The sequence below is a fragment of the Kitasatospora sp. NPDC098652 genome (assembly GCF_044760155.1).
Lineage (GTDB): Bacteria > Actinomycetota > Actinomycetes > Streptomycetales > Streptomycetaceae > Kitasatospora.
Map to the genome: position 1 here is coordinate 114121 of NZ_JBIWAQ010000006.1, position 53727 is coordinate 167847.

General features: G+C 74.2%; 58 protein-coding genes (2 of these 58 cut by a window edge). 29 read left to right on the forward strand and 29 right to left on the reverse strand.

All coding sequences use genetic code 11. The features are described from left to right. Positions 1-188: the end of a 30S ribosomal protein S1 gene (gene rpsA / locus ACIQWA_RS15905; protein ID WP_329928268.1), read on the forward strand. The gene continues 1303 nt to the left of window position 1, outside the view; the window shows 188 of its 1491 coding nt (coding positions 1304-1491); its start codon lies off the left edge, out of view; it ends in the stop codon at positions 186-188. A 255-nt stretch (positions 189-443) separates the two neighbouring features. After that, positions 444-2675 (forward strand): MMPL family transporter, encoded by a 2232-nt coding sequence (locus ACIQWA_RS15910; protein WP_402482658.1) that lies wholly within the window; start codon positions 444-446, stop codon positions 2673-2675. A 12-nt stretch (positions 2676-2687) separates the two neighbouring features. On the opposite strand, the gene ACIQWA_RS15915 is transcribed toward ACIQWA_RS15910, so the two are convergent. Further along, positions 2688-3119, reverse strand: a complete 432-nt coding sequence (locus tag ACIQWA_RS15915; RefSeq protein ID WP_360234577.1) for a MarR family transcriptional regulator — start codon at positions 3117-3119, stop codon at positions 2688-2690. 62 nt (positions 3120-3181) lie between these two features. On the opposite strand from ACIQWA_RS15915, the gene ACIQWA_RS15920 reads away from it, so the two are divergent. From ACIQWA_RS15920 to ACIQWA_RS15930, 3 genes are all read left to right on the forward strand, one after another. After that, positions 3182-3823, forward strand: coding sequence for an MBL fold metallo-hydrolase (locus ACIQWA_RS15920; protein WP_360234580.1), 642 nt, complete (start codon positions 3182-3184; stop codon positions 3821-3823). A gap of 99 nt (positions 3824-3922) precedes the next feature. Continuing rightward, positions 3923-4522 (forward strand): dephospho-CoA kinase, encoded by a 600-nt coding sequence (gene coaE / locus ACIQWA_RS15925; protein WP_360234583.1) that lies wholly within the window; start codon positions 3923-3925, stop codon positions 4520-4522. A 164-nt stretch (positions 4523-4686) separates the two neighbouring features. Further along, positions 4687-5226 carry a GNAT family N-acetyltransferase gene (locus tag ACIQWA_RS15930; RefSeq protein WP_360234586.1) on the forward strand — a complete coding sequence of 180 codons (540 nt, stop codon included), beginning with the start codon at positions 4687-4689 and terminating at the stop codon, positions 5224-5226. 46 nt (positions 5227-5272) lie between these two features. Here the strand turns inward: ACIQWA_RS15930 and ACIQWA_RS15935 are convergent, their stop codons facing one another. Next, complete coding sequence (locus tag ACIQWA_RS15935; RefSeq protein ID WP_402482662.1) at positions 5273-6001, reverse strand: hypothetical protein; 729 nt, start codon at positions 5999-6001, stop codon at positions 5273-5275. Positions 6002-6070: 69 nt separating this feature from the next. Between ACIQWA_RS15935 and ACIQWA_RS15940 the strand changes: the two genes are divergently transcribed. Continuing rightward, on the forward strand, positions 6071-6961 hold the full coding sequence (locus ACIQWA_RS15940; RefSeq protein ID WP_402482664.1) for a LysR family transcriptional regulator: 891 nt from the start codon (positions 6071-6073) through the stop codon (positions 6959-6961). A 105-nt stretch (positions 6962-7066) separates the two neighbouring features. On the opposite strand, the gene ACIQWA_RS15945 is transcribed toward ACIQWA_RS15940, so the two are convergent. Further along, positions 7067-7936: an alpha/beta fold hydrolase gene (locus ACIQWA_RS15945; protein ID WP_402482666.1), complete on the reverse strand. Its 870-nt coding sequence runs from the start codon at positions 7934-7936 to the stop codon at positions 7067-7069. 116 nt (positions 7937-8052) lie between these two features. Between ACIQWA_RS15945 and ACIQWA_RS15950 the strand changes: the two genes are divergently transcribed. Beyond that, positions 8053-9042, forward strand: a complete 990-nt coding sequence (locus tag ACIQWA_RS15950) for a DUF5937 family protein (RefSeq protein WP_402482669.1) — start codon at positions 8053-8055, stop codon at positions 9040-9042. Positions 9043-9231: 189 nt separating this feature from the next. After that, the gene (locus ACIQWA_RS15955) at positions 9232-9786 is read left to right on the forward strand and encodes a hypothetical protein (RefSeq protein ID WP_402482672.1); all 555 of its coding nucleotides are present in this window, start codon (positions 9232-9234) and stop codon (positions 9784-9786) included. Positions 9787-9864: 78 nt separating this feature from the next. On the opposite strand, the gene ACIQWA_RS15960 is transcribed toward ACIQWA_RS15955, so the two are convergent. From ACIQWA_RS15960 to ACIQWA_RS15980, 5 genes are all read right to left on the reverse strand, one after another. After that, positions 9865-10668 carry a hypothetical protein gene (locus ACIQWA_RS15960; RefSeq protein WP_402482674.1) on the reverse strand — a complete coding sequence of 268 codons (804 nt, stop codon included), beginning with the start codon at positions 10666-10668 and terminating at the stop codon, positions 9865-9867. A 690-nt stretch (positions 10669-11358) separates the two neighbouring features. After that, positions 11359-12624 (reverse strand): alpha/beta hydrolase, encoded by a 1266-nt coding sequence (locus ACIQWA_RS15965; protein ID WP_402482677.1) that lies wholly within the window; start codon positions 12622-12624, stop codon positions 11359-11361. Positions 12625-12789: 165 nt separating this feature from the next. Continuing rightward, positions 12790-13677: a LysR family transcriptional regulator gene (locus ACIQWA_RS15970; RefSeq protein WP_402482679.1), complete on the reverse strand. Its 888-nt coding sequence runs from the start codon at positions 13675-13677 to the stop codon at positions 12790-12792. A 474-nt stretch (positions 13678-14151) separates the two neighbouring features. Next, complete coding sequence (locus ACIQWA_RS15975; protein WP_402482682.1) at positions 14152-15072, reverse strand: aminoglycoside phosphotransferase family protein; 921 nt, start codon at positions 15070-15072, stop codon at positions 14152-14154. A 39-nt stretch (positions 15073-15111) separates the two neighbouring features. After that, on the reverse strand, positions 15112-15969 hold the full coding sequence (locus ACIQWA_RS15980) for a helix-turn-helix transcriptional regulator (RefSeq protein ID WP_402482684.1): 858 nt from the start codon (positions 15967-15969) through the stop codon (positions 15112-15114). Between the two features lie 172 nt (positions 15970-16141). Here ACIQWA_RS15980 and ACIQWA_RS15985 point away from each other — a divergent pair, with 172 nt between their 5' ends. After that, the gene (locus ACIQWA_RS15985; RefSeq protein ID WP_360234612.1) at positions 16142-16918 is read left to right on the forward strand and encodes an SDR family oxidoreductase; all 777 of its coding nucleotides are present in this window, start codon (positions 16142-16144) and stop codon (positions 16916-16918) included. Between the two features lie 59 nt (positions 16919-16977). Here ACIQWA_RS15985 and ACIQWA_RS15990 read toward each other — a convergent pair whose 3' ends face one another. The 3 genes from ACIQWA_RS15990 to ACIQWA_RS16000 all read right to left on the reverse strand — a co-directional run bounded on the left by ACIQWA_RS15990 (position 16978) and on the right by ACIQWA_RS16000 (position 18372). Then, entirely contained in the window at positions 16978-17247 is a 270-nt protein-coding gene (locus ACIQWA_RS15990; RefSeq protein ID WP_402482687.1) for a DUF397 domain-containing protein, read from the reverse strand. A 64-nt stretch (positions 17248-17311) separates the two neighbouring features. Then, a complete protein-coding gene (locus ACIQWA_RS15995) occupies positions 17312-17521 on the reverse strand; it encodes a DUF397 domain-containing protein (RefSeq protein ID WP_402482689.1) in 210 nt (69 codons plus the stop codon). Then, a complete protein-coding gene (locus ACIQWA_RS16000; RefSeq protein WP_402482692.1) occupies positions 17518-18372 on the reverse strand; it encodes a helix-turn-helix domain-containing protein in 855 nt (284 codons plus the stop codon). Before ACIQWA_RS16000 ends, ACIQWA_RS15995 begins: the two co-directional genes overlap by 4 nt. 246 nt (positions 18373-18618) lie before the next feature. On the opposite strand from ACIQWA_RS16000, the gene ACIQWA_RS16005 reads away from it, so the two are divergent. The 4 genes from ACIQWA_RS16005 to ACIQWA_RS16020 all read left to right on the forward strand — a co-directional run bounded on the left by ACIQWA_RS16005 (position 18619) and on the right by ACIQWA_RS16020 (position 20199). Beyond that, complete coding sequence (locus ACIQWA_RS16005) at positions 18619-19011, forward strand: ATP-binding protein (protein WP_402482695.1); 393 nt, start codon at positions 18619-18621, stop codon at positions 19009-19011. After that, complete coding sequence (locus ACIQWA_RS16010; RefSeq protein WP_402482698.1) at positions 19008-19184, forward strand: hypothetical protein; 177 nt, start codon at positions 19008-19010, stop codon at positions 19182-19184. The genes ACIQWA_RS16005 and ACIQWA_RS16010 overlap by 4 nt, the downstream gene beginning before the upstream one ends. A 57-nt stretch (positions 19185-19241) precedes the next feature. Beyond that, on the forward strand, positions 19242-19682 hold the full coding sequence (locus ACIQWA_RS16015; protein ID WP_402482701.1) for a hypothetical protein: 441 nt from the start codon (positions 19242-19244) through the stop codon (positions 19680-19682). Positions 19683-19773: 91 nt separating this feature from the next. Beyond that, positions 19774-20199 (forward strand): hypothetical protein, encoded by a 426-nt coding sequence (locus ACIQWA_RS16020; RefSeq protein WP_402482704.1) that lies wholly within the window; start codon positions 19774-19776, stop codon positions 20197-20199. A gap of 6 nt (positions 20200-20205) precedes the next feature. Here ACIQWA_RS16020 and ACIQWA_RS16025 read toward each other — a convergent pair whose 3' ends face one another. Further along, on the reverse strand, positions 20206-20628 hold the full coding sequence (locus ACIQWA_RS16025; RefSeq protein WP_360234653.1) for a tautomerase family protein: 423 nt from the start codon (positions 20626-20628) through the stop codon (positions 20206-20208). Between the two features lie 36 nt (positions 20629-20664). Further along, entirely contained in the window at positions 20665-21366 is a 702-nt protein-coding gene (locus tag ACIQWA_RS16030; protein WP_402482707.1) for an SDR family oxidoreductase, read from the reverse strand. 168 nt (positions 21367-21534) lie between these two features. On the opposite strand from ACIQWA_RS16030, the gene ACIQWA_RS16035 reads away from it, so the two are divergent. Then, a complete protein-coding gene (locus ACIQWA_RS16035; protein WP_402482710.1) occupies positions 21535-22173 on the forward strand; it encodes a TetR/AcrR family transcriptional regulator in 639 nt (212 codons plus the stop codon). Between the two features lie 98 nt (positions 22174-22271). On the opposite strand, the gene ACIQWA_RS16040 is transcribed toward ACIQWA_RS16035, so the two are convergent. Next, positions 22272-22703, reverse strand: a complete 432-nt coding sequence (locus ACIQWA_RS16040) for an SRPBCC family protein (RefSeq protein WP_402482713.1) — start codon at positions 22701-22703, stop codon at positions 22272-22274. An 89-nt stretch (positions 22704-22792) separates the two neighbouring features. After that, positions 22793-23065 (reverse strand): hypothetical protein, encoded by a 273-nt coding sequence (locus tag ACIQWA_RS16045; RefSeq protein WP_402482716.1) that lies wholly within the window; start codon positions 23063-23065, stop codon positions 22793-22795. A gap of 133 nt (positions 23066-23198) precedes the next feature. Here ACIQWA_RS16045 and ACIQWA_RS16050 point away from each other — a divergent pair, with 133 nt between their 5' ends. Further along, the gene (locus ACIQWA_RS16050) at positions 23199-23417 is read left to right on the forward strand and encodes a hypothetical protein (RefSeq protein ID WP_402482718.1); all 219 of its coding nucleotides are present in this window, start codon (positions 23199-23201) and stop codon (positions 23415-23417) included. Between the two features lie 74 nt (positions 23418-23491). After that, on the forward strand, positions 23492-24205 hold the full coding sequence (locus tag ACIQWA_RS16055) for a formylglycine-generating enzyme family protein (protein ID WP_402482721.1): 714 nt from the start codon (positions 23492-23494) through the stop codon (positions 24203-24205). Here ACIQWA_RS16055 and ACIQWA_RS16060 read toward each other — a convergent pair whose 3' ends face one another. Further along, the gene (locus ACIQWA_RS16060) at positions 24206-25156 is read right to left on the reverse strand and encodes a phosphotransferase family protein (protein ID WP_402482724.1); all 951 of its coding nucleotides are present in this window, start codon (positions 25154-25156) and stop codon (positions 24206-24208) included. It abuts the gene before it with no gap. 49 nt (positions 25157-25205) lie between these two features. Then, the gene (gene soxR, locus ACIQWA_RS16065) at positions 25206-25763 is read right to left on the reverse strand and encodes a redox-sensitive transcriptional activator SoxR (protein ID WP_402482726.1); all 558 of its coding nucleotides are present in this window, start codon (positions 25761-25763) and stop codon (positions 25206-25208) included. Positions 25764-25819: 56 nt separating this feature from the next. Here soxR and ACIQWA_RS16070 point away from each other — a divergent pair, with 56 nt between their 5' ends. Together ACIQWA_RS16070 and ACIQWA_RS16075 are read left to right on the forward strand one after the other, a co-directional pair. Next, the gene (locus tag ACIQWA_RS16070) at positions 25820-26533 is read left to right on the forward strand and encodes a transketolase (RefSeq protein ID WP_360234683.1); all 714 of its coding nucleotides are present in this window, start codon (positions 25820-25822) and stop codon (positions 26531-26533) included. Between the two features lie 57 nt (positions 26534-26590). Further along, entirely contained in the window at positions 26591-27484 is an 894-nt protein-coding gene (locus ACIQWA_RS16075) for a transketolase family protein (protein WP_402482730.1), read from the forward strand. Positions 27485-27560: 76 nt separating this feature from the next. Here the strand turns inward: ACIQWA_RS16075 and treZ are convergent, their stop codons facing one another. The 3 genes from treZ to glgX form a co-directional block, all read right to left on the reverse strand. After that, positions 27561-29300, reverse strand: a complete 1740-nt coding sequence (treZ, locus tag ACIQWA_RS16080) for a malto-oligosyltrehalose trehalohydrolase (protein WP_402482733.1) — start codon at positions 29298-29300, stop codon at positions 27561-27563. Continuing rightward, complete coding sequence (locus ACIQWA_RS16085; protein WP_402482736.1) at positions 29297-31831, reverse strand: alpha-amylase family glycosyl hydrolase; 2535 nt, start codon at positions 31829-31831, stop codon at positions 29297-29299. Before ACIQWA_RS16085 ends, treZ begins: the two co-directional genes overlap by 4 nt. A 93-nt stretch (positions 31832-31924) precedes the next feature. Then, positions 31925-34072: a glycogen debranching protein GlgX gene (gene glgX / locus ACIQWA_RS16090; protein ID WP_402482739.1), complete on the reverse strand. Its 2148-nt coding sequence runs from the start codon at positions 34070-34072 to the stop codon at positions 31925-31927. A 416-nt stretch (positions 34073-34488) separates the two neighbouring features. On the opposite strand from glgX, the gene ACIQWA_RS16095 reads away from it, so the two are divergent. From ACIQWA_RS16095 to ACIQWA_RS16110, 4 genes are all read left to right on the forward strand, one after another. Continuing rightward, the gene (locus ACIQWA_RS16095) at positions 34489-35763 is read left to right on the forward strand and encodes an SAV2148 family HEPN domain-containing protein (protein WP_402482742.1); all 1275 of its coding nucleotides are present in this window, start codon (positions 34489-34491) and stop codon (positions 35761-35763) included. Positions 35764-35836: 73 nt separating this feature from the next. Next, the gene (locus tag ACIQWA_RS16100; RefSeq protein ID WP_402482745.1) at positions 35837-36292 is read left to right on the forward strand and encodes a GNAT family N-acetyltransferase; all 456 of its coding nucleotides are present in this window, start codon (positions 35837-35839) and stop codon (positions 36290-36292) included. A 109-nt stretch (positions 36293-36401) separates the two neighbouring features. Then, on the forward strand, positions 36402-37160 hold the full coding sequence (locus ACIQWA_RS16105) for an ABC transporter ATP-binding protein (RefSeq protein WP_402482748.1): 759 nt from the start codon (positions 36402-36404) through the stop codon (positions 37158-37160). Further along, positions 37157-39103, forward strand: coding sequence for an FtsX-like permease family protein (locus ACIQWA_RS16110; protein ID WP_402482751.1), 1947 nt, complete (start codon positions 37157-37159; stop codon positions 39101-39103). Before ACIQWA_RS16105 ends, ACIQWA_RS16110 begins: the two co-directional genes overlap by 4 nt. A gap of 82 nt (positions 39104-39185) precedes the next feature. Here ACIQWA_RS16110 and ACIQWA_RS16115 read toward each other — a convergent pair whose 3' ends face one another. Beyond that, on the reverse strand, positions 39186-39608 hold the full coding sequence (locus tag ACIQWA_RS16115) for a type II toxin-antitoxin system VapC family toxin (RefSeq protein ID WP_402482754.1): 423 nt from the start codon (positions 39606-39608) through the stop codon (positions 39186-39188). After that, positions 39605-39880, reverse strand: a complete 276-nt coding sequence (locus tag ACIQWA_RS16120; protein ID WP_402482756.1) for a hypothetical protein — start codon at positions 39878-39880, stop codon at positions 39605-39607. Before ACIQWA_RS16120 ends, ACIQWA_RS16115 begins: the two co-directional genes overlap by 4 nt. Positions 39881-40015: 135 nt before the next feature. On the opposite strand from ACIQWA_RS16120, the gene ACIQWA_RS16125 reads away from it, so the two are divergent. Both ACIQWA_RS16125 and ACIQWA_RS16130 read left to right on the forward strand, forming a co-directional pair. After that, positions 40016-40726, forward strand: a complete 711-nt coding sequence (locus ACIQWA_RS16125; protein WP_402482759.1) for an exonuclease domain-containing protein — start codon at positions 40016-40018, stop codon at positions 40724-40726. Further along, positions 40723-41259, forward strand: a complete 537-nt coding sequence (locus ACIQWA_RS16130) for a GNAT family N-acetyltransferase (RefSeq protein ID WP_402482761.1) — start codon at positions 40723-40725, stop codon at positions 41257-41259. Before ACIQWA_RS16125 ends, ACIQWA_RS16130 begins: the two co-directional genes overlap by 4 nt. A gap of 15 nt (positions 41260-41274) precedes the next feature. Here ACIQWA_RS16130 and ACIQWA_RS16135 read toward each other — a convergent pair whose 3' ends face one another. The 3 genes from ACIQWA_RS16135 to ACIQWA_RS16145 all read right to left on the reverse strand — a co-directional run bounded on the left by ACIQWA_RS16135 (position 41275) and on the right by ACIQWA_RS16145 (position 44209). Next, positions 41275-42081 carry a DUF1963 domain-containing protein gene (locus ACIQWA_RS16135; RefSeq protein ID WP_402482763.1) on the reverse strand — a complete coding sequence of 269 codons (807 nt, stop codon included), beginning with the start codon at positions 42079-42081 and terminating at the stop codon, positions 41275-41277. A 35-nt stretch (positions 42082-42116) separates the two neighbouring features. Continuing rightward, complete coding sequence (locus ACIQWA_RS16140) at positions 42117-43145, reverse strand: polysaccharide deacetylase family protein (RefSeq protein ID WP_402482764.1); 1029 nt, start codon at positions 43143-43145, stop codon at positions 42117-42119. A gap of 170 nt (positions 43146-43315) precedes the next feature. Next, a complete protein-coding gene (locus ACIQWA_RS16145; protein WP_402482766.1) occupies positions 43316-44209 on the reverse strand; it encodes a phosphotransferase enzyme family protein in 894 nt (297 codons plus the stop codon). A gap of 935 nt (positions 44210-45144) precedes the next feature. Between ACIQWA_RS16145 and ACIQWA_RS16150 the strand changes: the two genes are divergently transcribed. The 5 genes from ACIQWA_RS16150 (at position 45145) to ACIQWA_RS16170 (ending at position 50973) form a co-directional block, all read left to right on the forward strand. Further along, a complete protein-coding gene (locus ACIQWA_RS16150; RefSeq protein WP_402482768.1) occupies positions 45145-46911 on the forward strand; it encodes an MMPL family transporter in 1767 nt (588 codons plus the stop codon). Between the two features lie 350 nt (positions 46912-47261). After that, positions 47262-47468: a cold-shock protein gene (locus ACIQWA_RS16155; protein WP_360234731.1), complete on the forward strand. Its 207-nt coding sequence runs from the start codon at positions 47262-47264 to the stop codon at positions 47466-47468. A 171-nt stretch (positions 47469-47639) separates the two neighbouring features. Further along, a complete protein-coding gene (locus tag ACIQWA_RS16160) occupies positions 47640-49385 on the forward strand; it encodes a DEAD/DEAH box helicase (RefSeq protein ID WP_402482770.1) in 1746 nt (581 codons plus the stop codon). 270 nt (positions 49386-49655) lie between these two features. Then, positions 49656-50369 (forward strand): ricin-type beta-trefoil lectin domain protein, encoded by a 714-nt coding sequence (locus ACIQWA_RS16165; RefSeq protein ID WP_402482773.1) that lies wholly within the window; start codon positions 49656-49658, stop codon positions 50367-50369. A 292-nt stretch (positions 50370-50661) separates the two neighbouring features. Then, positions 50662-50973 (forward strand): hypothetical protein, encoded by a 312-nt coding sequence (locus tag ACIQWA_RS16170; protein WP_402482775.1) that lies wholly within the window; start codon positions 50662-50664, stop codon positions 50971-50973. 4 nt (positions 50974-50977) lie between these two features. On the opposite strand, the gene ACIQWA_RS16175 is transcribed toward ACIQWA_RS16170, so the two are convergent. The 4 genes from ACIQWA_RS16175 to ACIQWA_RS16190 all read right to left on the reverse strand — a co-directional run. After that, on the reverse strand, positions 50978-51724 hold the full coding sequence (locus tag ACIQWA_RS16175; protein ID WP_402482777.1) for a sirohydrochlorin chelatase: 747 nt from the start codon (positions 51722-51724) through the stop codon (positions 50978-50980). Between the two features lie 11 nt (positions 51725-51735). After that, positions 51736-52650 (reverse strand): ABC transporter permease, encoded by a 915-nt coding sequence (locus tag ACIQWA_RS16180; protein WP_402482780.1) that lies wholly within the window; start codon positions 52648-52650, stop codon positions 51736-51738. After that, on the reverse strand, positions 52637-53440 hold the full coding sequence (locus ACIQWA_RS16185; RefSeq protein ID WP_360234743.1) for an ABC transporter ATP-binding protein: 804 nt from the start codon (positions 53438-53440) through the stop codon (positions 52637-52639). Before ACIQWA_RS16185 ends, ACIQWA_RS16180 begins: the two co-directional genes overlap by 14 nt. Positions 53441-53645: 205 nt before the next feature. Beyond that, positions 53646-53727, reverse strand: the 3' end of a protein-coding gene (locus ACIQWA_RS16190; protein WP_402482783.1) for an aliphatic sulfonate ABC transporter substrate-binding protein. 1088 nt of this gene lie beyond the right edge of the window; only the last 82 of its 1170 coding nucleotides appear in the window; the start codon falls outside the window, past its right edge — the gene reads right to left on this strand; it ends in the stop codon at positions 53646-53648.

Here is a 53727-nt window from a genome sequence, read left to right on the forward strand (position 1 = left end):
AGCAGCACCAGGCCCAGGTCATCAAGAGCCGCGAGGCCGACGCCGAGGCCGCTGCCGAGGGTGGCGACGCCGTCGCAGCCGCTGCCGGTGGCTCGTACTCGTCCAGCAGCGACGAGGGCTCGGGCGCCCTGGCCTCCGACGAGGCCCTGGCCGCCCTGCGCGAGAAGCTGGCCGGCGGCCAGAGCTGAGGCTCTCGCCCCCCGCTAGCTGACAGCTAGGGAACGGGCCCCATCCGGATCACTCCGGGTGGGGCCCGTTTCGCGTTTCCGGCCGACGGTGTTGTGTTCTCCACCCGTTTCGCGCGTCCTCCCGGGCCTTCGTTTTCCGGTTTGACTTATGTGTGGTTTATGTGAAGGGAAATGTGAGATGAGGCTCATTGCCCTGCTATAGGCCGGAGTTCGGGTTGCACCTACATTGAGTGGAGCTGCCCGAAAGGCTCCTTCATGCGCATGCGCAACCCCTCCTCCGCCGTCCCCACCGCCGTGGTCGGTGGCCGGCTCGCCGCGATCGGCCGGTTCTGTTTCCGCCACCGTCGCTGGGTGCTCGGCTTCTGGGCCGTGGTCCTCGTCGTCGGGGTGCTGATCGGCGGCCGGGTGTTCGAGGGCTCGGTGGCCGGGGCCTCCTCCGCGTCCGCCGAGGCGGACCGGGGCAGTGCGGTGGTCGCCGCGGCCGACCCGGTCAAGGGGACGCTGACCGCGGTGGTGGACGGCAGGCCGGTGGACGACCCGGGCGTCCGGGCCGCGGTGCAGAAGGCCACCGCCGAGATCGCCGCCCTGCCCGGGGTCGCCGGCGCCCAGGACCCGTACGGCTCCGGCCCGGGCGCGGCCGCGCTGCGGGCCGCCGACGGCAGGGCCGGCCTGGTCAGCGTACGGATGGCCGACACCGCGACCTCCGCGCAGACCGACGCGGCCACCCATCGGCTGGCCGCCCTGAACGGCGCGGGCGGGGCGCACGTGACCGTCGGCGGGGACCTCGTCCTCCAGCAGGAGGTCAAGAAGCAGACCGAGCAGGACACCCGCTTCGGCGAGATGGTGACCCTGCCGTTGACCCTGGTCGTCATGGTGCTGGTGTTCGGCGGCCTGGCCGCCGCCGCACTGCCGGTGATCGGTGCCGTCGCCTCGGTGGGCGGGGCGCTGCTGGCCATGTTCGGGTTCAGCCGGATCATGGACATCGACACCAGCGTGCTGCCGATCGCCACCGTGCTGGGGCTCGGGCTCTCGATCGACTACGCGCTGCTGATGGTGAATCGTTTCCGCGAGGAGCGCGGCCACGGCGCGGGCATCGCCGCCGCGGTCGAACGCACCGCCGCGACCGCCGGACGTACCGTCGCCTTCTCCGGACTGACCGTGGCCGTCGCGCTGGCCGGTCTGTTCGTCTTCACCAGCCCGGTGCTGGGCGCGGTCGCCGCCGCCGGGGTCAGTGTGGTGGTGATCGCGGTCGCCGCCGCGCTCACCCTGATCCCCGCGCTGCTCGGCTTCGCCGGCGGCCGGATCAGGACACCGAGCGCGCCCGTTCCGGACGAGGGCTTCTTCAGTCGTACCGTGCGCCGGGTCCGCAAGCGGGCCGTGCTGGTCACCCTCGCCTGCGTGGGCGTGCTGATGGCGGCCGGGGCGCCGTTCCTGCACGCCGACATGCGCAGTTCCGGCGCCGCCGTGCTGCCCGCCTCCTCGGCCGGCCGGCAGGTCGCGGAGGCGATCGACCAGCGCTTTCCGCAGATCGCGGCCGCGCCGATCACGGTGGTGGTCGAGGGCGGGGCGCCGGTGGCGCAGGCGTACGCGGACGAGGTGGTGGCCAAGCTGTCGGGCGTCAGCGGGGTCCGGGCGGTGACGCCGGTGAGCGGGGCGGTCTCGACGGTCGACGTGCTGGTGCACGGGGACCCGCAGGGTGCCACGGCCAAGCAGGTGGTGGACGAGCTGCGGGCCGACCGGGGCGGGTTGAAGACCTACGTCACCGGCGGTGCGGCCTCGGTGGTGGACTTCCAGGACGAGCTGCTGGCGCGCGGGCCGTGGGCGCTGGGCCTGGTCGCGGCCGGGACGCTGGTGCTGCTGTTCCTGATGACCGGCTCGGTGGTGATGCCGGTCAAGGCGCTGCTGATGAACCTGCTGTCGCTGGGTGCCTCGCTCGGCGCGCTGACCCTGGTGTTCCAGGACGGCTGGTTGAGCGGGCTGCTCGGGTTCAGCTCGACGGGCGGGCTGGAGACCTTCATCCCGGTGCTGGTCTTCGCCTTCGCCTTCGGGCTGTCGATGGACTACGAGGTGTTCCTGCTCGCCCGGATCAAGGAGCTGACCGACCGCGGGCACGGCTGCGTCCGGGCGGTGGAGCTGGGCGTCCAGCGCAGCGGTCGGATCATCACCTCGGCGGCGCTGCTGATGGTGATCGTCTTCGCGGGCTTCGCGCTCGGGGACATGCTCATGGTCAAGCAGATGGGCATCGCGCTGGCCGTGGCCGTCGCGGTGGACGCCACCCTGGTGCGCTGCCTGCTGGTGCCGGCCGCGATGAGCCTGTTCGGCGAGTTCAACTGGTGGGCGCCCGCACCGCTGCGGCGGCTGCACCGGCGGTTCGGGCTGAGCGAGCACGTGGACCTGCCGGAGATCGAGCCGGCGGTCCTCCCGGCGCAGCGGCCGGCGGCCGGAGGGCCTGCCGTGCCCGCGGCGCCGGACCTGGTGAAGGCCTGAGGCCTTCCGGGTTCACGCGAGGCGGTTCAGCAGGCCGACGGCGGTGCGCAGCTGCTCGCGCTCGGTGGTGCTGAGGCGGGACTCGATGGCGGTGGCGATGTGGTGCTCGCGGCGGGCGCGCTGGTCGAGCAGGGCGGTGCGGCCGGCCTCGGTGACGGCGATCAGCTGCTTGCGGCCGTCGGTGGGGTGGGGTTGCTGGGCGACCAGGCCGGCCTCGGACATCAGGGCGACGGTGCGGGCCATCGACTGGTGGCGCACCCGGCGGAGGTCGGCGAGTTCGGCGACGGTGTAGGAGCGTTCGTCGCGGACCAGCAGGCCGAGCACGGCCGCCTGGTTGGGCGGGAGCTCGTCGCTGTCGCGCAGGGTGCGGACCAGGCTGCCGAGGGCGGCGCGCAGGTCGGCGGCGAGATCCAGGGTGTCCGGGTGCGGGGCGTTGCTGGGCATGGGGGAAGTCTATCCGGAAGATGTGCAGCAAGACTGTACAGCCGTGCTGTATGGTTTCTTCCATGCGAATCACCAAGTTCGGACACGCCTGTGTACGCGTCGAGCAGGACGGGACCACGCTCGTCATCGACCCCGGAGCCTTCACCGACCCCGCCGCCCTGGCCGGGGCCGACGCCGTCCTGATCACCCACGAGCACATGGACCACTTCGAGCCGTCCCGGCTGCGCGCCGCGCTGGAGGCCGACCCGGCACTGCGGGTGTGGGCCAACCGCGAGGTCGCCGCCCAGCTGGACGGCGTCGGCCAGCGGATCACCGTCGTCGGCGAGGGGGACGCCTTCGAGATCGGCGGGGTCGGGGTCTCCGTCCACGGCGAGTGGCACGCCGAGATCCACCGGGACATCCCGCTGGTGAAGAACATCGGCTTCCTCCTCGACGGCCGGCTGTTCCACCCCGGCGACGCCTTCACCGTGCCGCCGCACGCCGTGGACACCCTGCTGCTGCCGCTCGCGGCGCCGTGGAGCAAGGCCGGCGAGGTGGTCGACTACGTCCGGGAGGCGGGCCCCCGGGTGGCGGTGCCGGTGCACGAGGCGACGCTCAGCCCGATCGGGCACATGATCGCCACCCGGCTGCTCGGGCCGGACGGGCCGGGCGCCGGTGCGGAACTGACCGTGCTGGGCGACGGCGAGAGCCTGGAGCTGGGCTGACGGTCCGACGGCCTGACGCCTCGGGCCCGGCCTCGGGCCCGAGGCCGGGGCTTCGGGCCCGGGCTGCCGCGTCCGTAGCCGCGCCGGTAGCCTGACGCCATGCTGAAGATCGGACTGACCGGCGGGATCGGCGCGGGCAAGAGCGAGGTGTCCCGGCTGTTCGCCGCGCACGGCGCGGTGATCGTGGACTCCGACCTGATCGCCCGCGAGGTGGTCGCCCCCGGGACGGACGGCCTGGCGGCCGTGGTCGCCGAGTTCGGCCCGCAGGTGCTGCGGGAGGACGGCACGCTGGACCGGCCGGCCCTCGGGGCGGTCGTGTTCGCCGACCCGGAGAGGCTGCGGGCGCTGAACGCGATCGTCCACCCGCTGGTGCGGGCCCGCTCCGCCGAACTGGAGGCGGCGGCCGCGCCGGACGCGGTGGTGGTGCACGACGTGCCGCTGCTCGTCGAGAACGGGCTGGCGTCGCTGTTCGACCTGGTCGTGGTGATCGACGCGGACGACGAGGTGCGGCTGGACCGGCTGGTGCGGCTGCGCGGGATGGCCGAGGAGGAGGCCCGGGCCCGGATGGCCGCCCAGGCCTCGCGGGCGGACCGGCTGGCGGCCGCCGACCTGGTGATCGACAACGGCGGGCCGCTGGAGGCGCTGGCGGCGCGGGTCGACGAGGTGTGGGCGGAGCTGGTGGAGCGGGCCGCGGCCTAGAGCCGCCTCCGGTGGGTCGGCCGGTTCGGTGGGTTGGCCGGCGGCGCACGAGGGGCCGGTTTCCACGCCCCGGTACCCGCGGGTGCCGCCGTCCGATCATGTGACCGATCCGGTGGGCCGGAGGGGACTTGGAGGCCGGTCCGCGGGGAACGGAGCATGGAGTGATGGATGATCGATTCTCCGCTGAACCACTGACCGTCGAGCGCTTGGAGAGCTACTCCCGCGCCGAACAGGACCAGATCCTCGGCCCCGGCGAGGACCCGTACGGCGTCGCCTACACCGGGCTCACCTTCCGGCCCAAGGACGTGCACTTCGGCATCCGGGCCGCCGACGGCCGGCTCGTCGCCCACACCGGGCTGCTCCCGGTCCCGCTCACCGTCGGCGGCACCGACCTGGACGCGATCGGCGTCGGCGGCGTCTGCGTCGCCCCCGAACGGCGCGGCGAGGGCCTGGCGCACGCCGTGGTCGGCGCCGCCGTGGACCACGGGCGCGCGCTCGGCTTCCGGTACGCACTGCTGTTCTGCCGCCCGCCGCTGGCGGCCTTCTACCGGGGGCTCGGCTTCCGGGAGGTGGCCGAGGAGGTGACGGTCGAGCAGCCGGAGGGGCGGCTCGCGGTCATGCCGCTGCGCACCATGTGGCGGCCGCTGGCGGAGGGCGCCGGGTGGCCGGAGGGGCCGGTACGGCTGCGGTCGCTGCCGATGTGAGGGCCGATCAGCCGGGGCCACCGGGCTCGGGCGGGCTCGGGCGGGCTCAGGCGGGCGTCGCTTCGGTGCGTGCCGCGCGGGCGACGGCCGCCTGAGCCAGGGCGCGGATCATCGGGTGCGCCCGGGTGCCGTCGCCGGACAGCTCGGGCTGGAACAGCGAGGCCAGGAAGAACGGGTGCTCCGGCAGTTCGAGGATGCGGACCTCGCCGGACGCGTCCGCGCCGCTGAAACGCAGCCCGTGGGCGCGCAGCCGGTCCAGGTAGTCGGCGTTGAGGCCGTAGTTGCAGTGGTAGCGCTCCTGGGTGCCGGTGGCGCCCAGGGCGCGCTCGGCGAGGGTGCCGGGGGTGATCGCGACGGCGCCCTCGTGGCCGACCAGGGAGCAGCTGAGCGGGACGATCACCTGCTGGTCGAGGTCCGGGTCCTGTTCGCCGTGGACGGCTCCGGTGATGCCGCAGACGTTGCGGGCGAACTCCAGCACCGCGTGCTGGAACCCGGCGCAGGTGCCGAGGAAGGGGATGCCGTTCTCGCGGGCGGTCCGGATCGCGGCCAGGGCGCCCTCCTCGCTGCGGTACGGGCTCCCGGGCAGCAGCCAGACGGCGTCGAAGCCGTCGAGCGCGCCCGGGGCCCCGGCGTCCTCGGTGGGGATCCAGTAGGCGTCCAGGACCAGTTGCTCGCGTTCGGCGAGGGAGGCGAGCAGGCCGGGGATGCGGGCGTGCGAGCGGACGGCGGGGGAGCGGTCGCCGACCAGGGCGATCCGGGGGGTCAGGTAGGTCATGGGGCTATCCTGGCGCCGCACCCAGATCAGCGCCAACGATGATTTCTTACACCCCGATCAGATCGGTTGATGACCGCAGTGGATCCGCAGCAGCTCCGCACCTTCGTCACCGTCGCCCGGCTCGCCTCCTTCTCCGAGGCGGCCCGGGACCTCGGCTACACCCAGTCCGCGGTGTCCCAGCAGATCGCCGCGCTGGAGGCCGACCTCGGCACCGCCCTGCTGGGCCGCCGCCCGGTCGCCCCGACCGCGGCCGGCCGGCGGCTGCTGGAGCACGCCGCCCCGCTGCTGGTCCGGCTGGAGGCGGCGCGCGCCGATGTCGCGCGCCTGGCCGACGCCCCGAGTGCCCGGCTGGTGCTCGGTGCCACCCCACTGGCGGTCGGAGCGGCCCTGGGGCGTGCGCTCGGCGAAGTGCGCCGGGTGTTCCCGCAGGTGGAACCCGTCGTCCAGGTGCTCGCCCAGGGCGTGCTGCCCGCCCAGGTCGCCACCGGCGAGGTCGACCTCGCGCTGATCGACGGCCTGGCCGCGCCCAGCGACCCGCTGCCGCTGCCCGAGGTCGGCCCGCTGACCACCGTCGCGGTCGACGAACAGCCGCTCGCCGTCGCCCTGCCGCTCGGGCACCCGCTGGCCGGCCGCCCCGGCCTCGCCCTCGCCGACCTGTCCGCCGCCCGCTGGCTGGACGCCCCCGACCTCACGCCCACGGCGGCCCGGCTGCGCGCCGCCGCCGGTACCGACGGCTTCCGGTCCGCCACCCGCTACCGCGGCACCGACCTGTACGGGCTGCTCGCGCTGGTCGCCGCCGGGCACGGACTCACCCTGCTGCCCGCGTCCGTCCTCGCCCGGACGCCCGAGGTCGCGTACGCCCTGGTCGCCGCGCCCCGGCTGGTGCACCGCACCGAACTCCTCCACGGCAGCCTGCCGGAGGGGCCGGCGGCACTGCTGGCGCGGCTGCTGGCGGGGTGAGGGCAGGCGCGGGGCGGGGCTGAGGTCAGGCCGAGGCCAGGCGTGTGGTCGGGCTGAGGTCGGGCGCGGGGTCAGGCTGAGGTCGGGCGCGCGGTCGGGCTGAGGTCAGGCCGCGGTCCGTGCGGCGCTGCGGGCGAGGAAGTCCGCGACCGTGCCGGTGAGCGCCGCCGGGTCGTCCAGCCACGGGTAGTGGCCCGCGCCCGGCTGGACGGTGAGGGTGACGTCCGGGAAGAGCGACGCCGCCGCGGTGGCCGAGGCCGCGGTGGGCCACAGGTCCACCTCCCCGGCGAGCAGCAGCACCGGGCAGCTGAGCGCGGCCAGTCGGCGGCGCAGCCCCTCGGTGTCGGGGGTGTAGCCGGCGTAGTAGTGCTCGCTGACCGGCAGGGAGCGCTGGGCCGGGTCGGCGGCGGCGTGGGCGCGGGCCGCGGCGTCCCAGCGGCCGTACATCAGCGGCTCGAAGGCGAAGCGGTGCCGGGCGGCCTCGGCGAAGGTGGTGGCGGACCGCATGCCGTCGTACGCGGCGACGGCCTCGGCGTGCCAGGGCTCGCCCGCCCGGGCGGCGATCACCTCCCGCGCGCCGGTGTCGGAGGGCAGGCCGACGGCGGCGAAGGAGGGGGTGAGCAGGGTGAGGCTGGTCAGGCGGTCGGGGTGGGCGGCCGCGTAGAGCATGGCGAGGGCGCCGCCGGCGGAGTGGCCGAGCAGGTCGATCCGGTCCAGGCCGAGGTGGCGGCGCAGTGCCTCGACGTCGGCGACCAGGCGGTCGACCCGGAAGGTCGTCGGGTCGGCGGGCGTCCCGGAGGCGCCGGTGCCCCGGGTGTCGGGCAGGATCAGGGTGCGGTGGGCGCTCAGGCCGCCGAGGTCGCCGAGGTACTCGGCCGCGCGGCCGGGGCCGCCGGGGAGGCAGAGCAGCGGCGGGCCGTCGCCCAGGGTGCGGAAGGCCAGGTCGGTGCCGTCGTACGAGGTGAGGAACTCCATGGCGGACAGCCTGGAGGGCCGGTGCCCGCACGGCTATCGTTCAGCCAGGACTGAACGGTCGAGGACCGAACGTTCGACGACTGAACAAGCGAGGACGATCGAGGGGCGGTGGCCGCGTGGCGGTGGAGATCCGGCTGTCGGCGGCGGAGGTCGCCCGGGTGCGGTTCGCGGTCTCGCCGCTGGCCGAGACGGTGCTCGGGCTGCGGCTGACGCTCGGGGTCGGCGGGCACGACGTGCACCGGGGGTGGGTGCGCGGGGCCCGGCCGGTGCTCGCCCGGGAGCCCGAACTGCCGCTGCTGCGCGCCCTGTTGGCGGGGTGCCTGCCGTCCTTCCTGTTCCCGGTGCCGGAGTCGCGGCTGCCCTCCTTCGAGGCCGAACTGACCGGGCTGCGGGCGACCGACCCGGCGTACGCGGCGGCCGAGTGCGCCGCCGCGCTGGGTGCTGCCCGGGCGCGTGAACTGCCGGGCGCCGAAGAGCTGTTGAGCCGGGTCGCCGATGCCTTGGAGCGCTTCCACGGCGCGCTGGTCGCCCCGCACTGGGGGCGGATGCGGGCCCTGCTGGAGGCGGACCTGGGCCGCCGGGCGGTGACCCTGGTGGACCGCGGGGTGGAGGGGCTGTTCGCCGAGCTGCACGGTGATGTCGTCTGGCGGGAGGGCGAGTTGCTGGTGCACGGCCGTCGCCGTACCGGGTCGGTGTGGACGGTCGAGGCGGGCGGGCACGGCCTGGCGCTGCTGCCGTCGGTCTTCGGCTGGCCGGACGTGATCGTCGACCACTCCCCGCGCGCCGCCGCCTCGATCCGCTACCCGGCGGCCGGCGTCGGCCTGTTGTGGGAGGAACCCCGACCGTCCTCCGCCGGGCTGGCCGCCGTGCTGGGGCGCACCCGCGCGGAGCTGCTCGCCGTGCTCGGCGAGCCGTCGAGCACCCCGCAGCTCGCCGAGCGGCTCGGCGTCACCCCGAGTGCCGTCTCCCAGCACCTCGGCGCGCTGCGCGGCGCGGGGCTGGTGGCCACCCGGCGGAGCGGGCGCAACGCGCTGCACCTGCGGACGGCGCTGGGGGCGGTGCTGGTGGGGGAGGCGGGCGCCGTTCCGCCGGGGCCCGGGGGCTGAGGGCCGGAGCCCCCGCCGGGGGCGGGCGGACGGGTCCGACTGCCCGGGGCGGGGCGGGGCCGGGCCCGGATGTGGAGGGGGTGGACACCACTCGTTCACGTCCCGCACCTGACGGTCGTCGCGCGGGCGGTGCTGTCATGGGCACAGTCGCCCGGCGAACGGCCGGGCCGGACCGGGAGAGCTTCCCCCATGATGCTCCGTCAGCGTCCCACCGTCGTCGCCGCGGTGATCGCCCTCGCCGCCGCCGGGCTCGCCACCGGCACCGCGCAGGCCGCCACGGCCGCCCACAAGCCGGGCAAGTCCGGTGCCACGGCCGCCAGTTGTTCGCAGGCGTACCTGCCGCTGCCCGACCCGTCCTGCACCCCCGGCGCGTACAACCCGGCGGTCACCCAGGCCACCATCGGCCAGACGATCTGCGTCTCCGGCTGGACCGCCACCGTGCGCCCGCCGACCAGCTACACCAACGCGTTGAAGACCCAGCAGATCGCCCAGTACGGCTACTCGGACACCAACCTCTCGGACTACGAGGAGGACCACTTCGTCCCGCTGGAGCTCGGCGGCGACCCGCGCGACCCGCGCAACCTGTGGCCCGAGCCGCGCTACGGCACCGAGCCCGCGCAGAGCAAGGACTCGGTCGAGACCAGATTGAAGAACGCGGTGTGCGGCCACAAGGTGACCCTGGACGCCGCCCGCAGCGCGATCGCCAGTGACTGGACCACCGCGCTCAGCCGCCTGGGGCTGTGACCCCGGGGGGTTGAAGGAAGCCGCCAGGTCCGTCCGGTCCCCTGTGCCGGACGGGCCTGGCGGCGGTCTGTCGGTACGTCAGTTGCACCCGGAGAAGGCCTCGCAGAGCGGGGCCGTCATGCCGGTGGCGACGTACTTGTCCTCGGGCGCCTTCCAGGCGTCCTTGGGCTGGGCGCCGCCCTTGGCGGTCGCCCAGACGGACAGCTCGGTGACCGCCCCGCCGCCCAGCACGACGTACTCGTGCAGGGTGGCGGTGGAGCCGTCGGGCTGCGGGGCCGTGACGGTGGCGGCGAAGTAGGGCGCGTCGGCCGCGCTGGTCACCTTGACCGTGGCGCCCGGCGCCGTCCGGGCGCAGTTCGTCACGGCCTCGACCAGACCGCGCCTGATCGCGTTGGCGGTCTGGGCGTTGCCGCTGCTGTGGGTCGGGTCGCCCCAGAAGTCCACGGTCTGCTGGGCCGTCCAGCGGTCCCCGCCGAAGCCGACGGCGGCCTTGGCCCGCGCCGCGCCGTCGGTGTACATGTACTCGTCGCCCTTGGGCGGCGCGGCGTGGCACAGCTCCATGCCCTTGAAGCCGATCGGCCCGGTGACCGGCTTGGCGTTGGCCGCCAGCGGGGCGAAGTGGTAGGTCTCGTCCATCGGGATGCTCTTGGTGTCCGCCCAGGCCTTGGCCGGGACGCCCTTGCCCTGGTCGGCGCCGGCGGTGGGCTTGGCGGTGCCGCCGGGCTGGGTCGTGCCGGTGGCGGGCGCCGCGCTGGTCGGCGCCGCCGGGGCGGCGCTGCGGCCGCCGTCCTGGCCGCCGTTGTCCGGTCCGCAGGCGCTCAGGGCGCCCGCGCAGAGCAGGGCGGCGGCGGTGACGGTGACCAGGCGGGTGCTGCTGCGCACGTGACGATCCCTCGGGTGTCCGGTGTCGTGGAGCGGGGCCGGGGCCGGCGGCGCGTCGGCCGCCCGACTCCGCCGCCCGGCCGACCCGTGAGCGCGGGCACTCGGCATGGCTGTTCCTCCCCCGTTGCTGCTGCCGTCAGGCCCCCTGGCTCCGCAGCTCACCGCAGGTCTGAGGAACGGTCAGAGCGGGTGCTGCGTCGACGGCGGACGAAACCTATGACACGGCGGCGCCGGTCGCAAAGCGGGATTCCGCCCGGCGCGCGGGCGAATGGGGCGGTTGCAGCGGACTGGTGGTGAACATGTGTGCAGCCGCGGCGGAACCTCTGTCCGGCGGGGGAGCGCCGTTCGGCCGGTCCGTGGGGGCCGGATCCCTTGGCGGGCCACGGATTCAGGGCCCCGGGGCCGGGAGCCGGCGGGTGGGCCGGGGCCGTTCGAGGCGGTGTCGGCCCGCCCCGAACGGGCTGCCGATGCCAAGGCTTCCTCCCGGCCGCCGGGCGGATGTGATCCCACCCACGGTCCGGGTCGGGGCAGGTCGCGCGGGGTGTCCGGCCCGGTGCGGCGGCGGGGTGTCCGGCCGGCCCGTTATGGCTGCGGGGTGTCGGGCCCGGTGCGGCGGCGGGGTGTCCGGCCGGCCCGTTATGGCTGCGGGGTGTCGGGCCCGGTGCGGCGGCGGGGTGTCCGGCCGGCCCGTTACGGCTGTGGGCGGGTGCCCGGGACGCCGAGTTGGGCGGCGAGCCAGGGGAGGGCCTGGGCGAAGGTGGCGGAGCCGGTCTGCCAGCTGTGCTTGCCGGAGCCGACGGCGGCGGTGGTGCGGATGCCGTCCTTCCTGGCGGCCGCCTCCAGGGCCTTGGCGGACTCGATCTGGCTGTGCTCCTCGTCGCCCTGCCCGAAGTAGCCGGAGACGCCCTGGTACTTGGGGTGGTGGGCGAGCACCGTCAGCGGGTCGTGGGCGGCCCAGGCCGCCGCGTCGCCGCCGTACAGCTCCTGGATGGTGTGGTCCTTGTCGCCGATGTACGGGCCCTTGTCGCCGGAGAAGTCGCCGAAGTGGGTGAAGACGTTCGGGTGCTCGACGACCAGGTCGACGGCGCAGGTGCCGCCCATCGACCAGCCGGCCACCCCCCACTTGTGGGGGTCGGTGGCGGCGTTGAAGGTCTTCTGGACGTACGGGGGGACGTCCTTGAGCAGGTGGCTCTCGGAGTTGCCGTGCGGGCCGTCCACGCACTCGGTGTCCACCCGGAAGCCGCCGGTGGCGTCGACGAAGACCAGGATCGGGGCGAAGCCGTTGTGCTTCGCGGCGAACTCGTCGGCGGTCCGCACCGCGTTGCCCGAACGGATCCAGTTGTCGGGCGCCGCGAACTCGCCGCCGATCATCTCCAGCACCGGCAGCTTCGGCCGGGTCTTGCTGCGGAACCAGGCGGGCGGCAGGTAGACCAGCTCCTGGCGGTGGGTGAAGCCGCTCGCGGTGTCCGGGATGTCGACCTGGACGATGCGGCCGGTCGTCGTCTTCCCGTGGATCGAGGAGACCTCGGCCAGGGTGATCTGGTCCGGCAGCGGCTGCCCGCTGAGCTCGCCGATCGCGTCGTCGACCGTCGGGTAGTAGCCGGTGGCGATGTTCACGCTGTTCGCGGCGCAGAACAGCGCCAGCAGGACGGTCGGCGCCACCAGCGCCCGCCGCCACCACCGCGCGCCGCGCCAGCCGAAGCCCAGGACGGCGAGCGCCGCGATCGCCACCCCGCTCCACAGCCACACCCCGAACGGGATCGGGTCGGTGATCCCGGACAGGGTGAGGACGGCGAGGGCGAGCAGCGCGGTGACCACCAGCGCCGTACCCAGCGCGATCGGCCCCCACTTGCGCTGCCACGCCCGGTCCCGCAGGCCCACCGCGGTCAGGAACAGGGCGAGGGCGGCGGCCTGGACGGTCCAGGGGAACCAGCCGTCGAGCAGCGAGACGTTCATGCGCGGAGGCTAGGGGCGGTGGATGAGAAGGGGCTGAGAGGCTGACCGTTCGCTGGTGGTTCGCTGACCGCCACCTGGGGGTGCGGGGCGTGGCCGCCGTCGCCACCGTCGCGGCAGCACCCGTCCGCTGCCGGGCGCCGGGCCGACATCCGGACGGGACGGCTCTCAGCCGGCCGGACAGGCTTCGATCAGCGCATCGACCACAACGCCGATCGAGGGACGCGCGGTCGAGGTGGAACGCCAGACGGCGAAGACCCGGCGCCGCGGGGCGTCCACCAGGGGCACGAACCGTACCGGAGCGGCGGCCGGTTCACGTCCCAGGCGCGGGATGATGGCGATTCCCAGTCCTGCCGCGACCAGCGCCAACTGCGTGGGGTGTTCCGAGGCGGTGTGGGCGATGCGGGCACGCTTGATGTTGCGCACCAGCCATGCGTGGCACAGCTGCCCGTCGCTCGAGGTGATCCAGTGCTCATCACCGAGGTCGGCCAAGCTCAGCGTCGGGCGGCCGGCGAGCCGATGGTCCGGGGGCAGGGCGATGTCGTAGGTGTCGTCGAGGAGGGCGCGGTGGTCCAGCCCCTGGGGCAGGGCGAGCGGATCACCGGTCCAGTCCTCGACGACGGCCAGGTCGAGCAGCCCGCGCCGCACCGCCGGGACGGCTTCGTACGGTTCCTGCTCCCGCGCCGACACCGTCAGGTCCGGGTACCGGGCCCGCAGGGCCCGCAGGGCCGACGGGAGCAGCGCGCGGGCGGCGGTGGGGAAGGCCGCGATCGTGAGGTTGCCGGTCACCAGTCCGTGGTGCTGCGCCATCGTCGCCATGACGCGTTCCACGTGCGCGAGCAGTTCCGCGGCCTCCCCGGCGAGCAGGGTGCCGGCCTCGGTCAGGCGAATGCCCCGGCCCTGACGTTCCGCCAGGTGGGCGCCGGTCTCCTGCTCCAGTCGCGCCATCTGCTGCGAGACCGCCGACGTGGTGACGTGCAGGAGCCGGGCCGCGCCCACGACGGATCCGGTCGTCGCCACCGCGTGCAGCACCCGCAAGCGTTCGAGGTTCAACATCTCAGTGATGCTACGAGGTGCAGTCAAGAAACATTCACTTGTGCTGTCCGGTGATCGCACCCAGAGTGGGCGCGTGCAACAGGCCATCGCGAATGGCGACGGGGGTATGCCGAGTGACGTCTCGGCGTGCACGTCATTCGGCCTTCTGTACGCGTCCGGCCGAACGGAACGGGGAGATCCGGCGCGCAGCATCCTCCGCGAGACCACGGATCCTGCGGCGGCCGCTGCCGCCACCCCGGCCGGCGGTGCCGCTCCTGCCTCAGCCGCCGACCCGTCAGTCGGCGGGTGGGGCAGGACGGGCACCCCGGAGGTCGCGCGGGACGGCCCGGGAGGCGGCTGGGAGCGGGGTCGCGCTCGGACGGTGCACTCGGTGTGCGGGCGGGGTGCCGCGCTCGGACGGTGTGCTCGGTGTGCGGGGTGCCGCGCTCCCCGACGGTGCGGTGAGCGCGTGCTCCCAGCGGATGCAGTCGTCCGCTACAGCCGGGTGCGGGCGTAGGCGGCGAGGCGGGCGAGGGCGGCGTGGGCGGGCGGGCCCCAGGTGGCCTTGCCGCCCGGGCGGCCGTGGCGGCCGGCCTCGCCGATGTGGACGCCGCCGAGGGCGCGCATGACGGCCCAGCCGCGGGCGCGGCGCAGGGTGGCCCGGTCCGGGGCCGGGCGGTAGGCCCGGTGGAAGAGCTCGGCCCCGCCGTCCGGGAGGAGGGACCAGGCGGCGGCGAGGTCGCTCGCCGGGTCGCCCGCGCAGAGTTCGCCGAAGTCGACGACGCCGCAGAGGGTGCCGTCGGCGGTGAGGACGTTGGCCGGGTGGAGGTCGCCGTGGATCCACAGGGCCGGGCCGGTCCAGTCGGGTGCGGTGACGGCGTCCTCCCAGACGGCGCGGACTGCGTCCGGGTCGGGGATCAGCCCCATGGCGGCGGCCGAGGCCAGCCCCGCGGTGACGTGCTCGGCCTGGGCGGCCAGTGGCTCGCCCCGGGCGCCGGTGGGGGCGGAGGCGGGGGCGGGCCGGTGCAGGGCGGTCAGGAAGGCGGCCAGGGTTCCGGCCGCGGCGGCGGCGCGGGTGACGGGGGCGCGGTCGGCGGGCGTGCCCGGGACCCAGGTGGTGACCAGCCAGGGGTGGGGGAAGCGCTCGGAGGGCTCGCCGAGGCGCCGGGGTGCCGGGATCGGCAGCGGGAGGGGCTGCGGGAGGGCGGGCAGCCAGGCGTGTTCCTTGCGCAGCAGGGCCCCTGCCGACTCCGTCTCCCAGGGCACCCGGACGGCGAGGTCCTCGCCGAGCCGCCACATCTGGTTGGTCCAGCCGAGCGCACCGAGCCGCAGCGGGAGCTCGGCCAGGTCGGGGTGCTGGTCGCGCAGGAGCTGCCGGACCAGCTCCTCGGTGATCTCGATCTCGGTACGGGGCATGGAGGGAAGGGTAGTTGGGTGCCCCGAGACGGCCCACGCCTAGGTGGACGGAACCGTGGACGCCGTCCAACTGGCCAGGACCCGGAGGGACTGCGCGGTGGGGGAGTTCGGCTCGACGTTGTAGACGCACAGCGTCTGCTCCGCGTCGCCCGGCACCTGGAAGGACTCGTAGGAGAAGTGCAGCTCCCCGACCAGGGGGTGGTGGTAGTGCTTGGCGCCGTGGGTGCGGCGCAGTACCCGGTGGTCGTTCCACCAGCCGGTGAACTCCGGTACCTGGAGCGTGAGTTCGCCGACCAGATCGGCCAGCCGGCGGTCCTGGGGATAGCGACCCGCCTCGAACCGGAGCATGGCCACCGTCTCGGCGGCGAGCCGCTCCCAATCACCCACCGTCTCCCGGGCCTTGGGGTCCAGCAGGTAGTAGCGGGCCAGGTTGCGGCGGTTGGCGGGCAGGGCGTCGAAGTCGGTGAGGACCTCCCGGGCGAGCCGGTTGGAGGCCAGGACGTCGGTGCGTCGGCCGAGGATGAAGGCCGGGACGCGGTCGAGCGTCTCCAGCATCAAGTACAGCCCCGGGCGTACCCGTTGGGCCGTGGCCGGGGCGCGGCGGGTGGTGGGCCGGGGGTCGGAGTGGAGCAGGTCGGTGAGGTGCTCCCGCTCGGTGTCGTCCAGGCGCAGGGCGCGGGTGATCGCGTCGACGACCTCGGGGGACGGGTTGAGGGCCCGCCCCTGCTCCAGGCGGGTGTAGTACTCGGTGCTCACCCCGGCCAGCCGGGCCACCTCGTCCCGGCGCAGCCCGGGCACCCGGCGGACCCGCCCGTCGGCGGGCAGCCCGGCGGCCTCGGGGGTGACCCGGGCGCGGCGGGAGCGGAGGAAGCCGGCGATCTCCTTGGTGCGGTCCATGACTCCATTGTCGGTGCGGTGGCGCGGTGGCGGGCGGTCCTGGGTGGCCCTGGCAGTACCTGCCTGGACAGGGCCAGCTATGGCGTCCCGAGGGGCCGGCGCGGGGGCTGTACTGGATCTGTGGCCGACCGGGAACGGCGGCCGAATCCCACATCCCTGGAGCGTAAGAGCCATGTCCACGAACACCACCTCCCTTCCGCTCGCCGGCCGCGTCGCCGTCGTCACCGGGGCTTCGAGCGGCATCGGTGCGGCCTCGGCCGAGAAGCTGGCGGCGCTGGGCGCCCGGGTCGTCGTCCTGGCGCGGCGGGCGGAGCGGCTGGCCGAACTGGTCGAGCGGATCGAGAAGAACGGCGGCAGCGCGGTGGCGATCGCCGCCGACGTGACGGACGTCGAGGCGATGCAGGCCGCCGCGGCGCGGGTGGCGGCCGAGTTCGGCGGTGCCGACCTGCTGCTGAACAACGCCGGGGTCATGCTGCCCGCCCCGATCGAGGAGCTGGCGACCGCGCAGTGGAAGCAGCAGATCGACCTCAACATCACCGGCCTGATGAACGCGATCGGCGTGTTCACCCCGCAGCTGGTGAAGGCGGCCGCCGAGCGCGGCGTGGCCGACCTGATCAATACGTCGTCCATCGCGGCGCAGAACATCTTCCCGACCTTCGCGGTGTACTCCGGCACGAAGGCGTACGTCAGCCACCTGTCCCGGACGCTGCGGGCCGAGCTGGGGGCGAAGAAGGTCCGGGTGTCGGCGGTCGAGCCCGGCATCGTCGGGACGGAGCTGCAGAGCCACGTCACCGACCAGGGCGCGCTGGACTGGCTGGAGGGCGCGAAGGCCGCCATGGAGTGGCTCACCCCGGAGGACGTCGCGGAGACCGTCGGCTTCATCGCCACCCTGCCGCCCCGGGTCAACCTCCAGCAGGTCACGGTGATGCCCACCGGCCAGCCCAGCTGAGCCGCAAGCCCCTGCCATGGGCGGCCCCGCGCAGCGTGCGCGGGGCCGCCCGTGGTGTTTCAGGGGGTGGTGGGGAAGTCGTCCGAGCGGATGCCGGCGATGAAGGACCGCCAGCCGTCGGGGGAGAAGGTGAGCGCGGGGCCGTGCGGGTCCTTGCTGTCGCGGACGGCGACAGAGCTGACCAGTTGGCCGAACTCGACGCAGTTGTCGTTCGGGTTGCTGGCACTCGACTTGCGCCAGGCGATGGGGAGTGTCGAGGCGACTTCGACGCAGTCCCCGCCGGAGGGGTTGCTGTAGCTGCTCTTTCGCCATTCAAGGCCGACTGACACGGGCAGGACCTCCCGAGGCTTGGTGTGGGCTGCCCGCGCAGCCCGGGCAGCCCACGCTACTGGGTCAGTTGGTGGCCGGGAAGTCGCCTGCTCGGAGACCAGCCACGAACGCCTGCCAGGCCTCTGGGGTGAAGCTGAGTGCGGGGCCGTGGGGGTCCTTGCTGTCACGGACCGGGACTATGTCGTCGAGTCCGTCGGCGATCTCGATGCAGTCACCCTGACCGTTGCTGTAGGTGCTCTTGCGCCAACTGGCCTTCTGGAATTCGTGATTCACGGGGAGTACTCCTCTGCGACTTCCCTCAACCATGCGATGGACCTCTCGGGCTGGACCGACGACGCCATAAGGCGGTGGAAGGCATCCTCGTGGCGGGCGATCTCGTGAGGCCGTTCCGAGTAGATGCTGCTGGTGGTTGCCTCGGAGTACGCCACGCTGCCGGGGATGTCGTTGAACGAGAGGATGGAGAAAGAAGCGCCCATGGCCGCGTGTGCACCGGCGGAGAACGGCAGAACCTGAATGGTGATGTGTGGGTGCTCATCCGCCATCGTGGCAAGGTGATTCAACTGATCAGCCATGGTCCGGCTGCCGCCGACCGGTCGCCGTATGACGGCCTCGCCGATGATTGCCCACAGCTGAGGTGGCTCGCGGCGATCGAGGATCTGCTGACGATCCATCCGCAGGGCGACCCGTCGATCCACTTCTTCGGCGGATTCAGTGGGGTTCATCGCACGGATCACGTGCCGCGCATATTCCTCGGTCTGTAGAAGCCCCGGAACCAGCTCGCACTGATAGGTCTCGATCTTCGCGGCGTCGGACTCGAAGCCCACGTAGGCGCGGAACCAATCCGGCAATGCCTCGCCGTACGCGTGCCACCAACCTTGCTGGCGGCTCTGGCGCGTCAGGCTGAGGAAGTGCTTCACCTCATCGGCCGACGTGACGCCGTAGTGGGCCAAGAGCTTCGCGGCGTCGCGCTCTTGTAGCGGCACGAGCCCGCTCTCGATGCGGCTCAGTTTCGACGCGGACCAACCCAACGCGGAGGCCACGTCCTTGGCGTTCATCTCGCGCGACGCGCGCAACTTGCCGAGCTCGCCGCCGAGCCTACGCCGCAGCACGGTCGGACTGCTCATGCGTCACACTCCCTGGCCGATCGCTTCCTTGCATAGTTTGCCATCACTCCCGGAGTCCAATCTCGGTTCATGATCGAGCAATTGCATGGTGCGAGCAGTTGCATGCAATTGCTTCGCCAGGGCATGCTACAGGGAGTAGTCCTTCGGGTCGTCTGGGTGATCACGACGGTCTGCCGCCGGGCATTCCTTTGCCTCCGCCCGGTCGTCGCATGGCTTCAACCCCTCTTCCTGGAAGATGACTTCGCCATGTCTCGAACCTCCTCCACCATCTGGCTCCCGCGCAGCCGTCGCTCCCCCGCGATCGCGCGCCAGCGGCTCGCCGTTCTCCTCTCCTCCACCCCGAGCGGCGACCGCTTCCTCGACTCCGGGCTCGTCGTGGCCACCGAGTTCGTCACCAACGCCGTCCTGCACGGCACCCCGATCGGCCACCTCATCTACTTCGCCCTCGACGTCGACTCCACCCGCCTCCGTATCGAGGTCCACGACGCCCGGGGCGACCGCCTCCCCTCCCTCTCCTCGCCCGGTCTCGACGGCGAGACCGGGCGAGGCCTCCACCTCGTCGACTCCCTCACCAAGCGCTGGGGCTGCTGCCCGCGCCGGCCCATCGGCAAGGTCGTGTGGGGCGAGGTGGCCGCGTGATTGACCTGCTCCGCGACTTCTGGTTCCAGCACTGCTCCCGTGCCCCCGTCGCCCGGCTCCTCCGGGCCGAACGTCGGCGACTCGACATCGAGTTGGCCCGTCGGTTGCCCTGCGCCTCCGCTGCCGTCCGACGGCAGCTGCTCGCCGCGATCGGCGACGCCGAATCCGCCTGACCGTTCCCCGTCTCCCCGCATGCTAGGTTTGAACGCGTTCAAACGAATGGGGGAGGCATGGCCGTGGTGCCCGCGAGTGCGCGGTGGTCGGCCGGGATGGCGAGTGCGGTGTTCCTGGTGCCGCTGATACTCATCGCGCCGACGTACGAGGTCGGCCTGTGGCTCTTCCTCGCCGCCGTCGGACTGCTGACCGCCGCCGTCTGCTCCGTCCCGTCCTTCTACCGGCGCCAGGACCGGTTCCGCGTCGCCTGCGCCGCAGCCGGGTTCACGGTGGCCGGGGTGTGGCTGCCGCTGCTGATCCTCGGCCTCCTCGCCGTGCTCTCCCTGGGCGGATGGCCCTGGTTCCTGGCGTTCCTGTTCATGCCGGTAGCGGCGATCAGCGCGCTGATCGCCGCCTTCCAGCGGGCACGGGGGCCGGAGCACGGGCGGGCGGCGGTTGCCCTCGGCCGGGTCGCCGCAGTGGTCTCGGTGGCCGGCTGGTTCGTGCTGGCCCTCTAGCGGTTGTCCGAGCCGTCCTCCTCGGGTGAGCCTGCGGAGCTGCACTCTTTAATCACTGCCCGGTCGGGTGCTGTGTGGGTACCGTCGGCCCGTGATCGATCACGGAATCGCTTTCCCCTACTACCGGCTCCACGTCGTGCCCGCCGTCGTGTCCCTGGCCAGCCCGACCTGGCAGCGGGAAGTGTGGCTCGACCGCGGGCAGTTGGAGGATCTCGACCACGTCGTGCACGTGCTCTTCGACGACTTCTGCGACGCGCGCGAGCCCGCGGGCCATCTCGGTCTGAGCCTGCGCACCGAGCAGGAGGTCGAGCTGATGGCCCGGCTCGGCGCCGCCTGCAGCGCCGTACAGGACGCGGTCGGCGCCCGGGCTCCCGACGAGGCCTTCCTGGACGCCTCCGGCTGGCCCGATGTCGTCTCGGCGGCGGCCCGGCTGGCTCAGGTGATGCTGAACAACGACTACCTGGCCCTGGCGAACCTGCACGAGGCCGGCCACGCCCGGCCGCCCGGCACTCCGTAGGGGCGGTCAGTACGGGATCGGGCGGTTCTCCCGCACCCACAGCTGTTCGGCCTCGCTGTTGGACGGGGGCGGGGAGATCCCGTCCATCATCCACAGGTCGCGGGGAGTCTCGTCGACGTGGAACTCGCAGTACAGGCCGCGGTCGGTGGTGTGGGGCGCGAGGACGGCGGCGAGCGCCTCCCGGGTGCGCTTGCGCAGGTCGGGGTCCTCGGTGTGGCGGGCGATGTGCTCGACCACGATCCGTACCGCGTCCTGGGTGGGCCGGTCGCCGACGTGGAAGTCGTCGGCGCCGATCTCGTGGAACAGCGTCATCACGTAGAACTTCGGCAGCCCGAAGCGGGTGTAGATGCCGGTGATGTCGGCGGCCATCCGCTGCTTCTGCTCGGGGCTGTAGGTGCCGCGAGGGTGGTAGACGTGCCACAGGGGCATGGGTGTGCTCCTCCGTGAGGGCGATGGGGTCCGGAATCAGCGGCGGAAGGGGACGGTCAGGCCCTCCACCGGCCCGGCGAGCGCGGCCTTGAACGACCGGGAGACGTCGTCGACGAGGACCTCGCGGTCGCCGCGCTCGATGCCGTCCAGCACGATGCGGGCCACCTCGTCGGCCGGGAGCTTGTCGACGGGCAGGGCGGCCACCATCTCGGTGTCGGCGAAGCCCAGGTGCACGCCGACGACCTGGGTGTGCTGGGCGGCGAGCTCCAGGCGCAGCGAGTTGGTGAGCGACCAGAAGGCCGCCTTGGAGGCGCCGTACGCGCCCGCGCCCGCGCCCCAGGAGAGCGCGGAGTGGATGTCGACGAGTGCCCCGCCGCCGCGGGCGGCCAGGACGGGCGCGAAGGCGCGGGCGATGCGCAGCGGGCCCAGGACGTTGGTGTCGAAGGTGTCCTGGACGTGCCGCAGGTCGGTGGTCAGCAGAGCGCCCGGGTGCAGGACGCCGGCGTTGTTGAAGACGATGTCGACGTCCTGCACCCGCTCGGCCAGGGCGGCGACCGAGGCGTCGGAGGTGACGTCCAGGGGGAGGGCCTCGACCCGGGCGTCCTCGCTGGGGGAGGGGGTGCGGGCGGTGGCGTAGACCTTCGTCGCGCCGCGTGCCAGCAGTTCCCCGACGAACGCCCGGCCGAGGCCGCGGAGGCCTCCGGTGACCAGGGCGGTGGAGCCTTCGATCACGGTCATGTGCGTGTTCCTCGCTCTCCGGAAGGGCGGTGCCCCGGTGTCGGGGCGTCGCGGTTTTAGATTATGGGCATCATCTAAAATGGGCAAGGGAGGCCCGGGTGGGAGAGTTGGGAGCACCATCGGGGGACCGCTGGGACACCACCACAGGACGACGAAGGGAGCGCGGACATGCCCCGCGTCTCACGCGCCGAGGCCGAACGCCACCGTCAGGAGGTCATCGACCACACCGCCAGGCTGATCCGGGAGAAGGGCTCCGAGCAGGTCAGCGTCCCCCGGGCGATGGCCGCGGCCGGGCTCACCCACGGCGGCTTCTACCGGCACTTCTCGTCCAAGGACGACCTCGTCGCCCAGGCCCTCACCGCCGCCTTCGCCGAACGCCGCGAAGCCATGGACGCCCTCGTGGACGAGCTGGCGGACGGGCGTACGGACCACCAGGCGGACGGCCCTGCGGGCGAGGGCGAGCCGCGCACCCCCCGCGCCGAGTTCCTCGCCCGCTACCTCTCCACCCTCCACCGCGACCACCCCGGCCAGGGCTGCGCCGCCGCCGCGCTGGCCGCCGACGCGGCCCGAGCCGAACCCGGCGCCCCGCTGCGCACCGCCTTCACGGCCGGACTGCGCGACCTGGTCGACGGCTTCCAGCAGCTGCCCGACCCGGCCGGGCGCGAGGCGGCACTCGCCGACCTGTCGACGATGGTCGGCGCACTGATGCTCGCCCGGGCGAGCGACGATCCGGGCCTGTCCGCCGAGCTCCTCGCCGCGGCCCGGCACCGCCTGACCGCGACGGGCGAGGGCGCGCCGCCGGCGTAGGGCTTGGGACTGTCCGGCCTGCGGCCTGCGGCCTGCGCACGAGAAGTCGACCAGGCCGACTTCTCGTGCCGCGCCCGCCGCCGCCCCCGCCTCCGATCTCAGCCCGCGAAGCGCTCCCGCAGGGCGGCCAGGCCGGTGGTGAAGACGCCGTGCACGCGCTCGGTGGACTCCTTGCGGTGCTCCGCCTCGATGTCGTACGTCACGCTCCACTCCACGAAGCTGGCGCCCAGCTCGGTCACCGGGGTGACCCGCAGGGTGGCGCGGTAGGCGTCGAAGTGGAAGGTGCCGTCGGGGAAGCTGTAGGTGTAGGCGCGGGCCTCGTCGTCGTAGGCGACCAGGGTCTCCCGCAGCACCACGCCGTCGAACTCGAACACCCGGACCGCGCCGATCGCGTTGCCCGTCAGCTCGTTGCCGAGCCGGCTCGCCGGCAGGTGGGGGTGCCACTCGCCGAGGGCGTGGAAGTCCCCGACCAGTTCCCAGACCCGCTCGGCCGGGGCCTCCACCACCGTGCTGACCGTCAGACCCGCCATCGCCGTCGCCGCCTCTCGTCCGCTGTTCCCGTCGGTCGGGCACCATCCTGGCGGTGCGTCAGGTGCGGGCGCCAGGGGGCGTGGCGTGGTCAGCGGTGGGCCAGTCGGCGCAGCAGTCGTACGGGGGCGCTCCAGCGCGCCGGGGAGTCCACGGCGGCGGCGCAGGCGCGGACGGCCCGGTCGAGGGAGTCCTCCAGCAGGGCGTCGTGCAGCCAGCGGAAGGCCAGCGGCCAGCTCAGCCGTCCCGGGCCGTGCAGTCGCATCGCGATGGTGTGGCGCAGCAGCGAACCGTCGTTCGCGGGCTGGACGGTGAACTCGTGGAACCCGTCGAACCCGCGCGGCCCGCTGAACCGGAACCGCACCCACCGGCCCGGCTGGTATCCGACGACCCGGTAGCGGACCGGCCCGTGTCCGCCGGCGGCGCCGACCGCGAGCGGGCCGTCGAGTCGCAGCGGGGGCCAGCAACTGCGGCGCGAACGGCAGGCCGGGCGGCGGGTGCGGCAGGCGGTGGAGGGGCTCGCCGAGCGGCTCGGCCCCGTGACGCCGCTGGACCTCGACCGGGTCACCCTCGCCGTCGTCGGCCTGCCGCTCGCCGTCGTCCGGGTCCACCTGCACGCGGGCACCCCGCTGCCCGCCCATGCGGAGGAGCTGGCCGAGCGCGGCGCCGTCGACCTGCTGGGTGGCGTCGGGACGGAGGGCCGAGCCGGACGGTAGGGCGGCCGCGGACGGGCGGAGGGGTCGAGTCGGTCGGTAGGGCGGCCGGGAGACGGGCCGTAGGATCGCCGATCATGGAACCCCGTACCGGACCCAGCGCCGCGCCGATCGCCGTTCCGCCCGGCCGCGTCACGCTCTCCGACCGCCGCACCCAGCGGAGTTGGAGCGTCGAGGTGGCCCCCTTCGAGCTGGCGCCCTGTCCGGTCACCCGCGAGCAGTACGAGGGCCTCACCGGCGACCGCCGCCCCGCGCACAGCGTCTCCTGGCTCGACGCCGTCCGGTACTGCAACGAGCTGTCCCGGCGCGAGGGCCTCGCGCCCGCCTACCGGGTGGACGGCGAGGACGTCGCCTGGGACCGCGCCGCCGACGGCCACCGGCTGCCCACCGAGGCCGAATGGGAGCACGCCTGCCGCGCCGGCACCGACGGGCCGCGCTACGGCCCGCTGGACGAGATCGCCTGGCACCGCGGCAACTCCGGCGAACGCCCGCACCCGGTCGGCGAGCTGCGGCCCAACGCCCTCGGGCTGTACGACCTGCTCGGCAACGTGTGGGAGTGGTGCTGGGACCTCTACGACCCCGAGGTGTACGGCAGTTACCGCGTCCTGCGCGGCGGCGGCTGGTTCGACGAGCACTGGAGCTGCCGCGCCTCCGTCCGCCGCCGCAGCCACCCGACCCTGCGGATCGACGACGTCGGCTTCCGGCTCGCCCGGTCGATCCGGGCCTTCCGGGACGGTGAATGGCGCGACGTGCTGCGCTACAGCCTGCTGCGCACGGACCCCCGGCCTTAGTTAGGCAGTCCCGAACCACTCCAGCGCGAGGTCGTCCAGGGTGCGCGCCGAGGGCTTCAACTCCCGTAGGTACCAGGGCAGGTTGCTGTACACGTGGAGCAGCGTGTACGCCATCAGCAGGCGCGGTTCGAAGGGGCGGCCGTAGGCGGCGAGCAGCCGCCCGAGCAGGTGGGGGTCGGCGCGGGTGGTGAACAGGCCGACGGCGACCAGGTCGTAGGCCGGGTCGCCGATCATGGCGGGCTCGAAGTCGATCAGGCCGGTGAGCCGCCAGCCGTCGGCCGGGTCGGTGATCAGGTGCTCGCGCATGAACTCGGTGTGCAGCAGGGCGCGTTGTGGGCCGGCCGGGAGCGGGGCGGCAGCCAGGAATTCCGGGATCTGCTCCAACCAGGCCTCGGGCAGGCCGCGTTCGCGCTGCCGGGCGACGGCGCCCGCGCGCTGGCGGGCCAGGAAGGCCGGCCAGTCGCCGGGCGGGAGGGCGTCGGCGAGCGGCTCCGCGCCCGGGGCGGCCGCAGTGCGCGAGGTGTCCAGGGCGTGCAGGGCGGCGAGCGCCTCGCCGCAGTCGTGGGCGATCCGCTCGCGCTCGCGCTGCGGGACGCGCGGCCAGGCCGGGGCCAGGCCCTCGCCGTGCAGGCGGGACATCAGGACGTAGCGCCAGCCGTTGACGTACTCGCCGGCCGCCCGGAGCGCGGGGGTGGGGACGGGGAGCCGGCCCGCCAGGAAGGCCAGGACGCGCTCCTCGGTCAGTGCGTCCCGGGCGGAGGGCGCCGGGAACAGCTTGAGCACGTGCTCGGAGCCCACCGCGTAGACCGGCACGGAGCCCTCCGCGAAGCGCTCCAGCGCCCGCCCGCCGACGCCCAGCCGCGCGCACAGCGCCTCGGCGCCCGGGCGCAGCACCGCTTCCTCGGGGACGACCGCGTCCCCCTGCTCGTCCGTCTCCACCAAGGGCAGCATGCCTGCACCGTAGGCACACCAACGGCCCGGCGGCAAAGGCTTTTCAGTGCTACGAGCCCCCCGCGCGCCCCCGGGGGCCGCAGCCGCCCGGGAGGTCCGGCGGGGTGGGCTCCGGTCCGCTGTCCGGGTCGCGGGTGACCAGGTAGCGGGCGCCGGGGCCGGCCTCGGCGGCGCGGTCGTCCGCGTTGTAGAGGGCGCAGCGGGTGAGCGAGAGGCAGCCGCAGCCGATGCAGCCGGTGAGCTTGGCCTTGAGCCGTTCGAGCTCGGCGATCTGTTCGTCGATCCGGCTCTGCCAGGACTGGGCGACGACGTCCCATTCGGTGCCGCTGGGGGCGGGGCGTTCGGGCAGTCGGTCGAGGGCGACCCTGGCCTCGTCCAGGGAGAGGCCGACCCGCTGGGCGGCCCGGACGAAGGCGACCCGGCGCAGCGTGCCGCGCGGGTAGCGGCGCTGGCCGCCGGCGGTGCGGGTGGCGTGGATCAGGCCGAGGCTCTCGTAGTAGCGCAGCGCGGAGTGGGCCAGCCCGCTGCGGGCGGCCAGCTGGCCGATGGTGAGCAGGTCGCCGGGGCGCGGGGCGGCGGTGCGGACGCTGCCGGGTATCGCGGTCATGGGCACTCACTGTAGCCGCTTGACCTCAAGTTCGCTTTAAGTTGCACGATCGACGCATGACGACGACGACCAGTACGGAAACCGTGGGCCGGGCCCGCTTCGCGGACCTGCCGAACCTGATGGCCCTGATGACCGGCGACGAGAAGCACGGCCCCGCCGCCACCTCCACCCTGGACGCCCTGTGGGTGCTGTACGACCGGGTGCTGCGGGTCTCCCCGGACACCGCCGACGCCCAGGACCGTGACCGCTTCCTGCTGTCCAAGGGCCACGGCCCGATGGCCTACTACGCCGTGCTCGCGGCCAAGGGCTTCCTCGATCCGGCCGTGCTGCCGAGCTTCGGCGGCTACGACTCGCCGCTCGGCCACCACCCGGACCGCGCCCTGCTGCGCGGGGTGGAGATCTCCTCCGGCTCGCTCGGCCACGGCCTGCCGCTGGGCGTGGGCACCGCGCTCGGGCTGCGGGCCCAGGGGCTGGCGGACCCGGCGGTGTGGGTGCTGGTCGGCGACGCCGAGTTCGACGAGGGCTCCAACCACGAGGCGGTGGCCTTCGCCGGTGCGTACGGCCTGGACCGGCTCCACGTGGTGGTGATCGACAACTCCTCGGCCACCCACGGCTGGCAGGGCGGCATCGCCCGGCGCTTCGCCGCCGAGGGGTGGTCCACCGCGACCGTCGACGGCCGCGACCACGAGGCGCTGTACCGGGCGTACACCGCCGAGCACCCGGGCCGCCCGCACGCGGTGGTCGCCCGGGTCGAGCCGAAGGACTCCTGACCGCGCCGCACAACTCCTGAGCACACCAACCAGAGCGCAGCGAAAGGCACTTCACCGATGGACACCATGCGCGACCGCTTCGTCGACGTCACCACCCGACTGCTGGACGAGGACCCCCGACTGGCCGTGGTGCTCGCCGACATCACCGCCGCCGCCTTCGAGCCGGCCCAGCGGCGCCACCCCGACCGGGTGGTCAACGTCGGCATCCGGGAGCAGCTGCTGATCGGCGCGGCCGGCGGCCTGGCGCTGACCGGGATGCGCCCGATCGCCCACACCTTCGCCAGCTTCCTGATCGAACGCCCCTGGGAGCAGGTCAAGTTGGACCTGGTCCACCAGGGCGTCGGCGCGGTGCTGGTGAGCGCGGCCGGCTCCTACGACTGGCCGGCCGGCGGCCGCACCCACATGTCCCCGGGCGACGTCGCCCTGTTGGACACCCTGCCGGACTGGACGGTGCACGTCCCCGGCCACCCGGACGAGGCCGAGCGGCTGCTGCGCGACGCCTACGCGGACGGTGACCGCAACGTGTACGTACGGCTCTCGGCGCACCAGAACGCCGCGCCGGTCGCCGTCGAGCCCGGCCGCTTCACCACCGTCCGCACCGGCGGCCGCGGCGTGGTGCTGGCCGTCGGCCCGATGCTGGACGCGGTGCTCGCGGCCACCGAGGGCCTGGACGTCACCGTGCTGTACGCGGCGACGGTGCGCCCCTTCGACGCCGCCGGTCTGCGCGCCGCGCTGGGCGACAAGGCGGACGTGGTCCTGGTGGAGCCCTACCTGGCGGGCACCTCGGCGAACGAGGCGCACGCGGCGCTGGCCGACCGCCCGCACCGGGTGCTGGCCCTGGGCGTGCCGCGCGAGGAGCACCGGCAGTACGGGTCGATCCCGGAGCACCTGGCCGCCTACGGCCTGGACGCGGCCTCGCTCCGGGAGCGGATCGGCACCTTCCTCTGGTGAGGCCTCGAGCCACGCACATGGCGAAGCCTCGGGTCACGCACGCGGCGGAACCTCAGGCCACGCACACGGTGCGGCCTCAGCCCACCCGGACGACCGCCACCGCGTCCGCCCCCAGCCGAACTGCCGTGTCCTCCAGCGCCGCCGCGCCGAAGGCCGCCACCACCTCCCGCCCGGCGCCGCCCAGCGGCAGCAGGGCCCCGTCCGGGCCCAGGTTGACCGCGATCCGGTACGGCCCCCGGTGCAGCACCAGCCAGCCCGCCGCCTCGTCGTGGTCGACCCGCACCGCGCCGAGGTCCGGGTCGACCAGCTCCGGCCGGGCGCGCCGCAGCCCTATCAACGTCCGGTGCCAGTCGAGGAGTTCGGCGTGCGGGGCGCGCCGGGGCTCGGTCCAGTCGAGCACCGAGCGGAGCACGGTGGCCGGCTCCTGCGGGTCCGGGACGGCCTCGGCGGCCCAGCCGTGCTCGGCGAACTCCCGCCGCCGGCCCTGCCGGACGGCCTCCGCCAGGGCCGGGTCGGTGTGGTCGGTGAAGTACTGCCAGGGAGTGGCGGCGGCCCACTCCTCGCCCATGAACAGCATCGGGGTGAACGGCGAGGTGAGCACCAGCGCGGCGCCGCAGGCCAGTCGGCCGGGGGTGAGCGAGGTGGAGATCCGGTCGCCGAGCGCCCGGTTGCCGACCTGGTCGTGGGTCTGGAGGTAGCCGAGCAGCCGGTGGCCCGCCGCACCGGCCCCGAACGGGCGGCCGTGGCTGCGCCCCCGGAAGGAGGACCAGGTGCCGTCGTGGAAGAAGCCGTGGCGCAGCACCTTGGCCAGGGCGGTGAGCGGCGCGGTCGCGAAGTCCGCGTAGTAGCCCTGGGATTCGCCGGTCAGCGCGCAGTGCAGGGCGTGGTGGAAGTCGTCGTTCCACTGGGCGGTGAGGCCCTGGCCGCCGGCCTCGCGTGGGGCGGTGGTGCGCGGGGCGTTGAGGTCGGATTCGGCGATCAGGAACAGCGGGCGGTTCGACGAGGTCGCCAACTTCTCGACCTCACACGAGAGTTCCTCCAGGAAGTGGACGGCCCGGTCGTCCACGAGGGCGTGCACGGCGTCCAGCCGCAGGCCGTCGATCCGGTAGTCGCGCAGCCAGGCGAGCGCGCTGCCGACCAGGTAGGCGCGTACCTCGTCCGAGCCGGGCGCGTCCAGGTTGACCGCCGAGCCCCAGGGGGTGTGGTGCCGGTCGGTGAAGTACGGGCCGTATGCGGGGAGGTGGTTGCCGGACGGGCCGAGGTGGTTGTGCACCACGTCGAGCACCACCCCGAGGCCCTTGCGGTGTGCGGCGTCCACGAAGCGCTTGAGCCCCTCCGGGCCGCCGTAGGGCTCGTGCACGGCCCAGGGCGAGACGCCGTCGTAGCCCCAGCCGTGCTTGCCGGGGAACGGGCAGACCGGCATCAGTTCGACGAAGTCCACGCCCAACTCGACCAGGTGGTCCAGGTGTTCGGCGGCCGCGTCGAAGGTGCCGCGGGCGGTGAAGGTGCCGACGTGCAGCTCGTAGAGCACCGCGCCGGGCAGGGCCCGGCCGCGCCAGCCGGTGTCCGACCAGCGGAAGGCGGCGTGGTCGACCGCCCGGCTGGGGCCGTCGGGGCCGTAGGGCTGGCGGGGCGAGCGCGGGTCGGGCAGTGGTGGGCCGCCGTCGAGCCGGAAGGCGTAGTCGCCCGCCGGGGCCTCGCCGCTCCACCAGCCGTCCCGGTCCGGGCAGCGCGCCAACTCGTAGGCGCTGCCGCCGACTTCCACGTCCACCCGGCGGGTCGCGTTCGGCGCCCAGACCTCGTAGCGCGACCTCATCGGCCCCTCCTGGTCAGCAGCGCCACCGGGTACGTCGCCAGCAGTTCCGCCACCGGCACCGGACCGGCGGGGAACTCGCGCAACGACAGCTGGTCGGTCCACGGCCCGCCGGGCGGCAGGTCCAGCACGGCGTCGCGCCAGCCGCCCGCCCGCTCCAGCCCGTACGGGAGCCGGGTGACGGCGGTGACCACGTCCTCGCCGCGGGCGAAGGCGAGCAGGTGGTCGGGGGCGGCCAGCGGCCGGTAGGCGCTGAGCGGGCCGGAGCGGCGCAGGTGCAGCGCGGTGGCGGTCAGGTGGAGCTTCTCCCGGGCGAGGTCGCCGGGGCGCGGGGTGGCCGCGTCGGTGAGCCGTACGGCGAGTGCGCCGAGGTCCACCACGCCCCGGTTGTCCGGGTCGACCAGGGTGTACAGCGGCTCCTCGCTGCCCTGGAAGAGGTCCGGCACACCGGGGACGGTCAGGTGCAGCAGGGCGGCGGCCAGGGTGTTGGCGCGGGCGTAGGGGGCGAGCGCCCGCACCCGGCCCTCGATCCGGGTGAGCAGCGCGGCGTCGCCGTGGACGGCGCGGGCCCGCTGCTCCAGGGCCTGCTCGTACCCGGCGTCGGGGCTGGTCCAGGAGGTGTGCAGCTTGGCCTCGCGGACGGCCTTGAGCAGGGCGGCGACCAGCCGGTCCGGGGTGATCGGCCAGGCGGCCACCAGGGTGTGCCAGAGCAGCCAGTCGGCGTCCCGGTCGAGCCCGGGGGCGGCGGGCCCGGCGGCGGCGGACCAAGCGGCGACCTCGGCGGCCCAGGCCTGCGGCTGCTCGGCGAGGACGGCGAGGCGGGCCCGGGCGTCGGCGCTGCGCTTGGTGTCGTGGGTGGAGAGCGCCGTCATGCTGTGCGGCCAGCTGCGCTCCAGGTACCGGCACCAGTCGTGGAAGGCGGCCGGGGACAGCCCGGGCCGGGCGGGGTCGCCGCCGACCTCGTTGAGGCCGGGCAGCGCGTTCCAGCGGTAGAAGGCGGTGTCCTCGACGCCCTTGGCGGCCACGGCGGCGGCGGTCTGGGCGAAGCGCACGCAGAACTCGTCCTTGTCCGCGCTGCGGCCCAGCCGGCCGAGGGCGAGGGCGGCGACCAGGCGCTCGGTGGGGTCGGCGGCGTCGTCCACCGGCAGCCCGGGGTCGTCGGCGGGCTCGCCGGGCCGGGCGTACGGCCGGTACACCGGGTAGTGGGTGAGCAGCCGGCGCAGCGCCGCGCGCAGCTGCCAGGGCGCGTGGTCGGCGTGCGCGGGTTCGGCGGCGCCGATCCGCAGGGCGATCCGGACCAGCCGCTCGACCTCGGCGGTCAGCTCGCCGCCGGGCCCGGTCATCTCGGCCCGGCCGCGCAGGGCGGCGGCGACGGCGGGGTGCGGGTCCGGGCCGGGCCCGTGGCCCGGCCCGCCGCTGTGCAGGCCCGGCCCGTCGTCCAGGGCTGCCTCGCCGCCCGGGCCCGCCCCGCCGTGCAGGAAGGCCTCGTACGCCTCGGCCAGCCGGCGGGCGCCCGCCGGGTCGGTGAGCACGCCGTCGATGCGGCGCAGCGCGTCGTAGCCCGTGGTGCCGGCCACCGGCCAGTCCGCGGGCAGCCGCTCCTCGCCGGTGAGGATCTTCTCGACCACGACGTAGGCGCCGCCGGTGGCGTCGGCCAGGCGGCGCAGGTAGCCGCGCGGGTCGGCGAGCCCGTCGGGGTGGTCGATCCGGAAGCCGTCCAGGACGCCGTCGGCGTGCAGCCGCAGCAGCACGGCGTGGGTGGCGGCGAAGACCTCCGGGTCCTCGGCCCGGACGGCGATCAGCTCGTTGACGGTGAAGAAGCGCCGGTAGTTGAGCTCGGTGCGGGCCAGCCGCCACCAGGCGAGCCGGTACCACTGCCGGGCCAGCAGTTCGGGGAGCGGCAGCCCTTCGGTGCCGGGGCGCAGTGGCAGCTCGTGCCGGTGGTAGCGCAGCACCTCGCCGTCGACCACCAGCTGGTCGAGGACGGCGCCGAGCCGGTCGCCGAGCAGCGGCAGCAGCACCCGGCCGCGCTCCGGGGCGTCGGCGGGGCCGGGCTGGGCGGTCCAGTCGATGTCGAACCAGCGGGCGTACGGCGAGTCGGGCCCGTCCCGGAGCACCTGCCGGAGCGGCTCGTTGAGCCGCTCGGGGACGGGCACGGCCATGTGGTTGGGCACCACGTCGGCGAGCAGCCGCAGGCCGTGCCGGTGGGCCTCGGCGGCCAGGGCGCGCAGCGCGCTCTCGCCGCCGAGCTGTTCGCTGATCCGGGTGTGGTCGACGGTGTCGTAGCCGTGGGTGGAGCCCGGGGTGGCCTCCAGCAGCGGGGAGAGGTGCAGGTGGGAGACGCCGAGGGCGGCAAGGTAGGGGACGGCGGCGGTGGCGTCGCGCAGGGTGAAGCCGGGCTGGAGCTGGAGGCGGTACGAGGCGCTGGGGGCAGCGGTGGGAGGGGTGGCAGGGGTGGCGGCGCTGGGAGGGGTGGCGGCGGTCGGAGGGGTAGCGGCCGGGCGGGGCTGCGCGGGCTCGGCGGCGGAGGTCATAGCTCCATAGGTACCCGGCCGGGCCCGCCGCCAAGACCCGGTGCTGACCCGAACAGGTGAGCGCAAGATCCCCATGGGATCCCGGCACCCGGGTCAGGCCGGCCGCTGGAGCACCATCAGCGAGCGGTCGGTGAGCCACAGGGCGTCGCCGGCCTTGACCCGGGCCCCGGCCCCGGGGGCGGGCAGCCGGGGCTGCGCGGTGTCGACCACGACCTGCCACTCCTGCCCGTGGTCGGCGGGGACGGTGAACTCCAGCGGCTCGAAGTGGGCGTTGAACATCAGCAGGAAGGAGTCGTCGACGATCCGCCCGCCGCGCCGGTCCGGTTCGGAGATGGCGTAGCCGTTGAGGAAGACGGTCAGCGACTTGGCGTAGCTGGCGCCCCAGTTGCGCTTGGTCATCTCCTCCCCGGCGGGGGTGAACCAGGCGATGTCGGTGAGGTCGTCGTAGCCGTCCGGGGCGGGGGCGACGGCGCCGTGCCGCCCGGAGACCGGCCGTCCGTGGAAGAACCGGCGCCGCCGGAACACCGGGTGGTCGCGGCGCAGCCAGATCATCCCCTGGGTGAACTCCAGCAGCCGGGCGGCCGGGCCGTCGCCCTCGGGCCAGTGCACCCAGGCGAGTTCGTTGTCCTGGCAGTAGGCGTTGTTGTTGCCCTGCTGGGTGCGGCCGAGCTCGTCGCCGTGGGAGAGCATCGGCACGCCCTGGGAGAGCATCAGGGTGGCGATGAAGTTGCGCTGCTGGCGCGCTCGCAGCTCCTCGACGGCCGGGTCGGCGCTGGGGCCCTCGGTGCCGCAGTTCCAGGAGCGGTTGAAGGACTCGCCGTCCCGGTTGTCCTCGCCGTTGGCCTCGTTGTGCTTGTCGTTGTAGGAGACCAGGTCGCGCAGGGTGAAGCCGTCGTGGCAGGTGACGAAGTTGATGGAGGCGATCGGGCGGCGGCCGTCGTCCTGGTAGAGGTCGGAGGAGCCGGTGAGCCGGGAGCCGAACTCGGCCAGGGTGGCGTTCTCGCCGCGCCACAGGTCGCGCACGGTGTCCCGGTACATGCCGTTCCACTCCGTCCACAGCGGCGGGAAGTTGCCGACCTGGTAGCCGCCCTCGCCGAGGTCCCAGGGCTCGGCGATCAGCTTGGCCTGGGAGACCACCGGGTCCTGCTGCACCAGGTCGAAGAACGAGGACAGCCGGTCGACCTCGTGGAACTGCCGGGCCAGGGTGGCGGCGAGGTCGAAGCGGAAGCCGTCCACGTGCATCTCGGTGACCCAGTAGCGCAGCGAGTCCATGATCAGCTGGAGCACGTGCGGGCTGCGCATCAGCAGGCTGTTGCCGGTGCCGGTGGTGTCCTCGTAGAAGCGCTGGTCCTGGGCGAGGCGGTAGTAGGAGACGTTGTCCAGGCCGCGCAGCGACAGCGTGGGCCCGAGGTGGTTGCCCTCGGCGGTGTGGTTGTAGACGACGTCCAGGATCACCTCGATCCCGGCCGAGTGCAGCGCCTTGACCATCGACTTGAACTCCTGCACCTGCTGGCCGCGGTCGCCGGTGGAGGAGTAGGAGGAGTGCGGGGCGAAGAAGCCGATGGTGTTGTAGCCCCAGTAGTTGGCCAGCCCGAGGTCGCGCAGCCGGTGGTCGCGGACGAACTGGTGCACGGGCATCAGCTCGATCGCGGTGACGCCCAGCTTGGCCAGGTGCTCGATCACCGCCGGGTGGGCCAGGGCCGCGTAGCTGCCGCGGATCTCCTCGGGGATGCCGGGGTGCAGCTTGGTGAGGCCCTTGACGTGGGCCTCGTAGATGACGGTGCGGTGGTAGTCGGTGCGCGGCGGGTGGTCGGTGCCCCAGTCGAAGTACGGGTTGATGACCACCGAGTGCATGGTGTGCGGGGCGGAGTCGAGGTCGTTGCGGCGCTCGGGGGCGCCGAAGTGGTAGCCGTACACGGACTCGTCCCAGTCGATGTGCCCGCTCATCGCCTTGGCGTACGGGTCCAGGAGCAGCTTGGCGCTGTTGTGCCGCTGACCCAGGCCCGGGTTGTACGGGCCGTGCACCCGGAAGCCGTAGCGCTGGCCGGGCTGGACGCCCGGGAGGTAGGCGTGCCGGACGAAGGCGTCCGTCTCGCGCAGTTCGACGGCGGTCTCCGAGCCGTCCTCGTCGATCAGGCACAGCTCGATCCGGTCGGCACTCTCCGAGAACACCGCGAAGTTGGTGCCGACCCCGTCGTAGGTGGCGCCGAGGGGGTAGGGCTTACCGGGCCAGACCTGCATGAGTCCTCAACTTCCTTGTGACATACGGAAACTGATGTGTAGTCCGACAGGTGGTCCGGCCGGGCGGCCGGCCCGGACGCTCTCTTCCCGGCCGGGCGGCCGGGCATGTGCGGTCCTGACCGAGCCGTGACGCACGGCACAGCCCGCACACTCCCCCGAGATACTCCCCGAGCCCTTCCCCGGCGGCCGGGAGGTACCGCCGGGGTTAGTCCGAACGGGTGTCCGGCGAGCATTCGTGTGAAGACTGTTGTCACCGGTGCGGGAGATGCGCCGGAGGGCCCCTGGCCGATCCGGCTGCGGACGGCTCGCGGTGGGCAGTACCCTTGATCGTCCGGCCGCTCCGGCCGACCGGTGATTGTCAACGGCCCGTCAACGGCCCCCGCGCCCGCGGGGGTCAGCCGCAGATGAGGTGGCGCATGGTGTTCCCTGCTGGCGGCCGCGGCTCCGGGTCCGACGGCCCCGACCGGGGCGGCGCCCGCAGCGAGGCGCCCACGGTGGTCATGCGCCCCACCATGACCGGCCGCGCCCTCGTGCCCGCCCAGAGCGGCCCGGTCGAGGTCCCCGCGCTCGCCTGGTCGGCCGCCGAGTGGGAGGACTCCTACCAGCGGGTCCGGCTCTCCGGGCGCGCCTACGTCTGGCTCAACCTGGTCGAACAGCGGCTGCGCTCCCTGGTCGACGAGGTGCTGCACCCCATCTACGCCCCCGCCCACGGCGAGGACTGGGTCACCGCCGCGGCCGGACCGGCCGGCGAGGAGTGGGCCCACCGGGCCGGCGCCGTGCGCGAGGTCAGCCGCCGCAAGGGCTACCTCCTCGACCCGGCCGACGACGACCCGCTGGTCTTCCTCACCCTGCCCCAGCTGCGCGAGCTGATGGTCCAGCACTGGCCCTGCTTCGAGCCCTACCTCGCCGACCGGCGCGAGATCGAACTCGCCCTGGACGAACTGGAAGTGGCCCGGCACGTGGTCTCCCGCAACCGGGTGCTCACCCAGACCGTGCTGGCCCAGACCGAGCGCGCCGCCGCCCGGCTGCTCGCCGTCCTCGACGGCGGCGCGGGCGGGGTGCCCGCCGACGTGGTGGAGTCCCTGGTCGCCGGACGCTACGCCGACGTGGTCGCCGTGCACGCCGACCGGGTCCGGCTGCAGCGCGACCTCCCGGTCGAGGACCTGCTCGACGGCGCCCGGCGGCTGGACGCGCTCGGCATCGGCCTCGGCATGCTCTGCCAGAACTACACCGGCAAGCGCCTGGTCCGCCTGGCCGGCGAGGGCTGCCGGGTGCGGCTGCTGTTCCTCAACCCGGCGAGCAGTGCGGTGCGCCGCCGCGAACGCGAACTCGGCCTGTCCCGGGGCGAGTTGTCCCGCGCCATCGAGATGAACATCATGCACGTGCGGCGGGTCCGGGCCCGGCTGCGGGACCAGGGCGGCTTCGAGATCAGGGTCTTCGACGAGACCCCGCGCTTCACCGCCTACCTGGTCGAGGGCCCCCGCCCCACCGGCCCGGTGGCCGGCCGCCGGGCCGGCCGCGACCTCGGCGTCATCCAGCCCTACCTGCGCCGCTCGCGCGGCATGGAGTCCCCGGCGCTGATCCTGCGCGGCGGCGCCGGCCAGCAGCCGGGCGGGACCGAGCCGGGGCTGCTGGAGGTCTACCGCGAGGAGTTCGAGGGGGTCTGGGCGGACGCCCGGAACGTCTCCTGAGGGAGCGGCCCACGGCCCGCATGGTGAGACAACCGCTGGTGGAGGCGGTGCGCGCGCTGGAACACTGCGGTGCGTGAACAGCCTCCCCGCCTGGACCCTGGAACCCGCCGGGCCCAAGGACCTCGACCCGATCAGCGACCTCAAGGACCAGGTCATGCGCGCCGACCTGGAACGCCTCGGCCGCTGGGACCCGGAGCGCTCCCGCCGCCGGGTCCGGCACGCCTTCTCCACCCGGTACACCTCGGTCCTCCTGGTCGACGGCGCCTTCGGCGGCTCCGTCACCATCCGCCCCGACGAACGCGGCGGGCGCCGGCTGGAGATGTTCTACCTGGCCCCCCACCTCCAGGGCCGCGGCCTCGGCAGCGCCGTGCTGCGCCACCTGCTCGCCGACGCCGACGCGGCCGGCGAGCCCGTGCACCTGACCGTCCTGCGGGGCAGCGCCGCCCAGCGGCTCTACGAACGGCACGGCTTCGAGGTCGTCGACGAGGACCCGATCGACGTCACCATGCACCGGGAGCCGGCCCGATGACCCCCGACGGAGCCGGGGCCCGCTGGCCGACCGGGGCCCCTCACGTGCAGTAACGATTCACCCATCACCCCTGGTCGGGACGGGTGCGCCCGTGGTAGGTGTAAGCCCCGTGAAGATCACGGGGGATGACGGGGCCGTACTGCGCCTCGAAGACGTACACCGCACCTACGGCACCGGCCCGGAGGCCGTACGGGCACTCAGAGGGGTGGACGTCGGCTTCGACCGCGGCACCTTCACCGCCGTCATGGGGCCCTCCGGCTCCGGCAAGAGCACCCTGCTGCAGTGCGGCGCCGGGCTCGACCGCCCCGACCGCGGCCGGGTCGTGCTGGACGGCACCGACCTCGCCGGGCTGACCGAGACCCAGCTGACCGTCCTGCGCCGACAGCAACTCGGCTTCGTCTTCCAGGCGTTCAACCTGGTCGGCTCGCTCACCGCCGAACAGAACGTCGGCCTGCCGCTGCGCCTGGCCGGGCGCCGCCCCGACCGCGCCGAGGTCCACCGGGCGCTCGCCCAGGTCGGCCTCGGCGAGCGGGCCGGCCACCTGCCCTCCCAGCTCTCCGGCGGCCAGCAGCAGCGCGTCGCCATCGCCCGCGCCCTGATCACCAGGCCCCGGATGCTGTTCGCCGACGAGCCCACCGGCGCCCTCGACAGCTCCAGCAGCCGCGACGTCCTCGCCCTGCTGCGCGACCTGGTCGACCGCGAGGGCCAGAGCACCGTCATGGTCACCCACGACCCCGTCGCCGCCGCCCACGCCGACCGGGTGCTCTTCCTCGCCGACGGCCGGATCGTCGACGACCTGCCCCGCCCGACCGCCCAGCAGGTCGCCGAGCGGATGACCGCCCTGGAGACGGCGGGGACGGCGGCATGACCTCGCTCGGGACCCTGCTGCCCGTCGCCGCCGCGAGCCTGCGCCGCCGCAAGGCCGCCTTCGCCGGCTCCTACGTCGCCCTCACCCTCGGCGTCACCCTGGTCGCCACCACCGGCAGCCTGCTCAACGAGACCGCCGGGGACGACTCCCCGCTCGGCGCGCCCTCACTGCACAAGGTGCTCCAGTTCACCTCCGCGATGGCCGCCTTCGTCGCCGTCTTCGTGGTCGCCGGCACCTTCGCCTTCGCCGTCGCCCAGCGCCGCCAGGAGATCGCGATGCTGCGCGCCGTCGGCGCCACGCCCCGCCAGATCGTCCAGCTGATCACCGGCGAGGCCGCCGTCGTCGCCCTCGTCTCCGCCGTCAGCGGCTGCCCGCTCGCACTGCCCGGCGCGCCCGCCCTCGCCTCCTGGCTGGTCGCCCGCGGCGCCGCCCCCGAAGGCTTCACCGCCCGGCCCGCCGTCGGACCGATGCTGCTGGCCGCCGCCGTCGGCCTGGCGGTCGCGCTGCTCGGCGCCGTCACCGCCGCCGTCCGCGCCGGGCGGGTGCGCGCCGTCGAGGCGCTCGGCGACGCCGCCGTCGACCGCAAGGTGATGACCGGGCCGCGCTGGGCCTTCGCCGTCCTCGGGCTGCTCGGCCTGGTCGGCGGCGTCGCCTACTACCTGTCCGCGGCCACCCTGCCGCCCGCCCCCGGCGACCAGCCGGACGACCCGCAGCTCGCCTCCCAGTGGGTGATGGGCGCCGACCTGGCCACCATCACCACCCTCGCCCTGTTCGCGCCCGTCGTCGTCCCGCTGCTGGTCCGGCTGCTCAGCGCCCCGCTCGCCCGGCTCACCGCCGCCGCCCCGCTGCTCGCCCGGCAGAACGCGCTCACCGCGGTGCGCCGCACCGTCTCCACCGCCACCCCGGCCTTCCTCACCATCGCGCTCACCGGCACCATGGTCGGCTCCACCGCCGCCTTCGCCGAGGCCATGACCGCCCAGGGCCGGGCCACCGCCGCCGCCCGCTACGTGCTGCGCCCCGGCGCCGCCCCGCTGCCCGCCGACGCCGCCCACCGGCTCACCGCCGGCCGGCCCGACCTGCACGCCACCGCCACCACCTCCACCGTGGTCACCGGCCTCGGCGCCGACCGGCCCTCCTTCGACGACCACGGCGAGGACTCGCCCGCCAGCGCGCCCTCCGCCGCCACCGTCGTCGACGGCGACCTCGCCACCGCCTGGACCCTGCCCGCCGTCGACGGCACCGCCGCCGACCTGCACGGCGCCACCCTCGCCGCCTCCACCGACCAGGCCCGCGGCCACGGCTGGAAGGTCGGCGACCAGGTCAACCTGCGCCTCGCCGACGGCACCGTCACCGGCCTGCGGCTCGCCCTCGTCTACCGCACCCAGCTCGGCCTGGACGAGGTCCTGCTCAGCGGCGACGCCGTCACCGGCCACCTGAACGGCGCCCGCCCCGGCGCCGTCCACCTCAGCGCCGAACCCGCCGACCGGCTCGGCGGCGTCCTCACCGACGCCCGCGACCCCGGCCCCGACCCGAACGCCCACTACGCCTGGATCGCCACCACCACCATCCTCGGCCCCGCCCTGCTCTACGCGCTGATCGCCATCGTCAACACCATGGTGATGAGCGCCGCCGACCGCCGCCGCGACTTCACCGTGCTGCGGCTGGCCGGGACGCTGCGCCGTCAGGTGCTGCAGATGGTCGCCCTGGAGGCCGCCCTGGTGGTGGCCACCGCCGCCGTCCTCGCCCTCGCCGCCACCGCGCTCACCCAGTACGGCACCACGGCCCTGCTCAACCACCGCATCCTGGCCGGGCAGGCGAGCGTCGCGCTGCGGCTGCCCTGGCTGCCGCTGGCCGGCGGCGCGGCGCTCTGCCTGGTGCTCGCCGTGGCCTCCGGCGTGCTGTCCGGCCGGCTCGCGCTGAGCGGACGGGCAGCGGCCCGGTAGGCCTCACGCCGGTCGACCGCCGGCGGAAGACCGGACTGCCCCGCCCGCATTCAGCGGCCGGGGCAGTCCGCATGAAGAACGCTCAGTACTCCCACGGATTCAGCACAGCCGCACCGGTGCGCGCCAAGTGCTTGACGTTGCGGCTGACAAGCGTCCATCCGTTCGCGAGGGCCGTGGCCGCGATCAGCGCGTCGGGCGGATCGATACCGGCCCCGAGGCTCTTGAGCCGACGGTGGACGGCGAGGTAGGCGGAGGACTCCCGCTCGCCGATCACGGCGATCCGCCCCTGGTACTCAGCCCGGAGACCGTCGAGGACCCGATCGAGAACGGCCCGCCGCAGCGGATCAGGGGTTGCCGCCACGCCGGCCTCGATCTCCGCGACGGTGATGACACTGAGAAAGTGCTCGGTGGCCGGGACGGATCGGGCCCACTCGATGACCGCGGGAGCCGGCTTCGGTCGCGTCGTGAGCTCGGCGACCACGTTCGTGTCCAGCAGGTAGGTCACTCGGGGGCTTCCTCGTCGTCGTAGGAGCGAGCGCCGAACTCCAGGCCCTCGAGGGGCGTCGTCAGGAGGAAGTCCAGGAAGCCGTCGGTTCCCAACGTTGCCCAGCGGTGCAGCATGGCGGGCAGCGCGTCGATGTCGGTGTCGGCGAGCTCAGCGTCGAAGTGTTCGACCTGGTCCTCCGGCAGCGATCCGCGAATCTCTCCGATGGTCCGCAGCGGGTGGGACTCGTCGGGCCCGTGAGGGGGCACGGGCAGGTTCGGGGCGGTGCTCATGGTCGGCTCCTCCGTTCGGGTCCGGGGAACAGCGTAGGGCGACCGGGCCCTTGATCGGCTCCCCTGCCGGTCGGGTTGTCGGTGGGGCGGGTGATGATAGGGGCTGTTTCGCCGGAGGACGGAAGGACACACCTGATGAGCTGGTGGCAGCAGCCACTGGTCGGCTTCGACCTGGAGACCACGGGCACCGACCCGGCCGTGGACCGCATCGTCACGGCCGCGCTCGTGGACACCGTCGGCGCCGTCCGGGTGGAGGCCGCCAACTGGCTGCTCGATCCCGGGGTGCCGATCCCCGCCGAGGCCGAGGCCATCCACGGCATCGGCGACGCCCTGGCGCGCAGCAGGGGGCGGCAGGCCAAGGAGGCGGTCGAGGAGATAGCCGCGGCGCTCTGCGCGCGGATCGCGGACGGACGGCCGGTGGTCGCCTTCAACGCGCCCTTCGACCTCTCGCTGCTCGACGCCGAGCTGCGCCGCTACGGCCTGCCCGTGCTCGCCGAGCGCCTCGGCGCCCCGGTCGGGCCGGTGCTGGACGCACTGGTCATCGACCGGGCCGTCGACAAGTACCGCAAGGGCTCGCGCACCCTGCAGCGGGTCTGCGAGGTGTACGGGGTGGAGCTGACGGACGCCCACGAGGCGGGCAGCGACGCGCTGGCCGCCGTCCGGGTCGCCGTCGCCCTGGCCGGGCGCTACCCGGTCGAGGTGGGGGAGGTGGCCCCGGCCGAACTGCACCGGCGCCAGATCGACTGGTACCGGGACTGGGCCGAGGGCCTCCAGGCCTGGCTGCGCCGCGGCAAGGACCCGCACGCGGTGGTGGACCCGCGCTGGCCGTCCAGGCCCTCCGGATGACCGGCCCGGCCGACCCCGTACGCCGGGGCCACCCCGCCCAGCCCGCCCACCCCGCCCAGCCCGCCCACTTCGTGCGCGCGGCGGGCCCGGCGGACCTGCCCGGCTTCCTCGCCCTCGCCGCCGAGGTCGAGCACTGGTTCGGCCCGATGGTGGCCGAGCCCGGCTTCCACCGCGCCGTGGAGAAGTCGATGGCCCGGGGCACCGCGACCGTCGCCGAGTCCACCGGGGGACTGCTCGGCGGCCTGCTGTTCGGCCCCGCGCAGGACGGGCCGCACCACCTGCACTGGCTGGTGGTGGCCGGCCGCGCCCGGGGCACCGGCGTCGGCCGGGCGCTGGTCGAGGACGCGCTGCGCCGCCACCACGTCCGCGCCCCGGCCGTCGTCGAGGTGGTCACCTTCGGCCCGGACCACCCCGGGGCGGTGGCCGGCGGCGCCCGGGTGTTCTACGAGCGGCTGGGCTTCACCCCGGCCGAGGCCGCGGCCCCCGGACCGGAGGGCGGCTCCCGGCAGGTCTACCGGCTGCACCTCGGCTGAGGCCCCGCCCCGGCCTCAGCCCTGGATGTCCAGCCCCACCGGGTGGGCCGGGTCCACCGGGCAGACGAACACGTGCAGTTCGCCGTGCCGGCCCAGGGACAGGTCCGGGTCCTCGCCGCTCTCCACCGTGAGCAGGAGCACCATCCGGGCCCCGCAGCGGCAGTCGATCGGGATCAGGTCGGTGCAGTGCCAGGACGGCCATCCGCCCAGCTTCCAGCCGTCCGCCCGGCCGAGGTCCCGCTCGTACTCCAGGCCCTGTCGCTCGGCGAACTCCGCGACGGCGCGGGCGAGTTCCTCGGGCAGTTCGTCCCGGTCGGGCAGGTCGAGGAGGTGTTCGGGGCGCACCGCGCAGGGGCGCGGCAGGTACTCCGGCGCGCTGTGGCGGGGCGGCGGGGGAGTGGCCGGGGCGAGGTCGGCGGCGCGCTGCCAGTGGAGTTCGACGGCGGGGCCGTAGTAGTAGCGCTCGCCCTGGATGTCGTCGTGGTCGTTGGGGCACCAGAGCACCTGGAGCAGGTCGGTGCCGGGCGGCCGGGGCAGGTGCGGGGCGTCCTCGGCGCGGATCCGGGCGAGCGGGACCAACGCCGTCGCGGCGGTGGGCGGTTCGGGCGCCCTGCGGGGGAGGGCGTCCTCCTCCTCGGGATGGCGCGCGGTGCAGTGCGGCCAGGGCTCGCCGGGCGGCCACTCGGCCGGGCCGCCGATCCGGCTCGCCGCGGGGTCGGCGGGGGCGCCGCCGCGGACGGCGTACGGGTGCAGCAGGGTGGCGGGCCGCAGGTGGCGGGCCAGCCCGGGGACGGCGGCGAGGAGGGCGGCGGTGTCGGTCACGGCCGCCCACCCTACGGGCCACGGCCCCACGGGCCCTAGGCGGCGGGGAAGTCGAAGGTGTACCCCTGGGCGACCAGCCAGGGCAGCAGCTGCTTGAGCGCGGCCACGGTCTGGCTGCGGTCGCCGCCGCCGTCGTGCATCAGGATCACGCCGCCGGGCCTGAGCTGGCTCTGCACGGTGGAGACGATCGCGGCCACGCCCGGGCGGGACCAGTCGCGGGGGTCGACGGACCAGCCGAGCGAGTCCATCCCGAGCCCGGCGGCGATGTGCTCGTTGTCGGCGGTGAAGCCGCCGCCCGGCGCGCGGAACCAGCTGACCCGGGTGCCCGGCCCACCGGCCTTGACGATCATGTCGCGGGCGGCGGAGATCTCGTACACCGCCTTGTCGTGCGGGAGCTTCTCGAACGGCTGGGGGTGGTGGACGCTGTGGTCGCAGAGCCGGTGGCCCTCGGCCAGCACCCGCTTGACCAGGGCCGGGTTGGCGGCGGCGTTCTGGCCGATCTCGCAGAAGGTGGCCTTGACGTGGTACTGGGCGAGCAGGTCGAGGATCTGGCCGGTGGCCGGGCCGGGGCCGTCGTCGAAGGTGAGGGCGACGGTGCGGCCGCCGGAGGCGGTGGAGCCGATCACCTTGGTGGCCTGACCGGGTTGCGCGGGCGGCGCGGCGGGGGTGCCGGCGGGGGTGGTGCCGACGGGCGTGCCGGTGGCCGGGGCGTGGCCGGGGGTGGCCGCCGCGGTCGGGGTGCGCGGCTCGGCGCCGGCCGGCGGAGCGGCCCGGCCGGGGCCGGCGGCGTCGGAGCCGGGGGTGGGGGCGATGGTGGCGGCCGCGGTGCCGGTCGGCTGCTGGGCGGCGGCGCCCGGAGTGGTTGCGCCCGGGGTGGTTGCGCCCGGAGTGGAGGCGCCCGGAGCGGTGGCGGTCGCGGTGGGCTGCAGCGCCCCGCTGGCGGTGCCGCACGCGGACAGTCCCAGCACGGCGGCCACGGCGACGCAGCCCGCGACGAGCCGTCGGCGGCCGGCGGCGGTGCGGGAGTCGGGGAGGGGGCTGCGGCGGGTGGGGGTCCGGTGCATGGCGGCGGCTCCTGCGGGCGGGAAGGGGGCCGATCCCTCGGTCAGGATGACTGTGCGATAGGACGCCGATCGTACGTGTCCCGGTTGCGCGCCGGACCGTTCCGGCCTAAGAGTCTTCTCACACTCGCCCGGTTCGACGTCCGCCGCTCCCAGGAGGTAGCCGCCCGCCGTCAGAACGGGTACCAGCGCACCCCGGTGGCCCCTTCCCGGAGCGAGTCGACCCGGCGCCGGAACTCCGCGAGCGCCGCCGGGTTCCCGGCCGCCTGCTGGGCGACCCAGGAGGCGCTGGTGGTCTCCCGGGCCCCGCGCAGCACTTCGAAGCCGGACCAGTCGCGCACGTCCCGGCCGTAGGCCCCGGTGAACGCCAGGTAGTCCTCCTCGGGCACCCCGTAGCGGTCGTGGGCGAGCGCCAGGACCACCAGGTCGTGCTCGCGCAGGTCCCGGGAGAAGGTCTCCAGGTCGAGCAGCACCGGCCCATCCGGTCCGACGTGGACGTTGCGCGGCAGCGCGTCGCCGTGGATCACCCCGGGCGCGAGCTCCGGCACCAGGCCGGGCAGGGCGGCCGCGAAGGCGTCCCGGCGCTCGCGCAGGAAGGCGACGTCCGCCGGGTCGACCTGTCCCTCGGCGGAGGCCAGCCAGCGCTCCACCGGGGCCAGCAGGTCGCGCCCGTCGAGCGGGAAGGGCGGCAGCGGCAGTGCGTGCAGGGCGCGCAGCAGCGGGGCGAGGTCGGCCGGGCGGGCCGGCCGGACGGCGGGGGCGAGCCGGTGCCAGAAGGTGACCGGGTGCCCCTCGGCCCGGTGCGGCCCGGCCTCGACCCGCTCGTACGGGCGGACCACCGGGATGCCCTGCCCGGCCAGCCAGTGCGCGACGGCCAGTTCGCGCCGGGCCCGGTCGTACAGTCCGGGGCCGCGGCCGACCTTGGCGACCACGGCCGGGTCGCCGAGGTCGAAGACGGCGTTCTCGCCGAGCGCGAGCAGCCGCGCCCCGTCGGGGGCGGGCAGTCCGGCGGCGGCGCAGGCCCCGGCGAGCAGCAGCCGGGCGCGGGCCTCGTCGAAGGGGATCATGGCTGGGCTCCGTTCCGCCGGTGTTCATCCGGGGGATCCCGGACGGTGATCATCATGACGCACGGAGCGGCCCGCCCCGCGGCCCCGGGCGAACGGACCCGGGGTGCCGGGCGAACGGGCCCCCGGGCGGGCGGCCCCCGGGGCGGGCCGCGCGGGCGTGGTGGGGGTTTTCCCTGGTTCCCTACCCCTAGGCCTCCTCCTCCGAGGTAGGGGGCGAACTCCACCCTGAGGGGGAGGAGGCTCCACCCGGAGCACGAGGCCAACGGCGCTGCGACCGGGAGAGACTGGGGCGGGGCCGGTTCGGGGCGGCCCCACAACGGGGGTTGGACCACGGGGGCTCCTTGCCGCACGGCGAGCACGTACTCGTAGGCTGACGCCCAGACCTACTTACCTGCCGACCGGCTAGTAGACGCCAAAGCGCGTCCGGCCCGGTCCTGCCGTCGCCCAGCGTCCCGTCCCCCAAGGGCTGCGGTGAACCATGCCCAGGAGGCATCGAGCATGTTCCACCGACTAGGACAATTCGCCGTACGCCGCGCGTGGTGGGTGATCGGCGCGTGGCTCGTCGCCATGGTCGCGATCTTCATATCCTCGCCCAAGGTGACCTCCCAGACGGACGAGGCGTCGTTCCTGCCCAAGCACTACGAGTCCATCCAGGCCGCCGAGGTGCAGGCCAAGGCCTTCCCGGCCGCCTTCACCCCGGACGCCCTCATCCTCTTCGAGCGCAACGACGGCGCCGCGCTCACCGACGCCGACACCAAGGCCATGGGCAAGCTGACCCAGGACCTGGCGGGCAAGAAGATCGACGGCGTCGAGGCGGTCAACCCGCCGGCCGAGAAGGTCGGCTACTCCGAGGACCGCAAGTACGCGATGGGCACCATCGCCATCGCCAAGGCAAGCAGCAGGACCCGAAGGCGATCGCGGCCGTCGCCAAGGCGGTGCGCAACGACGGCAAGGACCTGGCGGGCCCCACCGGCCTCAAGTTCCAGCTCGGCGGCTCCGCCGCCCAGGCCCTGGACCAGCAGGAGTCCTCCAGCGACACCGAGGGCCTCATCACGATGGCCACCCTGGTGCTGGTCATCGTGATCGTCGGCATCATCTTCCGCAGCGTCCTGGCCGGCCTGCTGCCCATCCTGGTCTCGCTGATCATCGCCCTGCCGACCTCCATGGGTCTGATCAACTACGCCACCAAGGCCTTCGACCTCAAGAGCACGGACATCCTCACGCCGATCCTGATCGTCGTCGTGCTCGGTGTCGGCACCGACTACTTCCTCTTCCTCGCCTTCCGCTACCGCGAGCGGCTGCGGGCCGGTGAGGACCGCAAGGCCGCCGTCGTCAACGCCGTCGGCCGGGTCGGCGAGGCGATCGCCTCCGCCGCCGGCGCCGTCACCATCGCCTTCGCCGCGCTGATCCTCTCCAGCCTCGGCATGTTCCAGGCCCTCGGCCCGGCGCTGGCCATCGCGGTCGTCGTCACCGCCCTCGCCTCCGTCACCCTGGCCCCGGCCCTGCTCGCCGTCATCCCCGCCCGGGCCGTCTTCTGGCCCGGCAAGAAGTGGATGCGGGAGCCCGGCGACGCGCGCTTCACCGCGCTCGGCCGGGCCGTCGAGAAGCGCCCGGCGCTCACCGCCCTCGCCTCCGGCGGCGTCCTGGTCGCCCTGACCCTCGGCGCCCTGGGCTACAACGGCCTCTTCGACATGACCAGCGGCTCCATGCCCAAGGAGAAGGAGTCGATGGTCGTCCAGGACAAGATGTCCACCGCCTTCTCCAAGGGCGCCGCCTCCCCCAGCCAGGTCTTCCTGAGCAGCACCGACGGCCGGAAGCTCGACCCGGCCTCCTTCCAGGCCTACGCGGACAAGCTGCACGTCGCCGGTGTCGCCCAGGTGTTCCCGCCCACCCCCACCACCGCCACGAGCCAGAACAAGACCATCAGCGACGACGGCACCACGGCCCAGTTCACCGTGATGCTCAAGGACGAGCCCGCCAGCAACGAGGCCATCGCCACCGTCACCGAACTGCGCGCCGTCGCCCACGCCCAGGCCCCGGCCGGCACCGAGGCCAAGGTCGGCGGCCTCAGCTCGGTGTTCAAGGACATCAACCTGGCGATGACCCACGACTACAAGCTGGTCTTCCCGATCGCCGGGCTGCTCATCCTGCTCATCCTGGCGCTCCAGCTGCGCAGCGTGGTCGCCCCCTGGTACCTGATGGTCTCGGTCGGCCTCGGCTTCGGTGCCACCCTCGGCGCCGCCACGCTGCTGTTCCAGAAGATCGGCCACGAGACCGGCCTGATGTTCATGATGCCGATCCTGATCTACCTCTTCGTGGTGGCGATCGGGACCGACTACAACATCCTGATCATCGCCCGCCTGCGCGAGGAGGCCCGCGCGGGCCGCTCCCCGCGCGAGGCGGCCCGCGAGGCGCTGCGCCACGCCGGTCCGACCGTCGCGGCGGCGGGCTTCATCCTGGCGGCCTCGTTCGGGACCTTCATGCTCGCGGGCAACACCTTCATGATGGAGTTCGGCTTCGCCATGGCCTTCGGCATCGTGCTGGCGGCCTTCGTGATGGCGATGTTCTTCACCCCGGCGCTCACCGCGCTGATCGGCAACAAGGCCTGGTGGCCCGGCCACGGCGGTGACGCCCGTCCGGGTGCGGGCCACGCCCCGCTGGTCGGCAGCACCATGCCGCCGGAGCCGGTCGGCCGGCACTGACCCGAGGGCCCGGTGACGGGCCGGACGGCACTGACCCGACGGCCCGGCGACGGCCCGGCGACGGGCCGGACGGCGGACGGCGCCCCGCTCCGGCGGGGCGCCGTCCCCTGTTTCCAGGGGGGCCAAACGTGATCTGTCGAGCAGAAAAGTCCCCGGTCAATCGGGGTGCGGCCGTGCTACAGTCGAGGCAGTTGCAGTTTTGGTTCCCATGAACGTGTGTGTGCGCCTGCTGGTACCAACCAACAGGCGCATTTGTTTTGTCCGGTGTTTCAGTCTCCGGATGGGGATCGCGGCTACTTGGGGATTCACGAGGTGTGAATCCCTGATGCCCCAAGTATGAGGAGACGGTTATGGCTACCGGCACCGTGAAGTGGTTCAACAGCGAAAAGGGCTTCGGCTTCATCGAGCAGGACGGCGGCGGCCCGGACGTCTTCGCCCACTACTCGAACATCCAGGCCCAGGGCTTCCGTGAGCTCGTCGAGGGTCAGCGCGTCGAGTTCGACGTCACCCAGGGCCAGAAGGGCCCGCAGGGCGAGAACATCCAGGTCATCGCCTGACGCCAGCCTCTGTGCTGACGCGCGATCCCCTGTGATCTCGTGAAGCGGGGGCCCGCACCGCTGGACGGTGCGGGCCCTCGTTCATGCCGCAGTACGGCCGGGGCGGCGCACTCCACTCAGACGGCCGACCAGTCCGCGACCGCGGGCTGCCGACCGACGAACGGAGAACCCGTGACCACCCCTGCCCGCACGCCCCGCGACCGAGGCGACCGCACCACCGACCGTTCCGCCGCGCGCACCGGCGACCGCACGGCCGAAGGCCGTACCGGCCGCCCCCGCCGCAGCGGCGACAACCCCGAGCGCGCCCGCCGCACCGGGGAGGGCGCCGACCGCGCCCGCAAGCCCCGGGGCCGCACCGGCGCCCCCAAGGCCACCCGCACCGCCGTGGCGGAGCCCGCCGACTTCACCGTCGTCGAGGGCACCCCGGCCCGGCCCCCGGCGGCCTCCTTCGGCGAGCTCGACCTGCCCAAGGCGATCCTGTCCGCGCTCACCCGCGAGGGCGTCACCGAGCCGTTCCCGATCCAGGCCGCCACCCTGCCCGACTCGATCGCCGGGCGCGACGTCCTCGGCCGCGGCCGCACCGGCTCCGGCAAGACCCTCGCCTTCGGCCTGCCGCTGCTCGCCCGCACCGCCGGGCGCCGCGCCGACTCCCGGCACCCGCTGGCGCTCGTCCTGGTGCCCACCCGCGAGCTCGCCCAGCAGGTCACCGACGCGCTCACCCCGTACGCCACCGCCGTCAACCTGCGGATCACCACCGTCGTCGGCGGCATGGGCATCAGCCGGCAGGCCAACGCGGTGCGCCGCGGCACCGAGGTCCTGGTCGCCACCCCCGGCCGGCTGGACGACCTGATCGGCCGCGGTGACGTCAACCTCTCCGACGTCGCCATCACGGTCCTCGACGAGGCCGACCAGATGGCCGACATGGGCTTCCTCCCGCAGGTCAGCCGGCTGCTGGAGCAGGTCGCCGAGGGCGGGCAGCGGATGCTGTTCTCCGCCACCCTGGACCGCAACGTGGACCGGCTGGTCAAGCGCTTCCTGACCGACCCGGTCACCCACTCGGTCGACCCCTCGGCCGGCGCGGTCACCACCATGGACCACCACGTCCTGCAGCTGGAGCCCACCGACAAGGCCTCCGCCACCGCGCACATCGCCTCCCGCGACGGCCGGGTGATCATGTTCGTGCACACCAAGCACGGCGCCGACCGGCTCGCCAAGCAGCTGCGCGCCACCGGCGTGATGGCCGCCGCCCTGCACGGCGGCAAGTCCCAGCCGCAGCGCAACCGGGTCCTGGACCAGTTCCGCGAGGGCGAGGTCACCGCGCTGATCGCCACCAACGTGGCCGCCCGCGGCATCCACATCGACGGCCTCGACCTGGTCGTCAACGTCGACCCGCCGATCGACCACAAGGACTACCTGCACCGCGGCGGCCGCACCGCCCGGGCCGGCGAGTCCGGTACGGTCGTCACCCTCGTGCTGCCCGAGCAGCGCCGCGAGGTCAACCGGCTGATGACGGTCGCCGGGATCCGGCCGACCGTCACCAAGATCCGCCCCGGCGACGCCGAGCTGGCCCGGATCACCGGCGCCCGCACCCCCAGCGGCGTCGCGGTCGCGCTGGCCGTCCCGGCCGCCGCCCAGCCCGCGGCCCCGGCCGCCTCGGCCGACGGCAAGGGCGCCGGCGGCAAGTCCGGCAACCCGCGCCGCCGCCCCGCCAAGCGCTCCGGGCTGCCCACCGATGTCGACATGAACGGCAACCCGCGCCGCCCGCGCCCCAAGCAGCGCCTCGGTGCCGCCGCCCAGGGCGAGCGGCCGCAGGCCGCCGGGTTCATCGGGCGCTCCTCCGGCCGGGCCCGGCCGGGCAGCGGCTCCCAGTCCGGCGCCAACTACGGGACCGGGCGCCAGCGCCGCAAGTTCGACTGACGGCCGTCCCGGCCCCGGTTCCACCGAACGGGCCCCGTGCTCCCCTGCGAGGGGGAGCACGGGGCCCGTTCCGCGTTCCCGGGGCAGCCGAGCGATCGCCGATCCGAACAGCTGGCGTGAATCCATCGAAGCTCGCCTTGAACGAGAGCTTGACGGGGGCCCGGCGAACCCACGATTCTTCTACCCGGCCCACACAACTGCCGCACCGTCACCACAAGTGCGCAGACGTCGAGTTGACGCGATCCGCCGACCGGAAGGACCACCGTCCCGATGCGCCGAACCTCCGCCCTGCTGACCACCGCCCTGCTCGCCGGGGCCGCCGCCCTGGCCGCACCGGCCACCTCCGCCCAGGCCGTGCCCTCCTGCGGTGCCTACGTCGCGGGCTGGAACGCGATCGGCAACTGCAGCGGCCTCGACCCGATGCAGACCTGGACCGTCACCGCCACCTGTTACTACTGGAACTCCACCCACACCGTGCAGTTCACCCGCCCCGCGATCGGCGGCGTGGGGATCGGGGACGGCAGCGTCTCCGCGGCCTGCGGCGTCGGCGACAGCGTCATGTTCCCGCGGGTCCTCCTGGGCGCCACCCCGCCGGCCGGCCCGACCGGCCAGATCACCGGCTACGCCGGCAAGTGCGTCGACGTGAAGGGCGCCAACCTCGGCAACGGCACTCCCGTCCAGATCTACGACTGCAACGGCTCCCTGGCGCAGAAGTGGCGGATCGGCGTCGACGGCACCGTCCGCGCGCTCGGCAAGTGCATGGACGTCGCCGGCGGCGGCACCGCCAACCACACCCTGGTCCAGCTCTACGACTGCAACGGCACCGGCGCCCAGCAGTGGCAGGCCCGCGCCGACGGCTCGCTCTACAACCCGCAGTCCGGCCGCTGCCTGGACGACCTCGGCTTCGCCACCAACAACGGCAACCAGCTCGGCATCTGGGACTGCAACGGCGCCGCCAACCAGAAGTGGAACCTCCCGGCCTGACGCACCACCACCGGAGCCAGGTCCGCCGCCCGCACCCCCGTCGGGCGGCGGACCTCCGCGGCGCCGGGCGGCGGGCCACCCTGCGCCGGGGCCGGCCCGGTCCGGCCCGCACCCCGAGGGCGCGCACGGCACCGGCCGTGCGCGCCCTCGGCGCTGCCGCGCGCCGTCACCCGCATGAGTGGAGGCGACTAGGTCCGTGCATTGCGTTTGCAGCACGCTGTGGCTCGTGCGCCGTGAGCTCCACTGGAACGAACGGCGCCTGTTCCTCAAGCGGACGAGTTGAAGGTGGCAGATGACTGACAACGGTGCGGAGCTCGAAGCGATCGCCGAGTACTACGAGACGCACGAACTGACCGAGGACGAGATCATGAGCGCCGAGCCGGCCGAGCCGCTGGCCCCGGAGTCGGTCATGATCACCACCTCGCTGCGGCTGCCCAAGCCGGTGATGGACGAGGTGCGCCGTCGCGCGCGGGAGCGAGGGGTGAAGCCGACCGCGATCATGCGGGAGTGGATCGAGGCCGCCATTGCCAACGTGGACGATTCGGTGCCGGTCAGTGTGATCACCGCAGCGGTGGCCGAGTACCAGCACCGCAAGGCCTCGTGACGGCTCAGGCGGTCAGGGCCGGGACGGCTGCCGCCTCCCGGCGGGCCCGGTCGTAGCGTTCCAGCAGCAGTGCGGCGAGCTCCGGGGCCGCGCCGAGGACGTCGGCGACCAGGTCCGCGCCCTCCGAGGCCGCCGCGATGCGGTCCGGCAGCAGGCCCGGGGCCAGTAGGTACGGGGCGACGGCCGTCCGCTCGGCGCCGGCCGCGCGCAGGGCGGCGAGGGCGTCGGGCACGCGCGGGCCGGCCGCCGAGGCGTAGGCGACCTCGACGGCGGCCCAGCCGCGGGTGCGCCGCCACTCGGCGGCGACCCGGCGGGTGGCCGCGTCGGCGGCCGGGTCGGAGGAGCCGGCCGCGGCCAGCACCACGCCCGTACCGGCGCGGACCGTCGCCGAGCTGATGTCGAGCCCGGCCCCGGCCAGTCGGCGGTCCAGGGCGGCGAGCAGCAGCGGGGAGGGGCCCAGCACCTCGGCGACGGGCAGCCCGGCGCCGGTCGCGCGCAACGCGGCGGGGATGTCGTGCTTGGCGTGGAAGGCCCGGTTGAGCAGCAGCGGGACGGCCACCGCGTCCGTCGCCCGTCCGAACCGTCCGGACCGGCCGACCACCTGGGGGATCCGCGGCGCGCAGTGGTCCAGGTAGGCGGTGGCGACCTCCAGGCCGGGCCGCTGGGCCCGCACCTCCCGGACCAGCGCGGCCACGGTCGCGGCGTGCCGCGGGTCACGGCTGCCGTGGGCGATGAGCAGGAGGGCGGGCACCGGCGGCCGCCTCACTTGCCGGAGGCCAGCAGGCCGCGGTTGCGCAGCACCCGGCGCTCGACCGGGGTGAAGACGAGCAGTTCGATGGCGATGCCGACGAACAGGATCAGGATGATGCCGAGCAGCACCCCGGACATGTCGGAGAACTCGCGCTGGTCCTCCAGGAACCGGCCCAGGCCCCGGCCGAGGTCGGGGGAGGAGGCGACCAGCTCGGCGGCCATCAGCGAGCGCCAGGAGAACGCCCAGCCCTGCTTGAGGCCGGCCAGGTAGCCGGGCAGCGCGGCGGGGATGAGCACGTGCCGGGCGCCGGTCAGGCCGGTGGCGCCGATGGTGCGCCCGGCCCGCAGGAACAGCGGCGGGACCTGGTCGATGCCGGCCACCAGCCCGTTGGCGATGGACGGGACGGCGCCCAGCAGGATCACCGCGTACATCATCTGGTCGTTGATGCCGAGCCAGATGACGGCGGCCGGCACCCAGGCGACCGAGGGCAGCGACTGGAGGCCCTGGAGGACCGGGCCGATCGCGGTGCGCACCGGCTTGACCCGGGCGACGACCAGGCCGATCGGGGTGCCGATCACGACGGCGAGCAGGAAGCCCGACAGGCCGCGCCAGACGCTGGTCCAGATGATCGAGAACAGCGTGCCCTGGTACCAGAGTTCCTGGAGGGAGTGCCAGACGTCCGCGGGGCTGGGCAGCTTGTACGAGGAGGTGACGTGCAGGCTGTACGCGCCCTGCCACAGCGCCAGCACCACCAGCACGCCGATCAGCGGCGGCAGGGCCTTGGAGCGCAGCACCTCGCCGAGCGAGCTGCGCTGGGCGGTGACGGAGTCGAGGGCGTCCAGGCCGGCGCCGACGTCGGCACTGTCGGCGGCGCCGACGGGGGCGTTCTTGTCCAGGACGACGGGAGCGGTGTCAGTGCTGGCCATGGCGACGGATCTCCCCACGCAGTTCTTCGGTGATCTCGATGGACAGGTCGGCGACGCCGGAGGACTCGATGCGGCGCGGCTGCGGCAGGTCGATCCGCCACTCCCGGGCGACCCGGCCGGGGCGGGAGGAGAGCAGGACGACGCGCTGGGCCAGCCGCACCGCCTCGCGCACGTTGTGGGTGACGAACAGGACGGACAGCTGCCGTTCGGCCCAGATCCGGGTGATCTCGTCGTGCAGGACGTCCCGGGTGATGGCGTCGAGGGCGGCGAACGGCTCGTCCATCAGCAGCACCTTGCTGCCCTGGGCGAGGGCGCGAGCCATCGCGACGCGCTGGCGCATGCCGCCGGACAGCTCGTGCACCCGCTTGCCGTACGCGCCGTTCAGGCGGACGAGTTCGAGCAGGCGCTCGGCCTCGGCGCGCCGCTCGGGGCGGGGGACGCCGGCCAGCTTGAGGGCCAGTTCGATGTTCCGGCCGGCGGTGAGCCAGGGGAACAGGGCGTGTTCCTGGAACATCAGGGCGGGGCGGCCGCCGGGCACCTCGATGCTGCCGCGGGTGGGCTCGTCGAGGCCGGCGACCAGGTTGAGCAGGGTGGACTTGCCGCAGCCCGAGGCGCCGAGCAGGGTGACGAACTCGCCGGGCGCGACGTCGAGGGTGATGTCGTCCAGCACGTGGGTGGCGGCGCCCGGGCGGCCGAAGGACTTGTGCACGTGCGAGATCCGAACGGCGGGCGTGGCGCCGGTGGCGTCGGCGCGGGGGGCGTCCGCCGAGGTGGTCAGTGCCGGGGTCATCCGGGCACCTCCTGCGTGAGTGGTCTGGCAAGGCTGGCGAGGGCTGCGAAGCGGGGGGCCGGGTCCGGCCCCGCCCGGCCCGGTGGGCATCGATCGGGGATCGACCGGGCGGGCGGGGGCCGGACCGCGGATCTGGGTGGCGCCGGTTGCTTGGCGCCGGTTGCGTGGCGCCGGGTTACTTGGCGCCGGGCTACTTGGCGCCGGGCTACTTGGCGCCGAGGCCGGCGTCCGCCACCGGGGCCTGGCCCTTGGCCGCGAGGACCTTGTTCAGCAGGGTGAGGTCGTAG

Excerpts from the sequence above, each read along its gene's own strand:
- ACIQWA_RS15910 (WP_402482658.1), top strand. The coding sequence starts at position 444 with ATGCGCATGCGCAACCCCTCCTCCGCCGTCCCCACCGCCGTGGTCGGT.
- ACIQWA_RS15915 (WP_360234577.1), bottom strand. The coding sequence starts at position 3,119 with ATGCCCAGCAACGCCCCGCACCCGGACACCCTGGATCTCGCCGCCGAC.
- ACIQWA_RS15920 (WP_360234580.1), top strand. The coding sequence starts at position 3,182 with ATGCGAATCACCAAGTTCGGACACGCCTGTGTACGCGTCGAGCAGGAC.
- coaE (WP_360234583.1), top strand. The coding sequence starts at position 3,923 with ATGCTGAAGATCGGACTGACCGGCGGGATCGGCGCGGGCAAGAGCGAG.
- ACIQWA_RS15930 (WP_360234586.1), top strand. The coding sequence starts at position 4,687 with ATGGATGATCGATTCTCCGCTGAACCACTGACCGTCGAGCGCTTGGAG.
- ACIQWA_RS15935 (WP_402482662.1), bottom strand. The coding sequence starts at position 6,001 with ATGACCTACCTGACCCCCCGGATCGCCCTGGTCGGCGACCGCTCCCCC.
- ACIQWA_RS15940 (WP_402482664.1), top strand. The coding sequence starts at position 6,071 with ATGACCGCAGTGGATCCGCAGCAGCTCCGCACCTTCGTCACCGTCGCC.
- ACIQWA_RS15945 (WP_402482666.1), bottom strand. The coding sequence starts at position 7,936 with ATGGAGTTCCTCACCTCGTACGACGGCACCGACCTGGCCTTCCGCACC.
- ACIQWA_RS15955 (WP_402482672.1), top strand. The coding sequence starts at position 9,232 with ATGATGCTCCGTCAGCGTCCCACCGTCGTCGCCGCGGTGATCGCCCTC.
- ACIQWA_RS15965 (WP_402482677.1), bottom strand. The coding sequence starts at position 12,624 with ATGAACGTCTCGCTGCTCGACGGCTGGTTCCCCTGGACCGTCCAGGCC.
- ACIQWA_RS15970 (WP_402482679.1), bottom strand. The coding sequence starts at position 13,677 with ATGTTGAACCTCGAACGCTTGCGGGTGCTGCACGCGGTGGCGACGACC.
- ACIQWA_RS15975 (WP_402482682.1), bottom strand. The coding sequence starts at position 15,072 with ATGCCCCGTACCGAGATCGAGATCACCGAGGAGCTGGTCCGGCAGCTC.
- ACIQWA_RS15980 (WP_402482684.1), bottom strand. The coding sequence starts at position 15,969 with ATGGACCGCACCAAGGAGATCGCCGGCTTCCTCCGCTCCCGCCGCGCC.
- ACIQWA_RS15985 (WP_360234612.1), top strand. The coding sequence starts at position 16,142 with ATGTCCACGAACACCACCTCCCTTCCGCTCGCCGGCCGCGTCGCCGTC.
- ACIQWA_RS16000 (WP_402482692.1), bottom strand. The coding sequence starts at position 18,372 with ATGAGCAGTCCGACCGTGCTGCGGCGTAGGCTCGGCGGCGAGCTCGGC.
- ACIQWA_RS16005 (WP_402482695.1), top strand. The coding sequence starts at position 18,619 with ATGTCTCGAACCTCCTCCACCATCTGGCTCCCGCGCAGCCGTCGCTCC.
- ACIQWA_RS16015 (WP_402482701.1), top strand. The coding sequence starts at position 19,242 with ATGGCCGTGGTGCCCGCGAGTGCGCGGTGGTCGGCCGGGATGGCGAGT.
- ACIQWA_RS16025 (WP_360234653.1), bottom strand. The coding sequence starts at position 20,628 with ATGCCCCTGTGGCACGTCTACCACCCTCGCGGCACCTACAGCCCCGAG.
- ACIQWA_RS16030 (WP_402482707.1), bottom strand. The coding sequence starts at position 21,366 with ATGACCGTGATCGAAGGCTCCACCGCCCTGGTCACCGGAGGCCTCCGC.
- ACIQWA_RS16035 (WP_402482710.1), top strand. The coding sequence starts at position 21,535 with ATGCCCCGCGTCTCACGCGCCGAGGCCGAACGCCACCGTCAGGAGGTC.
- ACIQWA_RS16040 (WP_402482713.1), bottom strand. The coding sequence starts at position 22,703 with ATGGCGGGTCTGACGGTCAGCACGGTGGTGGAGGCCCCGGCCGAGCGG.
- ACIQWA_RS16055 (WP_402482721.1), top strand. The coding sequence starts at position 23,492 with ATGGAACCCCGTACCGGACCCAGCGCCGCGCCGATCGCCGTTCCGCCC.
- ACIQWA_RS16060 (WP_402482724.1), bottom strand. The coding sequence starts at position 25,156 with ATGCTGCCCTTGGTGGAGACGGACGAGCAGGGGGACGCGGTCGTCCCC.
- soxR (WP_402482726.1), bottom strand. The coding sequence starts at position 25,763 with ATGACCGCGATACCCGGCAGCGTCCGCACCGCCGCCCCGCGCCCCGGC.
- ACIQWA_RS16070 (WP_360234683.1), top strand. The coding sequence starts at position 25,820 with ATGACGACGACGACCAGTACGGAAACCGTGGGCCGGGCCCGCTTCGCG.
- ACIQWA_RS16075 (WP_402482730.1), top strand. The coding sequence starts at position 26,591 with ATGGACACCATGCGCGACCGCTTCGTCGACGTCACCACCCGACTGCTG.
- treZ (WP_402482733.1), bottom strand. The coding sequence starts at position 29,300 with ATGAGGTCGCGCTACGAGGTCTGGGCGCCGAACGCGACCCGCCGGGTG.
- ACIQWA_RS16085 (WP_402482736.1), bottom strand. The coding sequence starts at position 31,831 with ATGACCTCCGCCGCCGAGCCCGCGCAGCCCCGCCCGGCCGCTACCCCT.
- glgX (WP_402482739.1), bottom strand. The coding sequence starts at position 34,072 with ATGCAGGTCTGGCCCGGTAAGCCCTACCCCCTCGGCGCCACCTACGAC.
- ACIQWA_RS16095 (WP_402482742.1), top strand. The coding sequence starts at position 34,489 with ATGGTGTTCCCTGCTGGCGGCCGCGGCTCCGGGTCCGACGGCCCCGAC.
- ACIQWA_RS16110 (WP_402482751.1), top strand. The coding sequence starts at position 37,157 with ATGACCTCGCTCGGGACCCTGCTGCCCGTCGCCGCCGCGAGCCTGCGC.
- ACIQWA_RS16120 (WP_402482756.1), bottom strand. The coding sequence starts at position 39,880 with ATGAGCACCGCCCCGAACCTGCCCGTGCCCCCTCACGGGCCCGACGAG.
- ACIQWA_RS16125 (WP_402482759.1), top strand. The coding sequence starts at position 40,016 with ATGAGCTGGTGGCAGCAGCCACTGGTCGGCTTCGACCTGGAGACCACG.
- ACIQWA_RS16130 (WP_402482761.1), top strand. The coding sequence starts at position 40,723 with ATGACCGGCCCGGCCGACCCCGTACGCCGGGGCCACCCCGCCCAGCCC.
- ACIQWA_RS16140 (WP_402482764.1), bottom strand. The coding sequence starts at position 43,145 with ATGCACCGGACCCCCACCCGCCGCAGCCCCCTCCCCGACTCCCGCACC.
- ACIQWA_RS16145 (WP_402482766.1), bottom strand. The coding sequence starts at position 44,209 with ATGATCCCCTTCGACGAGGCCCGCGCCCGGCTGCTGCTCGCCGGGGCC.
- ACIQWA_RS16155 (WP_360234731.1), top strand. The coding sequence starts at position 47,262 with ATGGCTACCGGCACCGTGAAGTGGTTCAACAGCGAAAAGGGCTTCGGC.
- ACIQWA_RS16165 (WP_402482773.1), top strand. The coding sequence starts at position 49,656 with ATGCGCCGAACCTCCGCCCTGCTGACCACCGCCCTGCTCGCCGGGGCC.
- ACIQWA_RS16170 (WP_402482775.1), top strand. The coding sequence starts at position 50,662 with ATGACTGACAACGGTGCGGAGCTCGAAGCGATCGCCGAGTACTACGAG.
- ACIQWA_RS16180 (WP_402482780.1), bottom strand. The coding sequence starts at position 52,650 with ATGGCCAGCACTGACACCGCTCCCGTCGTCCTGGACAAGAACGCCCCC.
- ACIQWA_RS16185 (WP_360234743.1), bottom strand. The coding sequence starts at position 53,440 with ATGACCCCGGCACTGACCACCTCGGCGGACGCCCCCCGCGCCGACGCC.